Genomic DNA, 56396 nt, shown 5'->3' with positions numbered 1-56396 from the left:
AGATCATAGGTCCGGCTGGCCTCCGCCACCGTGGTTTTGCCCTGAATGATCTCGATCACCAGGGCGGTCTTTCGCTTGGCTGTCCAGCGTTTGACAGTCTCGTCCATACTCTTACTCATGGCTACTTTCTTCCTTTATAGCATGAGCAGGAAATCAGTGGGTCATTACATCTCCTCGATTGAGATGATGACAGGAATGTCCTCAAGGGACAGCAAGCACCTTGGGAAAATTCGTCTGCTGCAATTCGCACTTGCTATTATTCTAGCCATTGCAACGAATGCCACCCTTTCCGTAGCGGCGCCTTTTGTTGCACTTGGCGCGATGGCGTGTGCGAACTATGCAAAGAAGTGCTTTGAAGATATACAAAACCGAAAGTTCATTGGCCTCGCCCAATTTCTATCGGCCATCCCGCTGGTATTTTACATTGCCTACTACTTCGCAATGTCGCAAAGTTACTACTCAGGCGTCACACTAACTGATGCAATTTGGCCGATCATAATCTATGCTATAATGTGGGGATGCGGCTTGGCACTACCCCCTCGTAGACATGGGATCATGGTGACACCTGTCAGCAATTCAGGCGCTGTAATTTATTTTGATAACGAAGTCCGCTGCCAAGAAGCCTTTAACGAAGTTTTTGATGTGTTTTCAGGCTCCGACGACGGAAAGCTACTTATCAACAGCGTGACAAACATCTCGTATGACTATTCCCGTGGGAAATCAGTTACTAATATCCAGAACAATTTCACTATTACGAACAACAACAGCACCGATCCCGAACTGGTCAATGCGATCAACCAAACTTTGGCGACCTATCTGGCAGACGCTGCACGTCAGGCGCGCACTTCCAATCCCGAAGTCGAAAAACTGTTGGCCGAAGTACGAGATGAACTGCAGTCGAAAGTCGAGAATCCGAAGTCGACCGGTCTCGCAACCAAGTTGAAGAACCTGGTTGGACATATGAACCTTCTCGGTGACGGCTATGAAGGGCTCAAAAAGCTCGCCAAGCTGATCGAAGAGACTGGCGAAATGGTAACCAACTATACTGGTGCGAATGCATCCGACATCATTGAACAGCTCGTGAAGCTGGCGGCTTAACTAAACTTCAGCGGGCGGCCAATCAGGCCGCCCTTCAACACTAGGAAACATCGGTTATTTTTGCCGCGCTTGCATGATGGTCATGGCGCCGAACGTGATGGCGATCACAGCCAGAAAACCATGGCTGGTCATGATTGTACCGTACCCCATCCCGCCGTAAACCACCGGCTGCGACAGCAGATCCCCGAACGAGGCGCCAAGCGGCCGCGTCAGGATATAGATCAGCCAGAAGGAAAGGATGCCATCAAGGCCAAGGGCGAACTGCTCGGCCACAAGATCGCCAACCGCAGTGCCCAAAGCAAAGGTCAGCAGGGTGGCCAGCCAGTAAAAGGCCTCTCGCAGGGCGGTGTCCACGTCATGGATCGATAGAGTCCCCTCGATCCGGCACCAGACCGCGAAGGTTGCGGCCAGAAGGGCGCTGAAGGTAACCGTACAGGTCACTAGGCTGACCCCGAGGTTGTCCACAAGGTAATCGGTCAGCAGTGTACCGACCACCGAAATCAGCGCCACGTTCAGCCAGTACACCCACGGCACATAGCGGCGATGAGATAATTGCAGCGCCAACGTGCCAATCAGGATCACCGTCATCATCAGCGAGGCCGCAGACAAGCCAAGCCCGAGGTTGACGTTCAGATAATCGGCTGCGGTTTCGCCCATGGTTACGGCCATCAGCTTGATCAACCAGAAGGCCGCTGTGACCTCGGGCAGCTTGTTCAGCGGGTTGGTCTGACGACCGAAGTTCATGTCAATCCGTGCATCAATCGTGTTCATTTGGTCACCTGTGCAGATCCGGGGGTCAGAAGGGCCAGCGCCTGAGCCGAGAAATCGTCAGCGCGGCGGTCGTCATCGGCATTGCAACGCTCGGTGGACTTGGCTTGCAGATCAGCGATCTTTTGCTGCGCATTGGCAGGCGCGCGGTTGGCCGCAAGGCCGTCGCGCAGATCGCTTAGCATCAACTCGCAGGGCAGCGGGTGCCCGGCCGCATCCGTAATCGCTATGCCATTCAAGGTCTGGACAACGGCGCTGGCCGTGATGTCAGCCGTAGGGTTACTGAGGGTAGCTGCCAGCGCACTCAGTGCTGCCTCGACCTTCGCTGGATCAGGGGTATGGGCGCGCAAAGCGGAAAAGGCCGCATCAGCACTGGCATCCACCATGCCCCATGCCGCCGGAGCCTTTGCCTGTAGCGCGGCCGCAGCAGTGTCCCAACTGGTTTCCAGATCAGTGATCCGCTTTTCTGCCGCAACAAGATCGCCCGTTCGGGCGATCGTCTGGGTATCGGTGACAATGGCTTCGAACGCCGAGACATCCCCCAAGCTGGGGGACAGGGCGCTTGCCTGCTGATCGGTGGCCTGCGTGCCGATAATATAATGTTCGACGCCGGAAAAGACGGCCACCGGCACGGCAACAAGCGCGGCGGCGAGAAGAATTTGTTTCACGAGGAATGCCTCATTGGAGGTTGCGATAGTCCGCTTTTGATCCCCTCTCCGCACCGCTATCTTATGAAAAGGTTGTGAAAGCGTAATGTGACCTCGATCCGCATTACGGATATTCAATCTATGGGTCAGGCAACGCCACACACCGAGGCCCACCTGTTCACCACAAGGTCACGGCACTCTGTCGGGCCCCAAACAGGAGAAGACCTAATGAAACGCATCACCTCCGCCGCGCTGATCCCGCTGGTTCTGGCCGCAAGCATCAGCAGCACTGCGATGGCCGGCACCGAAAAAGCCGGAATGTCCGACGCACAGGAAGCCACGCGTGCACTGTCCAGCGGTATGACTTTGACCGAGGCCGTCAATCTCGCCCAAACCACAAGTGGCGGCACGGCCCTTGCGGCTGAATGGGACGCCGAGGATCAGGCAAGCGGCGGCTATATGGTCGAAATCGCGGATGCGTCGAACGCTATGCAGATGTGGTTTGTGAATCCCGCTGATGGCTCGGCCCAACAGGTGATCAAGGCGCGGGACAGGCATGATAAGGATGGCCACGATGGGGACCGGCATGACGAAGACTGACACCAAACCTTTGATCGGTTAGACCGCTTTCGGGCGGCAGGTCTGCCCTGCCGCCCTGACTTCGTGGAGAGAACATGCATATCCTTGTGATCGAAGACGATCCCACCACCGGCGACTACATCGCATCCGGTCTTCAATCCGAAGGCCATGTGGTCGACCTGATCAGCAATGGCCGCGATGGCCTGATACAAGCGATGAGCGGCACCTATGATGTCATGGTGCTGGACCGGATGGTGCCCGATGTGGATGGCATGTCGATCTTGCGGACCCTGCGTGCTTCGAAAAATCCGGTGCCGGTGCTGCTCTTGACCGCCCTTGGCGGGGTCGAGGACCGGATCGACGGCCTGAATGCGGGCGCGGATGACTACCTGACCAAGCCCTTTGCCTTCGGCGAGCTGTCCGCGCGTCTGACCGCCCTGTCACGTAGGCCGCCACCCGCGGATGAACCCACAGTGCTGCGCGTCAAGGATCTGGAAATGAACCTGCTGACCCGCAGGGTGACCAGGGCAGGCCAGTTGATTGACTTGCAACCCCGCGAATTTGCTCTGCTGGAACACCTCTTGCGGCGCAAGGGGCGGGTGCAGACCCGCACCATGCTGCTGGAAGGGGTCTGGGACATCCATTTCGACCCGCAGACCAATGTGGTCGAATCCCATATGAGCCGCCTGCGCACCAAGGTGGACAAGCCCTTTGACGTCACCCTGATCGAGACCGTCCGCGGATCAGGCTACCGGATCGTCGAATGAAACGCCTGCGTTCGACCCCGCTGCGACTGTCGGTAATCCTGATCGCCGTCTTTACCCTGTTCATGACAGCGGGTCTGGGGATCGCTTATGTGGTCATGCGCGATGCTCTGGGGGCCGATGTCGCGCTGCGGGCCGAACAGGTGATGCAGGATTTGCGGGCCATTCCTGAACCTGCAGAGCGTCTGGAACGCGCAACCGAGATCGTCGTCGCCTCGGAACTGCGCAGCCTATTGCTGCGACTGGAGCTGAACGGAGAGACCGTTGCCAGTGTCCGCCCCTTGCCCGAAGGCCTGATCGACGCCGAAGACACAGGTCTGCCTGAACCGCTGGCCGACAGCTATCTGGTACGCCATACCGATCTTGCGCCGGGGCAGTTGATGGTCGCGGTGGGGCGGGACAGCATCGCGGAACTGAACGAAACTTTCGTGGCCATTCTGGGCTTTGCCTTGCTGCCTGCGTTGCTTCTGACCTCGGCCATCGGGATCGTCGTCGTGCGGCGGACCAGCACGCGGGTCGAGGCGATCCGGCGTACCTTGCACGCGCTGGCAGGCGGGGAACTTGAGGCCCGCGTTGGTGCGCCCCATCCTGACACCGACCTTGGCGACATCTCCCGCGACCTTGACCGCATGGCCGAGGCCCAAGAGGCGGCCACAGGCGCATTGCGGCAGATCGGGGCCGATATTGCCCATGATCTGAAAACCCCCATCCAGCGCGTTGCCGTCCGGTTGGAGCGACTGGGAGAGACAGAACTGACCGACGATGCGCGCGGCCTTCTGGACCAGACCCGAGACGAGACTTCGCAGATCATCGCCACCTTTGAGTCCCTGCTTCAGATCGCCCAGTTAGAGGGCGGCCAAGGCCGCGACGGCTTCTCGGCCATTGATCTGGCCGCCTTGGTGCGGGACATGGCCGAGATTTATGAGGCCGCCGCAGAGGATGCAGGCGTCCGGCTGACCTGCACGATCATTGAACCGCTGCCCGTGATCGGGGATCGTCACCTGCTATCGCGCCTGATCGCCAACCTTGTGGAAAATGCCCTGCGCCACGCGCCCGGAACCGATATCCATCTGTCGCTGGCTGCGCGGACCCTCTCGGTGCGCGATGGCGGCGCGGGCATCCCGCCCGAACAGCGCGCGAAGGTGCTGCGACGCCTTGTCCGGCTAGAGGCCAGCCGCTCAACCCTCGGCTCGGGCCTGGGGCTGGCATTGGCCAAGGCCGTCGCGGATGTGCATGGGGCAAAACTGGACTTGGATGATGCAGCGCCGGGTCTTGTGGTGACGGTGGTGTTTCCCGCCTAACAGGCAATCTGCGCGCGTGCCCTGCCCCGCAAATCAGACCGGTGCATCCCGCTTAACACCACTCAGCGCCATGCGTTCCGGCAAAAGCAAAGCGGCCCGACGGGATGATCCGTCGGGCCTTTGCTTCTGGGAAAAGTGCAAATTGAACTGCGTTCAGTCGGCAACCTCTGCACCGCCCGGATCTTTTTCCACCGTGGCGCTGACCGGTGCCATACCTGCCACTTGCAACTCAGCCGTCACATGTTTTCCCGCAACCGACGTCAAATAGATCGAGTTCGGGTTGGCCCGCAAATGCCCCGCCTTCGTGCCGTCATCCACGTGAATCCGCGCCTCTGCACCGGCGGGGATCGAGACGGCAGGATGGACCACATAAGCCTCGGTCGCGCCGCTATCGGCATCGGTAAAGGTGTAGAACAGCGTGAAGCCGGTCAGTTCTGTGCTGCCGTCGTTGATCACCTGAACCTCAAGATGGTCAGGGGCGTCTTTATGTGCGACCGGATCAACGTTGTTTTCCACCAGCAACTCACCAATCCGGAAAGTGGCTACCGCGCCACCGGCCACAATCGGGCTGGCAGCCAGAACAGGATCATTGTCGGCAAGATCATCCATCCCGTCGCCATCCGTGTCGGCGTTCATCGGGTCGGTGTGCAGCAACGGCTCGGCAAGGTCGGGAATGCCGTCGTTATCCGTATCCGCATTCGCGGCCAGCGCCGGTGTCAGTGCGCCAATCAGCAACAGCGCCGCAAGTGAGGGGGTGAACGTCTTCATGGTTAGGTCTCCTTGGTCAGACGGTCGGGATTGATCGGGCGCAGCAGGACAACGCCGCCAATGCCCAGAGTGAAGAAAAGAAGAAACAACAGGTCGCCACGCTTTTCGGTCAGGATCGGCCCCAGCGGCTTGCCCGTGTAGCTGTCCTTGATGCCAAGCACCGCAAAGGTCAGACGCTCGTAGTGCTTGGTGACCGAGGCCTGCTCGATCCCACCGCGAATGGTCTCATAGAGGGCGAAACCGGCTTTGATGCGGTCCTGTTCGGCTTTGGGCACAGACAGTTGCGCATAGATGCCCCCCGCAACCTGATTGTCCGGATCCATCGTGTCGCCGATCTGGGGCGCAACCAGCACCACCATAAGCCACAGGGCAAAGGCCGTAATCAGACCCGCCGCCGGAGACCGCGCCCAAAGCGACAGCCCGAAACCCATCGCATAGATGCCGGCAAGATAAAGAACGCCTGCCCCCCACGCGATGACCAGACGCAGGGCATCGCCAGCGGACAACGCAACGCCGGACACCCAAGGCAACAGCATTCCCGTCACTGTGAAAACCACGGCCAGCAATACGGCGGCAAGGCCAGCGCCGCCTGCCAGTTTCGCGGCCAGATACTGCCAATGGTGCAGCGGACGGGTCAGGATTAGCGCCAGAGCCTGACTGCCCCGTTCCGCGGCCGCCGCCCGATAGCCTGCCACCAGCGCAATCACGGCGCCCATGATCTCGATCTGCTCGACCGTGCCGCGCAAGAGCTTGAGCGGATACAGTTCTGGCGCAGCGATAACAGACACATCCTTACCCAGCTTGAGAAGCAATGCCTTGGCTTGGGCATAGGTCGCCGCGTCCCCATTCAAAGCGATAGCCCCTGTCACGAACGAGACCAGCGCCGCCAGCGTTAGCGCCGCGATGGCCACCAGGACGAACCCGTCCCGCAGGGCCTCACGCGCGTCACGCAGACCAATGGTGGCCATTCGCGCCATAGGAGAAAGGGTGTCAGGCATCGCGGCCTCCGTTGAGATCAAGTGTCTTGTTTGCGTGAAAGGCAAAAGCCGCGCTGCCCACAAAGGCCAGCCACAGCCCCAGCAGCGGCAAGGGCGCGCGGGGGGCCAGACCCTCGGGCAGATAGCCCATCGTGCGGGCGTCAAGCCAACCGAAGGCCTCTGAGAGCGAGACAGGACCAAGCAGCCTCGAAGACCAGTGGAAAAACGGCGTATCGGGCACAAGAGCCAGCGCTGAAACCGGATTGATCGCCGCCGTCGGGTTCACGTTGCCGGTCAGAGCCGGCAGCACAAAGGTAATTGCCAGCCAAACCACGGTAGCGGCCAGCAGCCCCGCCGCAGTGCCCTGCAACCGCGCTGCAAACCCCAGCGCCAGCAGACCAAAGGCGCTCATATAGGTCCAGCCAAGCAACAGCGCCCACGCCAACGCACCCCAGTCCGCCGCCCGCATCTGCAAGGGCAGGCTAAGCAGTGCCAGTATCGCCACGGCTCCTGCCACGGTTGTCAGGAATGACGTCGCGATCAGCAGCGCCAACATGCGTGCCACCGCAACACGTCCGCGCGGGACAGGACGCGAACCGATCAGTGGCAGTACCCCTGCGCGGCGCTCGGTCTCGACCAGCTCTTGCCCGATCACAATCGCGGTAAAAGCCCCAAGAAACGAGATATAGACCGGCAGGTTCCGCAAGCTGGCAAGAGGCGGTGTCTGATGCATGGGGTTCGGCGGGACCACAGCGCCCTGCGCCGTCAGCCAGTCCACCGCTTGTCCATAGATCGCATTCACCGCGTTGGTCGCGGACCATCCCAGAAAGGCCGAGACGGCCACCAGCGCGGCAAAGATCGCCACAAGCAGTAGCACGCCGCGATCCCGCACAATCCCCGACAACGCCTGCCGGACGATCAGCATTACGGTCATACGGCATCCTCCTGCCGGACCACGCTGACATACAGTTCTTCAAGACGGCGCTCATCGTAGCCCGCGATGGCGGAAACCTTGTCATGGAACACCAGCCGTCCGTGGGCCAACACCCCGATCGAGGAGCAACTGCTGGCAACCTCCGACAGCAGGTGGGTGTTCATGAAAATTGTCATGCCCTCTGCCCGCAACTGATCGATCATCTGTCGCAAGTGCCGGACACCCACAGGATCAAGCCCAGAGGTCGGCTCGTCCAGAAACAGAACTTGCGGGTCATGCAAGATCGCCTGCGCAAGACCTACCCGCTGGCGCATGCCTTTGGAAAAGCTGCCGACCCGGCGGTTCGACAAATCTGCGATACCCAGACGCTCAAGCACCTCATCCACGCGGCGACGGGCATCCTGAACCCCTGAAAGGCGCGCAAAGAAGGTCAGGTTCTCGCGGGTGGAAAAGCGATCATAAAGCCGAACATTTTCAGGTAGATACCCGATATTAGCCCGCACCTGCATCGCTTGGGTGGTGATATCGTAGCCCGCCACCCGCGCCGCGCCATGGGTCGGCGCCAACAAGGTGGTCAAGAGCCGGATCGTGGTGGTCTTGCCCGCGCCGTTGTGGCCAAGAAACCCGAAGACCTCGGCTTTTGGCACATCTAGGGTCAAAGGGTGCAAAGCTACATGGCGCCCATAGCGCAGGCTCAGACCGCGCAGGGCAATAGCGGGGATGTCATGCGATGCATCGATCATCGGGGGCTCCTGTCATTCAACTTGCGTTTTCATGACAGAGGCGTTTGCGCGATTACCTTATCCGAACATTACGGTTCGGTAATCTGCGCTTTTCTTACGAGACCGCCGCGCCGCCATGCAAAAGCCCGGAGGAATGTCCTCCGGGCCTTTGCTTCACTGATCCAATGCGAACGCCCGACGATCAATGTCAGGCCGGTGAGTGTCCGTGGTCCTCATAGACCGCTTCGGGATCGACCCGCCGCGCGCCCTGTGCCCGCAGGTCAGACGCGCGCCGTTCCGCCTCGGCCAACAGATGGGGGCCAGCCAGACTCATGGCGACCGCGATCATCAGCCCCAGAACCAGCGCGCCGCCAATCGCCATCAGACTAAAGCCGAAACCCGTGACCAGAACGATTGCGACCAGAACATCTGCCGTCCAGACTTTTACCTTTTTCATCACAGAAACTCCTTCTCTGTCTGTGTCTGGACTAAAGTTGGGGTCGCCACCCTTCGCGTGCATGACGCAAACATTAGGGATCGGTAATGTCTGGCCAAGGCAAAAGCATTGTAAATTCCCGAAGTTCATATCATCTGCCACATAGCCGCGCGTTGCATCAGGGACGCCGCCACAGGTGAACTAGAATGACTGAACTATCCCCCGCCGCAGCCAGCGTATGGCAACGCCTGAAACCGATCGTGCCCTGGCTGGTTACCGCCGCCCTTTTCGCGGGCGGCGCTTTGGCGCTGCATCACCTGTTGGCGGATGTAGATCTGAAGCAAGTGATGTCGAGGGCGCGCTCCACCCCTTGGCCGATCCTGCTGCTTGCGGTGGTAACGACCTTCTGCAGCTATGCTGCCCTGATCGGCTATGACCGTTCCGCGCTGCATTATATTGGAAAAGACCTGCCCACGCCGGTCGTCGCTTTGGGCAGCTTTCTGGGCTATGCGGTGGGCAACACGATCGGCGCGGGGCCGATTACGGGGGGCGCGGTACGGTACCGCATCTATTCGGGGCTTGGACTTTCGGCCCTTGATATCGCAGCGGTTGCGACCTTCGCGTCTGTCTCATTCGGGGTCGGCGCAACGATCATCGGCTTTGGCGCCTTGGCAGTGCATCCCCATGCACTGGCCCACATTCTGCCCTTTGAGCCCGACGTGATCCGTATGGGCTCGGTGGCCATCGTGCTGCTTTGTCTGGGCCTTCTGTTCGTGATGGCGTTTCGCGGGTCCGAGATCAGCCTGCGCGGCCTCACCCTGCGCACCCCGTCGCCGCAGGCAATGGCCGCACAATTTCTGGTGACCGCCGTAGACCTGATGTTCGCGGCCTCGACCCTTTATCTGCTGCTGCCTCCGTCTGATCTTGGCTTCACCACATTCCTTGCCGTCTATGCCGCAGCAATCATGGCCAGCGTCATCAGCCACGTTCCCGGCGGTGTGGGTGTTCTTGAAACGGTGATCATCGCCGCCCTTCCTCCGTCGGTGCCGGTGGTGGATGCCGCGGCGGGCCTGCTGCTGTACCGACTGTGCTACTACCTTCTGCCCTTCTGTGTGGCGCTTTTGCTGATCGCTGTGACCGAGGCGCGCTTGGCCTCTGGCCGTGTTGCCGGACCGGTGATGCAGCGCCTTGCCCCGCTGACCCGCTCGATCAGCGCGCTGGTACCGGTGGCGATGGCCACAATGATGCTGACCTCTGGCGCCTTCCTGATGGTGTCGTCTCTTGTACCGCCAACCTCAGAGTTGACCGAGAACCTAGAACTCCTGACCCCCTTGGCCGTGCTTGAAGGGGGGGCGTTGATGACCAGTATTCTTGGCGCGACGATGCTGGTCATCTCGAACGGTTTGCTGCGGCGGATGGCGGGCGCTTGGTGGCTTGCGATGATCGCTCTTGCGGCCGGTGTTGCAGCCAGCCTTGCCAACGGTCTGGACGTGGAACGGGCGGTCACTCTGACAATCGCGGCGCTGATCCTGTGGCCCACACGGCGCGAGTTTTTTCGCACCACGCGTCTGACCCGCGACACCTTCAGCATGCGTTGGTCATTGCTGATCCTTGGCCTGATGGTCGCGATGGTACTGATGCTGTTCTTCGCTCAAAAGGCCACCCCCTACGCTCATGAGTTGTGGTGGCAGTTCGCCATCGACCAAAGCGCACCGCGGGCGTTGCGGGCAGCCTTGGTGGGGGTGATGGTTCTGGGCCTGTCACTACTGATCTTTGGCTTGCGCCCCGGCAGCATGTCCAACACGCTGCCAACCCCCGAAGAGATTGAGCAGGTGCGCCCCATCGTTATGGGCCAACCAGATCCTGCGATGAACATCGCCCTGACCGGCGACAAATGCCTGATGCTCTCTGACAGTGCTCGCAGCGCCCTGATGTACCGCATCCAAGGCCGCAACTGGATTGCCCTGCACGAGCCCTTCGGCGATTCCGAAGAATTCCGCCAGCTGGCTTGGACCTTCCATGATGCGGCCTACGCGGCCAACGGCCATCCGGTATTCTACTCGGTCGGGACAGCGCTGATCCCGCTGTGGCTGGAGATGGGCCTTGCCCTGATCAAAATGGGCGAAGAGGCTGTTGTGCCCCTGAACGGCTTTTCGTTGGACGGGCCATCGCGCAAGCGCCTGCGCGGATCGCACAATCGCGCCCTGCGCGACGGTATGAGCTTTGAGGTGATGCATCCCCCCTTTGCAGACGGGTTCATGGATCAACTCAAAGATATCTCTGACGCATGGCTAACGACCAAAACCGGCGGCGAGAAGGGCTTTTCGGTGGGTGCTTTCGATCCTGACGTGCTGTCCCGTGCGCCCATCGCCGTAGTGCGTCATTCGGGACGGATCGTGGCCTTTGCCAACCTGTGGGTGACAGACCTGCGGCAGACCGCATCCATTGATCTAATGCGGCACTCGGATGACGCCCCCTCGGGGATGATGGAGTTCCTGTTCACCGAATTGCTGCTGTATTTCGCCGCCGAAGGCTTTGCCGAATTCTCGCTTGGAAACGCGCCCCTATCCGGTCTTGAGGCCCGCAGAGGCGCCACTCTGTCCACCCGCCTTGGCGCGTTGGTCTACCGCCATGGTCGCCAGTTCTACAATTTCGAGGGGCTGCGTGCCTTCAAGGGCAAATTCTATCCCGAGTGGCGGCCGATCTACGTCGCGGTTCCGCCAAGGGGCAATATTCTGGTCGTCGCATCGGATGTGGTCAGCCTGATCAACAACAGCGACCCCCGAAAACGGAATATGCAAACCGCCTAACCCTTTTCGATGACCTCAAGACCACGGATGGCAAACCTGCGGGCAAGGTACGTAGGGTTTGACCCAGCGGCACCTGCGGCAGTGCCTTGGCGGACGCGGTCAGCGATACCGACCCAGATCACTGAAAAGCGAAACAGGGCGAAGGCCTTGTGAAACGCCGTCAGTGGCGCCATCTGCGGGCTTTTGTCCATGTATCGCGCCACGAATGCAGCCTCATCCGGTAGGCCCGTTGCGTCCAGATCAAGGCCAAGAATGCCGCCGTATTCCTCTGGGGCAGTGTGCCACGCCATGCAGCAATAGCCCAGATCGGCAAGCGGATGACCAAGGGTGGATAGCTCCCAGTCAAGGATCGCCACGACCCGAGGCTCGTTCGGGTGAAAAATCACGTTGCCCATGCGGAAATCGCCATGGGCGACGCTGACGCGCCCATCATCTGCAGGCTGGTGCTGTGTCAGCCATTCGGACAACTGGTCAATTTCCGGAATCGGCTCGGACGCGCTGGCCTGCCATTGCCGCGACCAACGGGCGATCTGACGTTCAAAATAGTTGCCCGGACGGCCATAGTCCCCCAAGCCCACTGCCTCAGGATCAACGGCGTGCATCGCCGCCATCGCATCCGCAAGCCCCAGCCAGAGCGCGCTGCGTTCCGCAGGATCTGCTGCCGCCAAGGCCCCATCGGGAAAGACCCGCCCGTCCACCCGCTGCATCAGGTAAAACGGTGTTCCCAGCAGGTCGGGGTCCTCATGGAACAGGACGGGACGCGGGACCGGTACGCCCGCCGGATGCAAAGCCGCCAACACCCGATATTCACGGTCCACCGCATGGGCGCCGCGCAGGATCGGGCCGTTAGGCTGCTTACGCAGGACCAAGCGGTGATCCCCGTAGGTCACGAAATAGGTCGGGTTCGATTGGCCGCCTGCAATGCGCTGCACATCCAGCGCCGCCGCGCCGAAATGGCCCTTCAGGAACTCCTCAAGACGGCTTGGGTCAAAGTCGATGTCGCTCATGCGCCTGCGTCCCATTTCCAGAAATCGCGGCCCTCTTTTTCCACGTTCCGGTGCAGCACCATCTTGTGGACCTCATCGGCGCCATCCACCAAGCGGGCCTGACGGGCGTAGCGGTAAATCCATTCCAGCGGCGTGTCCTTGGAATAGCCCCGCGCCCCGTTAATCTGGATTGCCGTATCGGCAGCCTTGTGCAGCAGGTTCGCCACATGCACCTTGGCCATCGAGACCTCTTTGCGGGCAAAGCCGCCTCGGTCCAATTCCCACGCGGCTTTCATCACCAGCAAGCGACCGATTTCAATCTGCATCGCCAGATCGCCAATCATCATCTGGACGCTTTCCCGCTGGCTAAGACGTTCGCCAAAGGCAAAGCGGTTCTGGGCGTATTCACTGGCAATCTCGACGCAGCGCTTGGACAGGCCAAGCCAGCGCATACAGTGGGTCAGGCGCGCCGGTCCAAGGCGGATCTGGGTCAGCTTCAGCCCATCACCTTCGTTCATCAGAAGGTTCTCGGCGGGGATCACCATATCCTCATAGACCACCTCGCAGTGGCCGCCATGCTCTTCGGGGCCCATGATGGGGATGCGGCGTTCGATCCGGAAACCAGGGGTATCCTTGCGATGCAGAAAGGCCGACAAGCCCTTGCGCGGATCGTCCGAGGTGCGGGCGATCAGGATGAAATGATCGCTGTCCTCAGCGCCAGTGATGAACCATTTGCGGCCCCGCACCACATAGCTGTCACCCTGTTTCTTGGCCGTCGTCAGCATCATTCCCGCAGGGTCCGAACCAGACCCCGGTGCGGGTTCCGTCATCACAAACGCCGAGCGCACATGGCCGCGCACAATGGGTTGCAGCCATTCGGCTTTTTGCTTGTCGGTCCCGACCTTTTCCAGCACCTGCATGTTGCCGTCATCAGGTGCGGCCGAATTGAACACCACCGGCCCGAAGATCGAGCGGTTCATCTCTTCATAGCAGACCGCCATGCCGACCTTACCAAGCCCCTGCCCGCCCGTTTCTTTTTGCAGCTGAAGGCACCACAGACCTTCGGCCTTGGCACGGGCGCGCATCTGGTTCAGCACGTCCACCTTGATGTTTTCGTGGGCGTCATAGTTCGCCCGATCCGCCTCTAGGGGCAGCAACTCACGCGCGACAAACTGCGCGATACGCTGGCGATAGTCCTCGATCTCGGGGGTAATGGTAAAATCCATGAAAGGTCTCCTAGAGCGAGGACACAAGGTGACCGCCATCAACGACGATCTCGGTTCCGGTCATGTAGGCGCTGGCGTCCGAGGCCAGCAGCAACAGCGGCCCATCAAGGTCAGACATGCGGCCAAGACGGCGCTGTGGGACGCGTTTGATCAACGCCTGCCCTGCGCCCGAGGCAAAGAAATCGCGGTTCAGATCGGTCTCGATATAACCGGGGCACAGGGCATTCACGCGGATGCCATAGCGCGCCCATTCCAGACCAAGGCTTTTCGTCATCTGCACCACACCCGCCTTTGCCGCCGCATAGGCTGAAAGGTTGCCGGCCACCCGAAGCCCAAGGATCGAGGCGATGTTGATGATGCTGCCGCCCTTGCCTGCCGCGACCAAGCCCTGCCCTGCTGCCTGCGCGACCCGAAAAACGCCGGTCAGGTCCGTATCCAGCACACGGCGCCAATCATCCATCGCGGTTTTCAGCGCGGGACCGTCATAGGTCACACCTGCGTTGTTCACTACAATGTCGTAACTTGCTTGGGAAAAGACCTGCGCGACGCTGTCGTCATCGGTCACGTCCAGTGACACCGCCTTTGCCGCGCCACCCGCCGCCGTGATTTGCGCAACTGCGGCCTCAAGCTTGTCCCTGCGCCGCGCCGCCAAAGTCACAGCGCATCCAGCCTCTGCCAACACCTGAGCGAATTGCAGACCCAATCCGCCAGAGGCACCGGTCACAATCGCCGTCTTTCCCCTTAAATCCTCAAACATTACGCGCAATTCCCCTCCCCGAAACCGCCCCCATACCCTTGGCGCAAAGCAAGAAATGCCCCTGCGCCGTCAGGCTCTCCCTGCGGTCTCAGGTCAGTTAAGCGTGAATTCGGGGATGTGCCAACAGGCCAGCCGGACGCCACATGTCCGTGCATGAAGTGACGTTACGTCTAGCGGCACGTCGGGCATCTGCGGCCTCCAGCGCCACATCACCAAATAAAAAGCCGCCCGCTTTGCAGCAGGCGGCCAATCGGGGCGCTTGGGTCGCCCCCTTGCAATCACCAGCAGGTATATCCGCCGTCAGCCAGAACGATCGCGCCTGTCATCAGGCTGGCCCCCTGTCCTGCCAGAAACAGCACGACCGAGGCCACTTCTTCCGGCTTGCCCATCCGCGCCATCGGTGTGCCGCCGATCCAGTGGCGATACATCTCTTCGTTCTCATAGACATAGGTGTTCATGTCGGTCTCGATGTAGGTCGGGGCCACCGCATTCACCCGCACGCCCCGTTCGCCCCATTCCGCCGCGAGAGAGCGTGTCAGGTGGTGTACAGCGGCCTTTGAGGCATTGTAGTTGACCTGTTCCTGCGGGCGGTTGACGATATCGGCGGACATGGACCCGATGTTCACGATCGAGCCCTTGCCCCGCGCCAGCATCCGCTTTCCGAACGCGCGGCAGCACCAGAATGTGCCGTTAAGATTGACGTCCAGCACCTTGTTCCAGACCTCATCGGTCATATCCTCGGCGGGGTGGTTAGAGATGGCGATACCGGCGTTATTCACCAGCACATCCAGCGCGCCGACGGTTTCGGCCAGCGCGTCCACCGCAGCCCTGTCGGTGACGTCCAGTGCGGCAGCCTCAGCGGAATAGCCCTTGTCGCGCAGGGCCTGCGCGGTGGGTTCCGCAGCAGTGCCAAGATCGGTCAGGATCACATGGGCGCCCGCCTCGGCCAGTGCCTCGGCGATGGCGGCGCCAATGCCCCGCGCCGCGCCGGTCACAAGGGCGCGCTGGCCCGTCAGTTTGAACTTGTCCAGATACATGTGGTCTCTCAGCGTTTGAGGGCGGAGGTGCCGTATTGCAGCAACATCGCGCCGATGATGATGGCCCCCATAAACACCTGCTGGTGATAGCCGGGCACGTTGGCAAGGTTCATGAGATTGGCGATGACCCCAAGAATGACCACGCCAATAAAGGTGTTGATCGCGCCGCCGCGTCCCCCCAGCAGGCTTGCGCCGCCAATGACCACCGCCGCGATGGCATCAAGCTCTGCCCCGACCGAGATCGTGGCCGAGCCGATCCCTGTCCGCGACGTTGACACAACACCTGCCAGCGCCGCAAGCGCGCCGGAAATCACATAGACCGAGATCTGGTAACGAGAGATCGAGATCCCCGACAGGCGCACCGCCTCGGCGTTCGAACCCACGGCTTTGACCATCCGCCCGAAGCGGGTGAATTTCAGGACTAGCCCCGCCGCCACAAAGACCGCGATCATCAGGATCACCGGATAGGGTACCATTCCCAAGCGGCCAACGCCGAATTCGGTGATCATCTCGCCCGCCGCACCCATACGGATCGGCTGGCCGTTCGACGCGATCAGCGCAAGGCCCCGCGCAATGGTCATGACCGCAAGGGTGGTCACAAAAGGCGGCAGTTTCAGAAAGGCGATCAGCCCGCCCGACAGCAACCCGCAGCCCGCGCCCACCGCGATGGCCGCGCCAAGTGCGATGCCGGTGCCATAGTCCTGAACCCAGACCGCAGCGATCACCGATCCCAGCGCCGCGACCGAGCCGACCGACAGGTCAATGCCACGGGTCAGGATGACAAACAGCATCCCGACCGACATCAGGCCAATGCCCGCAGACTGGCGCAAGACGTTGAAAACATTGCGGGTGGACAGGAACACGTCCGACATGGCGGTCGCAAGGATCAAAAGCGCCAGCAGAATGATCGCCGGTCCCAGCGTATGAACAAGGCCGGGCAGTCGCTTGACGAAATCACCCTGACGGGGGCGGTCGGTATTGGTTGTGAGGGTTGTCATGCTTTCTCCTCAGGCAGCGTTTTCGACGCCGGGCATGGCGAGTTTCAAGAGGTTTTCCTCGGTATAGGATGGCGGCAGGATCTGGCCGGACAGCGCCCCTTCGCGCATCACCAGCACGCGGTCGCACAGGCCGAACAGTTCATGATGTTCGGACGAGACCACAAGCACCGCCCCACCCCGCGCCGCGAACTGTTTGATCAGGGCGTAAATCTCGGATTTCGCGCCAACATCAACGCCGCGCGTGGGCTCATCAAAGATCATCAGGTTGACCTCGGCGTGGAACCATTTGGCCAGCACCACCTTTTGCTGATTACCCCCAGAAAGAGAGGATACGGGTGCCTCAACGCTGTCGGCCTTCAAGCGCAGGGCGCGGGCGTGATCCTCGGCAACCTGCCGTTCGCTACGCCCCTTCAGCACGCCGAGACGAGTCAAAGGCGTCAGCCGCGCCATCGTGGTGTTGATGCGGATCGCGGTGTCCAGAATAACGCCGTGTTCCTTGCGGCTTTCCGGTGCCAGTCCGATCCCTGCCTGAACTGCATCTTTAGGGGACCGCAGGCGTATCGCCTTGCCGTTCATCGTGACGACACCGCTGTCCGCACGATCCGCGCCGAAAATCAGACGACATAGCTCGGTGCGGCCTGCGCCAACCAATCCACCCAGACCGACAATCTCACCTGCACGGACCGAGAGGGACACATCGCGCACGGCGGTGCCGCGGGTCAGGTTCTGAACCTTCAAAACCTCAGCCCCCGGACTGCGCGGCACGTCTTCACCGAAGAGATCCGACAGCGCCCGCCCCACCATCAACGAAATCATGCGGTCAATCGTCAGCCCCTGCCGGTCAAGTGTGGCAACCGAAGCCCCATCCTTCAGCACTGTGACCCGATCCGAAATCTGCATGATCTCGTCCAGCCGGTGCGAGATATAAATGACCGCAACGCCCTTGGCGCGCAGGTCATCAATGATCGCCAGCAGGCGCTGTGCGTCCTGTACGGGCAGCACAGCGGTCGGCTCATCGAACACCATCACACGGGCGTTCTTGGACAGGGCCTTTGCAATCTCGACCACCTGCTGATGGGCCACAGACAGCGAGCCCGCCAGCGCATCGGGGGAAATATCAAAGCCCAGACTGTCCAGCAGCGCACGGGCGCGGCGACGTAGATCAGGCCAGCGGATCACGCCGGGCAACTGGCCCATGAAAATATTCTCGGCCACGGTCAGATCACCCGCCAGTGCCATTTCCTGATGGATCACCACAATGCCACGGTCGATCGCCTCTTGCGGGCTGGCAAAGCGGATTTCACTGCCATCAATGGCAACCGTTCCGTGGGTGGGCACATGTTCGCCCCCTAGCACGCGCATCAACGTGGATTTGCCCGCGCCATTTTCGCCGACCAGCGCATGGACCTCTCCGGCCCGCAGATCGAAATCGACGCCTTGCAGCGCCTTAACCCCACCGAAATACTTGTGGATACCGGTTAACCGAACCAGATCGCCCATCGCGTCCTCCTGTCTGGTCAAAGGGATGCGCCCGAACCCCGCAAGGTCCGGGCGCCAGAGAGGAGGCGATCAGAAGACCGCTTCGGGATTGTAGTACTGGTCAACGTTCTGTTGCGTGATCACAGCAGGTTCGGTGTAGGTGATTTTGGGAATGTCGGTCATGGTGCCGTCAATGACGCCCTTGGCGATATCCACAGCGGTCGCCGCAACCTGCGCCGGATTGTTCAGGCCAGTTGCACCGTATTCGCCGGTCTTGATCAGCTCGAGCGCCTCTTTCTGGCCATCGGCAGCCGCCACCAGCAGCACCTTGTCCTCCAGACCCTGCGCCCGCAGAGCGTTGCGCGCGCCCAGCAGCATCGAGTCATTCTCGCCCAGAACCACATTCACGTCGGGATGGGCAGTCAGGATGTCCTCCATCGCGGTCAGGCCACCTTCGTTGCCCCAGCCGCCCCAGCCTTGGCCGACGATCTCATAAGACGCCTTGCCGCCGTTCTTCAGCTGGCCTTCGATCAGGCCAGCCAGCACGCCCAGACGGCGCTCTTGACCAACTTCGTTGCCTTGATCACCGGACAGCAGCGCAATTTTCAGATCCTGACCGTCGGTCTCATCCGCCAGCCACTGACCCACCAGCATGCCGTTGCGGGTGTTCGAGGACTGCACCAGCGTCACAATGTTTGCCGACGCATCAATGCTGCTGTCGATCGCGATCACCGGCACGCCAGCATCTGCGGCAGCATTCACGGCGCGGACCAGACCCTGACTGTCGCGCACGTTGATGATCAGCGCGTCAACGCCCTGCGCCACCAGATCCTCGACGTCGGCCACCTGTTTGTTCAGGTCATTACCCGCATCAGCAGAGATCGGGGTGCAGCCGATTTCCTCGGCCCGTTTACGGGCTGCCACGTCCTGCGCAGCAAAGTAGGGCGCGTCCAGCGTCTTCATCGAGATACCGATGGTGCAGCCTTCGGCGCTGGCAGCGGTTGCGCACAGGGTCGCGATCACCGCCGCAGCGGTGGTTTTCAAATGGTTCATGATATCCTCCCGGTTTTTACTCCGAGGCGAGTCTTTGCTGCCTCGTATTTTGTAGTTTTAATACGTAACTTTCAGGCCGGTCAACTGGGTTCGATAGGTTTTTCTACAAAATATGTGGTGAACTTCCGGCATTCACTGCCAAAAATCCCAAACACCTGAATATCTGGGTAATTTTACTACAAAACTGTCAGGAGGCGCCGCGCAGTTTCGCCAGACCTTCCTTCATCCGTGCCACGCGATCGTGGTGCGCTGTCCCACGCCGCAAGCTGACCGCGGTCGAAAGAATGTCGATCACCACAAGATGCGACAGACGCGAAACCGTCGGCGTGTAAAGGTCGGTGTTCTCTAGCGTCTCGACCAGCAGGACCAGATCGCAATGGGCCGCCAGCGGGCTGCCTGCGTGGCCTGTGATCCCGATGGTGGCTGCCCCACGGGCCCGTGCCACCTCTGCCGCCTGCACAACCTCGCGGGTTTGACCGGTGTTCGAGATTGCAACTGCCACATCGCCCTCTCCCAGCATATCGGCGGTCATATACATCTGGTGGCTATCTACAGGCGCGCCGCAGGGCACGCCGAACAGGGGGAATTTTTGCTGCGCATCCCGCGCCACGATACCCGAAGCACCAAAACCGAAAAATTCAATCCGCCGTGCGCCCGCCAGCACATCCACAGCAACGCCGATCTGCGCTGTATCCAGCTTGGATTGCGCCCAATTCAGGTTCGAGAGGTTAAAGTCGAAGACCTTATTCACAATCGCGCCCAGATCATCCTCGGCAGTGATCGCAGTGTGCGAGGTGGTACGGGCAAAGGCCAGACTACGCGCCAGCCTGACCCGCAGATCGCGAAACCCTTCGCAACCGATGGCGGCGCAAAAGCGGATGACTGTCGGTTCGCTAACCTCGGCGGCTTTGGAAAGGGTGGCCAGCGTCATGCCAACCACCTCTTCAGGGCGATCAAGGATCACCTCTGCCACGCGCCGGTCAGACTTTCGCAGGTCATCGCGCAAGCGGACGATATCTTCTAGAAGGTTGTCATCCGGCGTGCGTGCGCTGTCCATGGATCGGCCTTTCAGGTCTTGATGGACAGGCATTCTCCGGCGGTGGGTCGGATGATCAGCGGGAACTCTGACCCAAGTGCCGCCGCGTCGATGACGTCCGGGTCTACGGTATTGAAGGCGAACATACCGAAATGATGCGGGATCAGAAAGGGGCAGTCCTGCGCCAGTTCAATCGCCTCAGGCAGATGGAAATTCCCCGGAATTCCAGAGGCCGCACGCTGCGCATCGCGCCCGTTGACCGGTAACAAGCAGATATCGGGCGCAAAGCCCCTAACGCGCTGCGCCAACCCATCGAAAGGAATACTGTCGCCTGAATGGTAAATCCGCAGAGTAGGCGCGGCGATCCCGTAGCCCAGAAACCGGTGATGGCCCGCATCGTCACGCTCCAGCGCCTCGTGAGCGGCAGGAAACACTGTCAGCATCAAATCAGGCAATGGCGTCAGGTCTTGGTCAGCATCCACAAGGATCAGCCGCGCCTCAGCACCAATCCGCGCCCGCGCCAGTTCGGCGCAGGCGGCTGGCACAACGAAAGGCACATCGGGAAAGCGCCGGTGCAGCGGCCCCAGCGTATCCGGATCAAGGTGATCTGTATGACCGTGCGTGACCAGCACAAGATCGGGGCGCGGCAAGTCTGCAACCGTCAGAGGCGGCGGCATCATGCGGCGATGATCATTCAGCTTGCCCCGATATTTCACGGCAAGACTGTCAGACAGATAAGGGTCGATCAACAGCCGATGGCGGCCGGTCTCGATCCAGAAACCGGCCTGCCCCAGCCAGAAGAGGCCGGGCTGACCGGCCTTTGGCAGACCTATCGTGCGCTCAATCCGCATGAGCCAGCAGGACCTCGAGCAGGTTTGCGACAGCGCGGCGCGTTGAACGCTCGACGGAGGCACCGGTAAATCCGCCGATGTGGGTCGTTGTCACCACGCGCCCGTGGCGCAACAACGCCGACGGCTCGGGCGGTTCGGCATGGAAAACGTCGGTGGCATAGGTGCCCACTTGCCCCGCATCCAGCGCGGCCAGCATGGCTGCTTCATCAACCAGACCCGCCCGCGCGGTGTTCACCACCACGCAACCCGTAGCCAATAGTGACAGTGCCCTAGCCTCCAGCAAAGGGCTGCCGTCCGCAGGCAGCGGCGCGTGCAGGCTAAGGACCTGAGCGCCGCGAAGGGCGTCGTCAAACCCCACCCGCTCAAAGCCTTGATGAACGATGCGATCTTCTGGCGCGAAGGGATCATTGCCCTGCACCCGCGCACCAAGCGACAAGCACATCTCGGCAAAGCTGGCACCGATCGCGCCCAGACCGATGACCCCGATGCGCGCACCGCGAATTTCCGCCCCCACACGGCGCGGCCATGCCCCGCCTTGCAAGCCTGCATGGGTCGGGACGATATCCCGCAAACCGGCAAGCGCCAGCGTCAAAGCCAGTTCGGCCACACCGCGGGCATTGGTGCCCTCGGCCCGTTTGACCGCAATTCCACGCTGCGCAAGGTAGGCCATCGGCAGGTTATCCACCCCCGTCCCGTTGCGCGAAATCACCCGCAGGTCCGTGGCCGCAGCGATCACTGCCTCAGACACAGGCTCGACCCCCGCCAGCCATCCGGAGCAGCCCGGCAGGGCCGCGATCAGGTCAGCCTCGGACGGGGTTGCGCCCGGTGTGGGCATCACCAGATCAAAGCCCGCAGCCCGCAAGGGCTGCAATGCCGGATGACTGCCGGAGGATAGCGAGCGGGGCGTGATCAAAATCCGCATCATGCCACCTCAGTCACACGTCCGGTCGCCTCTGCGGCGATGCGGCTGATGGCATCGAATTCAGGGCCAGAGGTCGGGATCACAATGTCAAAGACCTCGGCGATGACCTGCGTCCAACCGTGAATGAAGTAAGTCCAGCCGTCTTCGATCTGCAGATCGCGGGCCTGCTGCTGCGCCCGCGCCTGATCCAGAAAGACCAGATCGCCGCGGTAGTTCAGCTCCCACACGATGCCGCTCTGGGGGAAACGGCCGTCAAAGCTGAGGGGCGATCCCGGCGCATCCTTGCCCAACCCCGTCGCATTGATCACGACCGAGCCCGCCTTCAGCCCTTGCATTACCGCGTTATTGTCGGCTGCGTTTTCTGTCACCACGTAGTCGCAGGGAATGTCACAGCCCATTTGCTGGTGAATCTCGCGGATGTGGTCAAGGCGCGGCTGCGAGCGGTTGGTGATCACCATTCGCGCAGGCCGGTTTGCCCCCCGCGACGCCTGCGCCAGATGCCATGTCAGCGCGATGGTCGAGCCGCCCGCCCCCATAGACAACAACTCTGCCCCCGTGTCGGCAAAGTGGTTGGCGGGCAGAAACCCATCCAATGCCAGACCGGACGAGATCGGGTCCTTGGCATGACAGATCAGCCGCCCATCCCGCTTTGACAGGCATGAGGTCTCGGCCATCAGGGCTGCATGGGGGTCAATTTCATCGAACATGTCACGGCAGGCAGCATAAAGGTCCAGCTTGTGCGTTGTCACCAGAGCCCCGTAGCTAAGCGGATCATCCTTCAGAAAGCGCACCACGGCGCGGTAGTTTTCCACCGTGTCATGGGGTTTCAGGTCAATCCCCTTAATCTGCACATCGCCAAGACCAAGATGCGCGGCCCATTTGGGAAACACCCGCATGATGGACGAGGCCCCCGTGGTCACGCCGATAAAATAAAAGGTCGGGCGGGTTGCGGGCTGAAGGGTCATGCCTTGCTCCTGATGTCTTTGATGCGGGCGACGGCCTCGGCGGCATTGCGGGTGATTTGGTCCCAGTTGCCGGCAGCAATATCGGCGCGGGTGGCAATCCAGGTGCCCCCGACAGCGCGGACCTGCGGCAAGGCAAGCCAGTCCGGCAGATTGTCCAGCGTGACGCCGCCAGTGGGATTAAAGCCGATGCCGGTGTGGGCGTAGGGGGCTGCGATATTCTTCAGCATATTCGGGCCACCGGCAGGCATCGCCGGAAAGAACTTTACCATGGGGCAGTCGTGACGCAGGGCCAATTGCAACTCTGAGGGGGTCATGATGCCGGGCGCAAACGGCAGACCAATGCGCTGCGCATGGGCCAGCACGGCCCCGTCAATGCCCGGCGAGAGGGCGAATTTCGCCCCCGCCGCTTGCGCCGCGTCCGCCTGCGCTTCGGTCAAGACAGTGCCTGCCCCGACGATCATCTGGGGCCGGCTTGCGGCGATCTGCGCGATGACATCGCGGGCAGCATCGGTGCGGAAAGTAATTTCCGCGACAGGCAAGCCCCCTTCGATCAGGGCATCCGCCAGCGGCAGGGCCTGATCCGCATCGTCGATGGCAATGACAGGAACAACGCCATATTCGGAAAGAGTGTCAAAGACGGTCATAGCATTCCCCTCAAGCTGCAGTCGCAAGTACGGCGTCGATTTCAGCAAGCGAACGGGGGCGATAGGCGGCATTCTCGACCGCTTTCCAGCCCGATCCGTCCGCGACGATGCGCGTCGCCATACCGCCGGACCGCTCAATAATGCCGTAGTCCTGACCGCTGTCGCAGGGGTAGCAAAAGCTCATGACCAAGGGCGTGCCCCCCGTGTTAACCGAGCGGTGAATCCACATGGGCGGCACATAGACCAGAACACGGGGACGGACTTCCAGAATTTGCGTCTCGCCTTCGGGACTTTCCATGAGCATCAGCCCTTCGCCGCTTTCGCCATAGTAGGTCTCGGGCCTGTTGGCAGTGGCGTGGATGTGACCACGGGTCATGAAAAACTCGCGCCCGATGCGCCCCGGCTGCATCCACGTTGTTCCGAAGATCAGATCGCCCGAGGACTGAAGCGGCCGCGCCTCATGCACGGCGTAGACGATGCGGGCCGGATCTTCGGCGGCAAAAGCCTCAAAGGCGGCGGCATCCTCATAAAGACCCGCAAGATCGGAGATGCGCTTTTCATACCGGCCTGTGGCCGCGCTCATGTGACCGCTGCCAGGGTCGATAACATGGGCTGTCGGGGTTTGATGCATCTGTGACCTCATGATGGAAATGTAGTTTAACTACTTTTTTACTACGGCATCACGATTTGACTGGCAAGCGGCATCTGAGGCGGAATTTCCAGAAAATGCCACCTCAGATGCCGAATTGATCACCAAAACAAGTATTTGAAGTAAGCGCAGCAAGCGCCGCATCCGTAATAGCACCCCAATACCAATAAGTAGTTTTTCTACTTTTACCCTTGCCCAGACCCGCTACCAGAGGCACTCTGCCAAAGGAACGAGAATCACCGGCGGTGACGAAGGAGACATCATGCGCGACCTGTATCTGGCGATCGACGTGGGCACCGGCGGGCTGCGCTCGGCCCTTGTTGACCGGCAGGGCCACATCCTTGCCTTTGCGCATCGTGAACATGAACAGATCGTGCCCCGTTTCGGCTGGTCCGAGCAGCGCCCCGCTGACTGGTGGACAGGCACGCAAGAGACCATCCGCGCCGTGCTGGCCAAGGTCGACAACGCGGCAAACCGCATTGCAGCCATTTGCACCTGCGGGCAGATGCATGGCACGGTTCTGATTGATGACGACGGCCGCCTGACACGGGATGCCGCTCCCCTGTGGAACGACAAGCGCACCGCACCGCAGGTCTCCGCGTTTTCTGATCGCATCCACCAAGACGCCTATCTGGACATTTCCGCCAATATGCCCGCCACCGCGTGGCCCGCTTTCAAACTGCGCTGGATCGCCGAAAATGACCCCGAGGCAATGGCCCGCACAACGACTGTGCTGATGCCGAAGGACTGGATCAATTTTTGCCTGACCGGCCAACGGGCGCAGGACGTGACCGAGGCCTCGCTGTCCTTTCTGATGGACTGGCGCAGCCGCGACTGGTCGCAGGCCCTGTGCGATTTGGCGGACGTTGATCGCGCCCTGCTGCCGCCCCTACGGAACCCTTCAGATGTACTGGGGACGCTCACCCCCCAAGCGGCTCAGACACTGGGGCTGGACCCTGCGACGCCGGTGCTGGTCGGGGCAGGCGATTATCCAATGGCCCTGATCGGATCTGGAGTGATCGGCTCGGGGATGGGGTCGGACGTGACGGGGACCTCAACGATCATCACCTTAATGCACGACGCGCCGGTGATCGATCCTGCGATCTCCAACGTTTTGTCGGCGGGCGGTGATTGGGGCGCAATGACCCTCTTGGACGCTGGGGGCGATGCGGTACGGTGGGCACGCCGAGCGTTCCATGAGAACGCCCGCAGCTACGCCGAAGTCACCGCCGACGCGGAACGCGCGGCAACGGGCAGCAAGGCGCTGTTCTTCCTGCCCTACCTTTCGGGCGAACGCTTGGCCCCCTCAAGCCGCGCCCAGTTCTTCGGCCTGACCGCTGCCCACGGGCTGCCAGAACTGCATCGCGCCGTTTTGGAAGGCGTGGCCTTTTCCGTGCGACAGCGCCTTGACGCGCTACAAGGCGGGCACGGACGACCTGACCGGATCGTAGCCGCCAGCGGTGGTGCAAAGAACACGCTTTGGCTGCGGATCAAGGCCAGCATGTACGGCGTCCCCTACCTTGTTCCATCAGAACTGGAGTGCGGCGTGGTTGGCGCAGCGATGCTGATGTCTGTGGCCAACGGCGATAACGCAGACCTGCCCGCCGCCGCGGGGCGCATGGTGCATTTTGCCCAAGAGATCGCGCCTGACCCCGAATGGTCCGAGGTCTATGACCGCATGATGCCAATCTACAGCCGCCTCTATGACAGCGCCCAAGGGTTCTACAAAGACATTGAGGCTCTGGGATGAGGGCGATCCTGTGGGACATGGACGGAACCGTACTGGACAGTGAACCCGCCCACGACGCCGCCTTTCATGGGGCGATTAACGCTTTGGGCCTACAGTTGCCCGCGGGATTCCACGATCTGTTGCTGGGTGCCAGCGGTGACCAAGTCCACGCTGCGCTGGTTAAGGTCGGGCTAACGCTGTCATTGCCACAATGGACCACGCTGAAAGCTCAACATTACGCCACACAAGGCGCGCGGATCACGCGCCGCACGCCCACAGCAGAAATTGCGTTGGCTTTGGCGGCGAGGGGCCATCCTATGGCGCTGGTGTCCAATTCGACCGCGCAAGAGGTGGCGATGAACCTTGCCGTCACTGGCATGTCCTATGCCTTTGCCCACACGATCAGCAGGGACGACGTGGCAAAAGGCAAACCTGCCCCTGAAGGCTATCTACTGGCGGCGCAAAAGCTGGGTGTCGCCCCTCAGAACTGCCTTGTGGTCGAGGACAGCCCGACCGGCGCGCGCGCCGGACTGGCGGCGGGCATGACCGTGCTGCTACATCCCCAGACATTGATCGATCCGGTCGCAGGGGCCATGTACCTGCACCCCGACGCCTCGCCCGAGGATATCCTTATGGCCTTCCTTGCGGGCCGCCAAGACGTCCTAGTGCCTTCCGCGCGCGCATAAAGCAGCGGTGGTGTTCCGCCACGATTGACAACGTAAGACACTTCTCCTTCGGGACAGGGTCCGCTATCACGGGGCAAACCCGAAACCACTTGCGCACCCAAGGCTCCGATGACCACCCAACGCGATATTGCCCGCCTCGCCAAGACCTCTCTCAAGACCGTCTCGCGGGTGATCAACCGCGATCCGTTGGTCAATGAGGCTACGCGCAAGCGCATTCAGGATATCATCGACCAGACCGGCTATGTCCCCAATGAGGCCGCCCGCATGATGCGCTCGCAAAGCAGCGATATCGTGGGGTTTCTGTCAGAGGATGTGGCGACGACCTCATCGTCCATCGACCTTGTACGTGGGGCGCAGGACGTAGCCCACGCCATGGGCAAGCAGATGATGCTGTTCAACATCCGTCGCGGCGAGGCGTCCGAGACCGAGGCGCTGGCGCAATTGGCCCGCTTTCGCGCAAGCGCGTGCATTCTGGCGACCAGCTTTCACCGAGAGGTTCCCCTGCCCCGCACGGACATGAAGACGGTGCTACTGAACTGCTACGATGCTGCGGGCGATACCGCCACCGTCCTGCCCGACGATCGCCAACTGGGCTATGATCTGACGACTGAGCTTCTGCGACGGGGCTATCGCCGCCCTCTGTTCCTGAACCTTGCACCGAAACTGGCAGGCGCCCGCCTTCGTGCAGAGGGCTTCATTGCAGCCGGACAGGCGGCAGGGCTGAACCTTGCGGACCGCATCCGCACTGCCTCGGCGGGACCGGACCGCGATCACACATATTTCGTCGATGACATCCTGCCCGCCGAGATGACTGGGTCAGAGCCGCCAGACGTGTTGATCTGCGGTCAGGACTTAATGGCGCTGCCAGTCTATTTCGCGCTGGTCCGACTGGGGTTGGCCGTGGGCCGCGATGTGGCCGTTACCAGTTTTGACAACCTGCAACCGCTGGCCAAGCTGATGCAGCCGGGCCTGACCACAATGGATCTGCCCTATTACGACATGGGCCGCATCGCCATGCAGCAGGCCCTGTCTGAACATGATTCTCCGATCCGGCAATTGGTGCAGGGTCAGTTGGTCGAGCGCGCTTCGCTGCCCCTCCGACAGTCCGCCTGATTTTCCTTTATCTTTCAAGGCAATACCAGCCTTAGGGACGTTCCTGACGCACGATTGACAACGTGAGACATTTGCCGCTATCAATTGTCTCACGTTGTCATAACCATTTTCTTCGGATTTGGATCAAAACACGCGCAGCACGGGAGAGTTGCGCGACAGGGAGGATTTGCCATGAACTACCAACGCCTTATTGGCTCCAGCGCGCTGGCGCTTTGCATTGCGACACAGGCTTATGCCGGAGAGATCACCGCATGGGTAATCGATGCAGCAGCCGAAAAGCCCTATTTCGACCAGCTTGGCGCGGCCTTCAGCGCCGCCCATCCCGATGTTACCCTGAACGTTGTGCCGGTTCCGGGTTATGTGGACGCCATTCAGGCCGCATCTGTCTCGGGCAATCTGCCGGACATTATCCTGCTGGACGGCCCGAACATGGCCGCCAGCGCGTGGGCAGGCACAATCCAGCCCATTGGCAATCTGCTTGATCCTACCCTGCTTGCCGACACCATGCCCGGCGTCATCGCACAAGGCACCTACGGGCCGGACGGCAAGCTGTACCACATCAGCGCCTATGACTCGACCGTCATCCTTTGGGGCAACAAATCCTATCTTGAGGCCGCAGGCGTGCGCATCCCCACAAGCGTTGATAACGCTTGGACCCGCGATGAGTTCGCCGCCGCGGTCGAGGCCCTGTCAAAGGTCGACGGCGTGCGCTGGCCCTTGGACATGAAGCTGAACTATGGCGGCGAATGGATGACCTACGGCTTTGCGCCCTTCATCCAGTCCGCAGGGGCCGATCTGATCGACCGCGACACATGGAAAGCAGACGGCACCGTCAACGCACCCGAAGCTGTGGCCGCGATCACCGAATTGCAAGACTGGTACAAGAACGGCTGGATCGTGCCTGCCTCGGCAGGTGACAACCAGTTCTACGGCGAAAAGACCGCAGCACTTTCTTGGGTTGGCAACTGGATGTGGCCTCCGCACGCAGCGGGCCTTGGCGAGGACATGGTGATGATCCCCGCCCCCGCCTTTGGTCCCGAAGGGGTAACGGCCCCGAACGGCGGTTGGGGTTGGTCGGTTCCGGCCAGCACGACGAACCTTGAGGATGTCTCGACCTTCCTGAACTTTGTCATGTCCGATGCCGAGGTGGCCAAATACGCCGACATCACCGGCTTTGCTCCATCACGCGCTGCGGCTGTTCCCCTGAGCGAAAAGTTCTCGACCCCCGGTGTGCAGGACCTGTTCACCGCGCAAGGCAACTGCTGCGCCGTGGTGCGTCCCGTGCATCCGGCCTATCCGGCGATTACCCTTAGCTGGTCGCGTGCCATGCTGAACATCTTCTCGGACGGCGCGGCTGACGTGCAGACCGAACTGGATGGCGTGGCCCAGTACATCGACATGGATATCGAGGACAACGCAGGCTACCCGCCGTTCTCGGCCAACTAACGGTTCCTCCCCGAGGCGTGTGGCCAGCGCAAGCCAGCGCAGACCGCACGCCCCACTTTTCCCCGCACCGGAGGCCCAAATGCCGACTATATTCAAAGGCCGCTCGCAAGAGCTGGCGATGCTTTTCCCCGCGATGGCATGTCTTGTGCTGATCATCGTGGTGCCCTTTTGCCTCTCGATCGGGTTCAGTTTCACCGACCAGCGCCTGATGCCGCGCCCGATCCCGACGCGCTTTGTCGGGCTGACCAATTATGAACGGATGTTTGCCGACCGGCTGTTCTGGCAAGCGATTGGCAATACGGTACTTTTCACCGTTCTGGTGGTACCCTTCCAGCTGATGATCTCGCTCTGCGTTGCGATGGCGTTGAATGCCGCGATCCCTTTCCGAGGGCTGTTTCGCACCGTCTCGATCCTGCCGCTGTTGCTGCCAATCACCGTGGTCGTGGCGATCTGGGCCGTGCTGTACCGCATCCCTACGGGCCCCCTTAACACGATCTACCAGCTGTTCGCAGGCCCCGAGGCCTACATCGACTTTGTGGGCGGGTCCGATACCGCGATGGTCGCCATCGTTGTGCTGTCGGCTTGGGCGACCTTTCCCTACCAGATGCTGATCTATCTAGCGGGTCTACAGGACGTGCCGGGCGATCTGTATGAAGCCGCCGAACTGGACGGCGCCACCGCATGGCAGCGCTTTCGATTTGTGACGTGGCCCTGTCTGCGCAACGTCAACATCTTCCTGCTGATCATCACCACCATTCAGGCGCTGAAACTGTTCACGCAGGTCTCTGTGATGACCAAGGGCGGGCCGAACGGGTCGACCACGACCATCATCTACTACCTGTTCCAGCAGGGCTTCACCTCGCAGAAGATCGGCTACGCCTCGGCCATCTCGGTCTTCTTCTTCATCGCGGTCACCACCATCGCCGTACTGCAACGGGTCTTTCTGAAAAACGAGGGCGAGCAATGATCCGGATCTTTCCCCGTGGCACCCTGATGCCATTTCTTTTCGCCTGCACAGTAGCCCTAGGGGTGCTGTTGCCGCTGATGATGATGGTGACGATCAGCCTGAATCCTGATGAGCAGGATATCCTTGTCTCGATGGGGTCGCTGAAGTCCTTCATCCCCGAGACCGTCAGTTTCCAGAACTATATCGACGTCTGGACCGATCCGGCGCGTCCGTTCTTCCGCTACATGATGAACACCGCGATTGTGACCGTGGCGACCTTGTTGATCTCGATCACCATCAACTCGATGGCGGCCTTCGTCGTTGCCCAAGGTAGCCTGCCCGGCAACAAGATGGTGCTGCTGTTTGTGGTCGCGACCATTGCGGTACCAGCAGAAAGCCTTGTGCTGCCGCAGTTGATCCTTGCGGGCAAGCTGGGACTTGTGGACACCTATGTGGTCCAGATCCTTCCGGGTATCGCCAACGCCCTGTCGATCTTCCTGTTCTTCCAGTTCTTTTCCCGCATCCCCAAAGACCTGTTCGAGGCGGCAGAGCTGGACGGCTTTTCATTCTTTCAAAAGTACCGCCATATCGCCCTGCCCCTGTCGAAGCCTGTGATCTCGGCTGTCGCGATCCTGCAATTCCTTGAGATGTGGAACGCCTACCTCTGGCCGGTCATGGTCACACGCGGCCCCGAGGTGCGCCCACTGACCGTCGCCATGGGTGCGTTCTTTGGCACCAACCAGCGTATCCCATGGGGCGATGTGATGGCCTTTGCGGTGTCGATGGCCGTGCCGGTGATCCTGTTCTTCCTGCTGATGCAGCGCCAGTTCATCGCGTCCGTTATGAGTTCGGGGGTCAAAGGATGACCGAGACCTACCGCCCGAAACTGCACTTTACCCCTGCGAAAGGCTGGATGAACGATCCCAACGGCATGATCCGTCATGGCGGCCTGTGGCATCTGTTCTTTCAGCATGACCCCAACAGCATCCACCACGGCCCGATGCACTGGGGACATGCGGTCAGCCGTGATCTTGTGCACTGGCAGGAACGTCCTGTCGCGCTTTATCCCGACGCGCTCGGCACCTGCTTTTCCGGCAGCGCTATCGCCGCGCCTCAGGGGGTCAAGCTGTTCTATACCGCCCACAGCCTGACGCCCGAAGGGCGCGACTTTCAGGTCCAGTGCGTCGCCCACGCGAATGACACCCTGACGCAGTTCCAGACCGACACCAGAAATCCGGTGCTGGAGAACCCCGGTCGCGAGGTCTTTCGCGATCCCAAGGTGATCTGGCACCAAGACACCGCCCGTTGGATCATGCTGGTGACCGAAGGCCAGTCGATCGCCTTTTACGCATCCGAAGACCTGCGCAGGTGGGAATACCTTAGCAGCTTTGGGGCCTGCCACGGGCAGCACGGCAAAGGCGTTTGGGAATGCCCCGACCTGCTGGAAATGCGCTATCAGGGGAAAGCATTTTGGGTGCTGATCGTCTCGATCTCAGAGGATGCGCCCGGTGGCGGCTCTGGCACCCAGTATTTCATCGGCGCCTTTGATGGCACCCGCTTTACCAACGTCAATCCGGCGGAAGCGGTGCTTTGGCTGGACATGGGGCGCGATTTCTACGCGCCGCAGAGCTTTTTCGATCCCGGTGGCCCGCCCACCGTCATGGCTTGGGCCAGCAACTGGAGCTATGCCCGTCAGACCCCGACCAAGGCCTTTCGCGGGGCCGCAAGCCTTCCGCGAGAGCTGTCCCTGACGCGCTCACCGGACGGGCTGCGCATTGCCCAAAGGGTGCCCGAAGCGGTGCGAAATGCCTTTGCCAACCAGCGCGACCGCGCCACATTCCATCACGGCTTCCACCTAGAGGCAGAGGGCGCGCGGGATGTGACAGTTTCGCTATTTGGGGAAACCGTGCCGCATCTGCGTCTGACCCGCGGGACCGACGACGTGGTCACGCTAACCTCTCGGCGGCCCGACCACGACGGCCTGACCGGCTTTGGCCATGAGGTCATCACCCGCTTCACTTGGCCCCTGTCCCGACCGCTGGATATCGAACTGTTCGTCGATCGCGGCCTTGTCGAGATGTTCTGCGCCGGTGGCACCGTGTCCCTGACCAACCTGCATTTTCCGGCGGTGCCCGAAGGCCCCGTCACCTTGACCCATCACGCCAGCGGCACACGCCGCGCCGTTCCCCGTCACCTGTCCGAAGGAGGCCACAATGGCTGACGTCCTGATCCAGTCCGTAACAAAGCGCTACGGCACTGTCGAAGTTGTCCCCTCGTTGAACCTAGAGATCCCCGAAGGCTCTTTCACCGTACTTGTCGGCCCGTCCGGCTGCGGCAAGTCCACACTATTGCGGATGATCGCAGGGCTTGAGACGGTCTCGGACGGCAAAATCTTTATCGGCGGCACCGACATTACCCACACCGCCCCGTCCCAGCGCGGCGTTGCGATGGTGTTTCAAAGCTATGCCCTTTACCCGCACATGAGCGTGGCCGAAAACATCGGTTTCGGCCTGCGGTTGGCGGGGATGGGCAAATCCGAGATGGAAGGTCGCGTGCGCGAGGCCGCCGATATCCTGCAACTTGGCCCGCTGCTGGATCGCAAACCAAAGCAGCTTTCGGGCGGTCAGCGCCAGCGCGTCGCCATTGGCCGCGCCATCGTGCGCAAACCCAAGGTCTTTCTGTTCGACGAGCCGCTCTCGAACCTTGATGCCGCGCTACGGGCGCAGATGCGAGTCGAGCTTTCGGAACTGCATGAACGCCTTGGCTCGACTATGGTTTATGTCACCCATGATCAGGTTGAGGCCATGACCATGGCGGACCAGATCGTCGTTCTGAATAAGGGCCATATCGAGCAAGTCGGCGCGCCCATGCATCTATACAACGCACCCGCCACGCCCTTTGTGGCGGGGTTTATCGGATCGCCCAAGATGAACTTTTTGCAAGGCCCCAAGCCTTGGGCCAGTGCGCCACAGGGCGCGTTGATTGGCATCCGCCCCGAACATATCACCCTGTCCCAGACTGGGGGGCAATGGCCTGCCACAGTCCGGCACGTCGAACACCTTGGCGGCGAAACGCTAGTCCATCTGGACAGCGAATGCGTCGGCAGTCTGACCGTGAAGGTGACGGGCGATCTATCCGCACAGGCGGGCACCACACTTCATGCCTCGCCGCGGCCGGAGATGCTGCATGTCTTCACAGACGGTCAGCGGGTCAGCGCCTGACCCGCATCGCACAGCTGTTATTGGTGGCGGGGCCGCTCTTAGCCCGCCATCGCGCCGACTTCATCCTGTACCTTCTGAAAGAAGGCTCGCGCCATACCAGCAAACGGCTGCTCGTCAGTGCACATGGCGTGCAACTCTTCGATAATCCAATGCGCCTCGGCTTCATGGATCGCGGCAATAGTGGGATTATCCGCCACAAGCCAATCGTTCAACTTTTCGATCAACCGGTCCCGCAGCCGGCGCATCTCAAGTAGCCGTATCCGCCGTTCCTCTTCCAGCCATCGCCGGTTCAGACCAAGGATGGTGCGCGTCGCCTCGCCCACCGGACTGCCATCCTTGGCCCGAACGGTAGATGCCCCCTGAAACAGCACCCAGTCCAGATGGTCACCCGGCTCCATTTCCACTGGGTTCAGGATCAGCGGCCTTTCCGTCGTCAGATCGCCGCCTTCTTGCGTGACCCAAGCATTCCCTTCCACCGGAAAGGCGTTCAGCTTTCCTGCGGTCGTCTTTGGCTGGCGCTCAAGAAAGGCGCGCAGATCCGCTTCGGCTTCCACATCGTCGGGGATGATAACGTGATAACTGCGCGACTGATTGCAATGCTGACAGGACAAAACAAGATTCTCCCACCGCATGGCAAGCCACCAGTAACCGGGGTGCACCACCCCCGCGTCATCGGCCTCAGACACGCCTTTCTTGGGCCGATAATGTTCCACATCGGTGTCCTGCGTTCCGGCGATCTTGCTTTCACAATAGGCGCATTTGCCGTGAAACATCTCTCGCAGAGCATCGCGCACCGCGCGGCTGCCATAGGCGCTGAAATCGCCGCTTTTCAGGGTTTCTCCCGCTGCCATCTTGGCCTTGACCCGAGCCAGTTCCCGCGATCCCGCCGAGTCCGGATCATTCGGGTCCAACGCAGCCGGACAAGGGGTGCGCGCAACCTTGATCATTTGCGCTTCTCGAAGAGTGCAGAAAACGTCTGCCGCAGCTCTGCTCGGCGCGGCGAAGGCGCCTTCGTCGGGCTCACCTCTTGTTTGGCCTTCTGCTTCAACGCCTCGGCATAGGCTTGCTGAGCCAAGGTCGAGCCAAGCACCATTCCGTCATCCAACTTGCCCCGCAGTACCTCCATTTCTTCATGCTCTTCTTGTGTCAGGTCTTCGATCCGCACAGCCAGCCGGTTGTAACGCTCCAGCCGCGCATCCGTTTCCGGATCGGTTGAACCCAGCCCGAAAAACTCGGACGTCAGGATTTGTTCAGACCGCATCCCGCGGATCGACGGCAGGTCCATGACACGCTCGACCTGATCCGTGGCCGAGCGCTGCAAGACGAAGACCTCGCCGTCATACATCCCGCGCAGACACAGCGGATCATGGGTGGTAGCGATGAACTGTGTCTTGGGAAAAGCCCTGCGCAACAGGGTCATGATCTGCATCTTCCAGCGCGGATGCAGGTGGGTCTCGATCTCGTCGATGAAGACCACCGCACTGGCAAACTCCATATTGTCATAGTGGTAGAGCATCTCGCGGATGATATCGCAGACCATTGCGATGACGGATTTGTAGCCGACCGAGAGGTCCTTCATGGCCATCCGCTGCCCATCCCGCCGCACATAGATTTGCCCCGGTGTTTCTGGGTCATCATCCCGCTCAAAGTCATCGGCATCCGACAGCATCAACACCTCGCGCAAAGCGCGGGCGGCGGCCTCCCACTCTTTACCTTCCAGCGTGGTCAGCCAAAGGATCGGGTTCGCGATCATATCCATCGGATCGAACAGAGACCGGACACGATGCGCCGGTGCCCGCAGGCGGCGCGTCTTGCGTTTGGTAAAGAACCGGCGGGGTCCGTAGCCAAGCACGATCTTGGCGCATTGAGCATCGCCCGAGAACCGTGCGTCCCCTGCAATTGCGGTGATGCTTGCCGGTGCGCTGCTGTCCAGAAATTCCAGCCGCACCGCCATATCCGGCGCGGTTTCCTGCCAGCGGTAGGGGTCGGGGCGATGGATCAGATCACCGGGCGACAGCGGCTCGTCATCAATTGCCTTGTCCAGTTCCGCCGCCTCATGGGTGCCGATCACCGCCAGCGCCATCGCCTCAAGCACCGAGGATTTCCCCGTCGCATTTTCCCCCAGAAGCAACATGCAAGGGGACTGGTCTTTGTCCTCGACCGTGTCGGGCAGATCAAAGGAAATATCTTTCAAAGCCTTGAAATTGCTGATCTCTACATGGGTGATCGGTTTCAAGGCATTTGGCAGACGGCGAATATTGGGGATGCGACTTGTGGTGGGTTTAGGCTGGATCGGGTCGGTGGCCGTCATTTCGAATTTGGCATCAAATGAGCCAGTCAAGAACTCCGCCGCTAGAACCCCACGTCGCCCTTCAGGCAGTTCGTTGAAGGCGTCGGCAACGTCCTGGGCAGTGTTCGCAGGGAAACTCTTTGATCGGGCAAAAGCCATCAGTACCGCAGTTGCTGCGCCGGTATGGGGTGCAGGACCGGACAAACCCTGAACGCCCAAGGTCTGGCCAGTAGCTTTCAACTGCCCCGATTGTAGCGCTTCTCCCCAAGTCTTGATGATAGAACGCCGTCCCTCCACCAATTCAGACCGATTGAGTTCAAGGAGTTCGGACGTCGCTTGCCCCTGCGAAGTGATCCAATCCACCCAACCGTTCGGTTGGAAAATTAGATGTTCGCGCGGCTCGTGAAAGCATGGATCAAGCATCAATTCTTGTTCGCGCTGCCGTAGCTCCGCGACGGACATTGAAGGGCGGCCACGCGCGGCCTGAACAAAGAAACTGTTGCCCTTCAAACGCGCACAGCTTGAGCAAAGCCAAAGCATGTTTTCCCAGTCGAACATCAGCCAGCTATAGGCCAGCAGATCAGTGCTTCCGTCTTTGTTCTGTGCCAACATTGGTGGCCTGTGACGGCTGGCAACACCTCTTAATCGACTGCCATCGAACGACGCGCGGCTTTCGCAATAGGCACAGCATTCGCCAAAGAGATCAGCCATCTGGCGGCGCATCCCCTCGTCCTCATCCAGCCAGTCCGACCGTGGCGCACGCCGCGTACCGCCTTTGGTTTGTGTTTCTTCGATAAAGGCCCGCACCTCTTCCCGCGCCTCATTGGCACGTTCGCTGAACAGGATTGCAGGGGGCGTGAGTTTTGTTCGATCAATAAACCGCATGGCCTACTCCGCTATTCCCAAGGCATTTCGAAGCTCTTCAATGTGGTGCGGTGGAGGCCCTTTCTTTGGCTTGGGGGCTTTCTCGGTTCCCTTGTCCATCGCCCAGTAATTATTGTGCGAAATGAAAGACCTACGGTGATCTTTGTCGACATTTCCCGCCGCATCCAGTTTGGGCAGCACGGCGATGTCACGGATGCCTTTCAGCACGCCCTTTTCGTCAGTTTCGCTGTCTTGGAACTCCAGACCAAAGACCTCTGCCACCGGCCCCGAGACTAGATCACCGGTCAGAATGTACTTTTCTTCCGAGTACAAATTCGTCCAGCGGGTATAGGCGAACAGAGCCGCGTGATGGGGGGTGCGGCGGTCAATTGGCTGTCGCTGCTCTTCGTTCGAAAAACTGAAGTGGTGCGTCTTTGTCGTGCCATCATACTCAAGCGTCGGCGGGCAGGTCGGCAATAGTCGATCCCGCTGTCGGGCACGCAGGTCCTCATGGCTTTCGGCCCTAAGAAACTCGGCATGGGTCAGAGGCGCACCCAAAGTCACGAAATCCGAGACGATCCAAGGCGCGCATTGTTCTCTGGCCTCGGTAAAGGTCCGCGCTTGCTGGTCCTGAAACGCATCAAGGTCCAGCCCGCCGCTTTTGATCGCTTCGCGGATCATCTGTTCCAGCGCGTCACGCTCTGGCTGCGGACCTGTGCCCCCGATCTTGTTATAACGCGCATAGGTTTGCGCAAGAATATCATAGGCGACAATCGCGCCCAGAGAGTGGGCAACGACGACCAGCCGTTCATAATCGCCGCTATCGATCAGCCGTGACAGAAGGTCAACGCCGCCCTGCCGGATCTGATGCCGCTTGGCCACATTCGGCGGCAGAGCCTTCACATAACGCGCCACATCGCCGAACCGTTTGATCAGCACGGTCGAGACGAAGGCCGACACCGCCATACCGCCCAAGGCAGACAACCACGCAACCCAAGGCGCCGGAGCCTCGGCTTTGGGCCAGAGGCCCCAAAGGGTCAGCCCGCCAATGATCAACGTGACAGCCCATAGCAGTACCCACGCATGGGCCACCCGCTTGGGCGGGATACGAAATAGCAAATCCCTGAGCCAGGTCTGCACATGCTCCCATGTGGTGCCCTGCATCATATGCGCCCAGTAGTATTCGTAGAAATCCGTATAGTTTCCGTTTTTGTCTTGTTCCGTCGTGATGCGGCGCAACTCGGACGAACTGTTGCGCGGATCGGGCTTGGCCCAAGACACATTGCCAGCCCGCGTACCCCCTGTATTGGGATCGGGCTTGGACACGCTAACCAGCTTGGGGTCTAGCGTCCAAACAGAGTTCACGAATGAATTCAGCGTGGCCATGGGGATTTGCTCGCCCATGCCATGCAAGATGACAATTGCTTGCTTCATCGGAATCAACCAATGCTAAAATAAAAATCAGAGTAAGACTTTTCTCTAATTTTTCACAGAAGCTAGGGCCGCGAAATTCGCTTAATCCGAATAAGTGCGCATAAAAGCTTCGATAAAATCAGAAAATACCAGAGATTTAATATTCTCATCAGCGCAATATGCAGCGGTTGAGTATGCTTGCCCCGTTGATATCTGCAATAGAGGCAAGCAAGGGGCTTTGCTTGCCTCCAATGTCAGCGCGGAAACGCGGTTAGGCCCAGAATGTCTCGTGGACTAGGGCTTGGCGCGGGCCATCGATGGTTTCGACCGTCAGCTCGGTGCCCGCGTCCCAATGGGTCATGCGCACCATGCCGATGGCAACGTTGGTCTGGAAATCCGGGGACCATGCGGCAGACGAGACACGACCAACCGTCTTTTCCCCGTGCTTGAGGGGCCACCAGCGGTCACAACCGGGCACCGCGGGACCGTCGATCTGAATAGCGCGGATTTGTTTGACAGGGCCCTCTTTCGCCACACGCAACAACGCATCGCGCCCGATACAGCCAATTGCAGTCTGGGTGTTGCAGAACTTGCCAAGGCCGCACTCATGGGGCGTGTTGTCGTCAGTCATATCGTTGCCATAGGACAGCAGCCCGCCCTCAATCCGCTCGATCAGGTTGGGACAGCCTGCGCGAACGTCCATGGACTGGCCCGCCTCCATCAGAGCGTTCCACAGGGGCATACCGATCTGTTCGCCCTCGACATAGATTTCAAAGCCGCCCTGCTTGGAATATCCCGAGCGAGCGACGACCAGATCGTGACCTTGAAAATCAAGATGGGCAAAGCGGAAGAACCGGATGTCTCGCACCTGATCACCGAACACCGCCGCCATCAGATCATCGGAACGGGGGCCTTGTACGGCCAAGGGCGACACGTCGGGCTCATCCACCAGCACATCAAGGCGATAGCCATAAGCCAGCCCCTTGACCCAATACAGCAGATCGCTGTCGGCGATCGAAATCCACCAGCGGTCCTCGGCCAGTTTGACGGCAACGGGATCGTTCAACATGCCGCCCGTTTCATCGACAATCGGCAGATAGAAACACTGGCCCGGCAGCATCGAACGCAAATCGCGCGGGGTCATCAACTGCACCAGACGACCCGCATCGGGGCCGCGCAGTTCAATCTGACGCTCACAGGCCACGTCCCAGACCTGCACCGCCTGTTTCAGGTGGTGGTAGTCTTCCTGAACCGAGCGGAACACCGTCGGCAGAAGCATGTGGTTGTAGACAGTGTAAGCTTTGACGCCAGCGGCCTCGACACCGTCCGAGAAGGGGGTGCGGCGCAGCCTGCGCGAAGGGGAAAGCAGTGCCATACCGGTTTACTCCAGTTCTTTGGCGCGATCGCGAAGCTGGAACTTCTGGATCTTGCCGGTGGATGTTTTAGGAAGGGTTTCAAAGATAACCGCCTTGGGGGCTTTGAAGCCCGCCAGACGGGTGCGGCAAAAGGCGATCAGGTCTTCGGCGGTGACCTCTGCCCCGTCACGCAGTTCCACGAAAGCGCAAGGAACCTCGCCCCACTTTTCGTGGGGCTTTGCGACAACGGCGGCGGCCTGCACCGCGGGATGGCGATACAAAACCGCCTCAACCTCGACCGAAGAGATATTCTCACCGCCCGAGATGATCACATCCTTCAGACGGTCACGTATCTGCATGTAGGCGTTTTCATGGACGACAGCGCCATCACCGGACCAGAACCAGCCATCCTCAAAGGCCTTCGCGGTGGCCTCGGGGTCTTTGTAGTAGCCCGACATGACCGTGTTGCCCCGAATGGCAATCTCACCCTGAGTGGTGCCGTCGCGAGGCACGGGCTGGCCAGAGGCGCGGTCAATGACCGTGACCTCTTCGACCATCGGAAAAGCAATGCCCTGTTGCGCTTGCAGTTCGGCCTGTTCGGCGGGGCTTAGATCATCCCAAGCCTCTTGCCACAGACACTGCGAGATATGGCCAAAGGTTTCGGTCAGCCCATAGACCTGCATCACGTCAAAGCCCATCGCCCGTGTCTTTTCCAGCACCGAAGGCGGCGGCGGTGCGCCTGCTGTCATCACGCGGATCGAGGGTTCAAAGGGGGCCGCGTTACCTTCGGCCTCGGCCAGCATCTGCAACACGATTGGCGCGGCGCCAAAGTGGGTCACGCCGTGGGTGCGGATCGCCTCAAGAATACGGTTCGCAGCCGGAATGCGGGTAAAGACAAACGTGCCCCCCAGCATCGCCACCAACCAAGGATGCCCCCAGCCATTGCAGTGGAACATCGGCACCACGGACAGGTAGACCGGATAGGGCGGCACCTGCCACGCGGTCCCTGCGCCAAGCGCCATCAGGTACGCGCCGCGGTGGTGATAGACCACACCCTTGGGCCGCCCCGACGTGCCGGACGTGTAGTTCAGCGCAATCGCATCCCACTCATCCTCTGGCAGCAGGATCGGCATCGGCGCGGTGTCGGCCAGCGCCTCATAGGTGGGGCCACCAAGGCTTTCGCCCGGTGCGGCGGGGTCGGCGATCTCGACCACGGGCAATGTACGCCCCAAAAGGTCAAACGCCTTGGACAACAAAGGCACCAGTTCCCGATCCACGATCACCAGTTTGCTGTCCGCATGGTCCAGAATATAGGCGATGGTTTCCGGCTCAAGCCGCGTGTTCAGCGTGTTCATCACCGCGCCGGTCAAGGGCAGCGCAAAGTGCAGTTCAAACAGCTCGGGCACATTCGGGCTAAGGACAGAGACCGTATCACCCTTTGCAACACCAAGCCCCATAAGACCCGCCGCCACAGAACGGATACGCGCGGCAGTTTCGGCCCAACTGCGCCGGATATCCCCATAGATCACCGCCGTGCGCGTACCATGCAGGCTTTCAGCGCGGCGCAGGAAGGACAGGGGCGACAGCGGCACATGGTTCGCCCGTGTCTTTTGAAGAGCCTCGAAATGGTGACGCATGTCGTTGTCCGCTCTGATTTAAGTGTTGGGCCGCACGCGGGCTGCGGTCTTGTTGGCGAAGGCTTCCAGACGCTCGCGCGCGGCGGGCTGGGTGTTGACGATCCCGCCCACAAAGGCCTCGGCGTAGGCGGCATCCATGCCCGACATGTTGTTCATGTGGCTGACCGCAGAGCAGATCGCAAAGTTTGTCAGCGGCAGGTTCTGGGCCACCTTCTCGGCCAGCTCCATCGCCTTGGCGTAGCTGCCACCCTCTTCAGTGATGTACTGCGCCAGCCCCAGATCCACGGCCTCTTGACCCTGATAGACGCGGCCGGTCAGGATCATGTCAATCATGCGGTACTTGCCGATCATATCCGAGACACGGATCGTTGCGCCCCCACCGGTGAAAATCCCGCGCTGACCTTCGGGCAGAGCGAAATAGGTGCCCGGATCGATCACCCTCACGTGGGCGGCGCTGGCCAGTTCCAGACCACCGCCAACAACCGCGCCCTTCAGCGCGGCGATGATCGGCACCCCGCCATATTCCATTTTGTTGAACGCTTCATGCCAGCGCAGACAGACGTGCATAAAGTCATCGGGGCTGCGATCCGCCTTCCAATGCTCGACCAGATCAAGCCCTGCGCAAAAATGGTCCCCTGCCCCTTCCAGAAGCACAGCTTTGACGCCCGCCATCCGCGCACCGCTGAAAAAGCGGATCAGTTCCTCGATCGTGACCACATCCAGCGCATTGCGCTTTTCAGGACGGTTCAGGGTTAGAACATAGAGGCCATTGTCACGCGCCGAAATCGCAAGGCGTTCATAGGTGGCGGGATTTACAACGTCATTCATATGTCTGGTCCTTTTCGAGAGAATTCATTCAGGGAAAGTCGCGTCCAAGAGGCTGCGAGAGCCGTGCAGGATGCGGGCTTGTTCGGTGGCGCACTCGGGCAGAATGTTCTGGGCATAGAACAGGGCGGTTTCGATTTTGCGGACCATGAAGGGCGCATCTTGACCCGCGTCCAGCGCGGCTTGCGCCGCCAAAGCCCCTTTGCCAAGCATCCAGCCCGCCGCCAGCGTTCCGGTCAGCATCAGGAACGGGACAGAGCCCGCAAAGGCCGCGTCGATATCCTTGGGCTTGTTATCCAACATCCATTCCAACGAGGTCTCAAACGCCGCCCGCGCCTGCGCAAGGCCCGCGCCAATCGCTTGGGCAGAGGCATCGCCCTTGGCCAGTTCTGCCTCGGTCGTGGCTATTCCAGCGGCGAACAAGCGGGCAGCCGCCCCGCCATCGCGCATCACTTTGCGTCCCAAAAGGTCATTGGCCTGAATGGCCGTGGTGCCTTCATAGATCGGCAGGATGCGGGCATCGCGGTAGTGCTGCGCGGCGCCGGTTTCCTCGATAAAGCCCATGCCGCCATGAATTTGCACGCCCAATGAGGCAACCTCGACAGCGCGTTCGGTGCAAAAGCCCTTGACCAGCGGGACCATGAATTCGGCCAGCGCATTGGTTACACGGTCTGTCCGGTAATGAGCGATATCCAGCAGTCCCGCGGTTGCGGCCGCCATCGCCCGCCCGCCTTCGGTCAGGCTGCGCATCCGCATCAGCATACGGCGCACGTCGGGATGTTCGATGATCGGCACGGCGTCTTTGGTTTGACCGTTCACCGGACGGCTTTGCACGCGGCCCTGCGCATAAGCCAGCGCCCGTTGATAGGCCCGTTCAGAGGTCGCAACGCCTTGCACGCCCACAGTAAACCGCGCGGCGTTCATCATGATGAACATGTATTCCAGCCCGCAATTCTCATTGCCGATCAGGAACCCCGTCGCATCCTCATATTCCAACACAGCCGTAGGACTGGCCCGCACGCCCAGTTTGTGTTCGATGCTGACACACTTCACTGCATTCGCAGCCCCAAGCGTTCCGTCCGACTTCACCAGCGTCTGCGGCACGATAAAAAGGCTCAGCCCCTTGGGTCCGGCGGGCGCACCATGGGTCCGCGCCAGCACTAGGTGGATGATGTTCTCGGTCAGATCATGGGCGCCGTAGGTGATAAAGATCTTTGTGCCCCTGACGGCATAGCTGCCATCCGTACGCCGGATCGCCTTTGTCGCAACAAGGCCTAGATCGCTGCCCGCTTGGGGCTCGGTCAGGTTCATCGTGCCGGACCAGCGCCCCGAAATCAGCGGCTCAAGATACAGCGATTTCTGCGCGTCCGAACCCGTCAGCAGCAGCGCCTCGATCGCGCCATCGGTCAGCAGCGGGCACAGGCCAAAGCTCATATCGGCGCTGTTCAGCATCTCTGTCGCCGCCGCACCCGCAACGCGTGGGAGGCCTACCCCGCCATAGGCCACCGGATGGGTCAGCGCCTGCCAGCCCATTTCAACAAACTGCGCGTAGGCCTGCGCATGGCCTTCGGGCATTGTCACGCGGCCCTTGTCAAAACTGGTCCCCGCCCGATCCCCGTCCTGAGACAAGGGCGCAATCTGTTCGGCACAGAACTGGGCATAGCCCGTCAGAGCCGCGCCAATATCCGATAGATCGCATTCGGAATAAGCGTCCAAAGAGGACACCTTTCCCCAATGTGACAGGTGTTCGATACAGAACATCAAATCCTTGACGGGCGGCTGGTAGGTCATGCCTGTCTCCCCAAAGGCACTATGGTTTTCTGACATCTAACCGCTGCACAGCTTGCCCATAAGCTCATTTTTTGCCAAACTATTATCCGATCACGACACATTAGGTCCGCCATGAGCAGTCATGACCCTATCTCTCTAACGACCGTATCGGCGGGGTTCATTCAGGACTGGCTGGACGCGCTGGCATCGCGCTGCACGCCAGAGACGATGGCATCCCTGCTGGAACGTTCAGGCCTGCAATCCGGTCCGATGTCCCCCACCCAGCGCATCACACTAGAGGAAATCGCCAGACTGTATCAGTTGGCCGCGCCAGAGACCGGCGACGAGATGATGGGCCTCTGGAGCCGCCCGATCCGCCCCCGCGCCCTGCAACACCTTGTCACCGTACAACGAGAGGCCAGCAGCCTGACCTCGGCGCTGTATCGGTTCTCGACCTATTGGAACCTGCTTCTGGATGATTTCCGTCTGGATCTGCGCCACCAAGATGATGAGGTAGAACTGGCGCTTGTGCCCTATGCCGCCGAAACCCGCCCGCAGCGGTTTGGCCACATGCTTATCCTGAAACTGGCCCACGGCCTTTTGTCATGGCTGGCAGGGGCGGAAACAAATGTGAAGGCCGTGCGCTTTGCCTTTGCGCGTCCGGATTTCGCCGCCGATTACGCGGTGGTCTTTCCCTGCCCGGTCGAATTTGACGCCGCCGAGACCGCCATCCTCTTTGATCCGCGGCAGTTTGACCGCCCGATCACCCGCACCCCTGCGGAGGCCTCGGTATTCCTTGAGCGCGCACCGCTGGACTGGATCTTTACCGGCTCACGCGCCCATACAAACAGCCTGCGCGTCCGCGCCTTCCTATACGGTGCCACTTGGCAGACCTGCCAATTGCTAGATGCGGCCGACGCCCTGAAAATGACCCCGCGCACACTGAACCGCCGCCTGAAACAGGAAGGCACTTCGTTTCAGGACATCAAAGACGCCCTGCGCCGCGACATTGCCATCCGCGCCCTGCAACAAGGCACTGACAGCATCGAGCAGATCGCCTTCGACACCGGCTTTTCCGCCCCTGCAAACTTTCACCGCGCCTTTCGAAAATGGACCAATCGCACGCCGGGATCATACCGCGGCTGAGACCCGCGCCCCTCCGTCCGACAACCCATGACGAAACTGTTTATCACGGATCAAAAGCGCTGTAGCGTGATGCGCAAATGGCCAAGTTCGCAAGCATTGATCAGTACATCGAAACGCTTCCGCCAGAGGTGCGGAAACAGGCGCAGGCGCTGCGATGCGCCATTTCGTCGGCGGCAGAGGGACTGGTAGAAACCATCTGCTACGACATGCCCGCGTTTCAATATAACGGGGTGACCGTTATCTATTTCGCGTTCTGGAAGAAACACATCGGCCTCTACCCGATCTATCGGGGCACCGAGGCGTTCGAAGCGCTCGTCGCACCCTTCCGTGCGAAAACAGACACGTTGCAACTACCGCTACACCAGCCGGTTCCTGATGATTTAGTGGATGCGATCGTGAAATCCCAAATGGCAAAACTGCAATCGACGCGAACCTGACAGACCTCAGAGGGGCTGCGACCCAAGCACGGCCGCGCCAAGCCGATAAGCTTGACTTGGCAAGGGGAAAGGCATTCTTAGCAATCATGACCGACCTTTCGACCCTGCCTCTCGACGCGCTCTCGCTGAATGAGGCCGCCCGCCCCTCAGCGCCCAAAGTGCCCGCCGCCACAGACACGCACCGCCGCCAAGGCGGGCAGTTGGCGGCCATTCACCGTCACTATTTGATGGAAATGGCCCAGATCGGTGCCGTTCTAGCGCGGATCGAGGCAGGCGACACGCCGCCCGAAAACCTGAAACGGATCGTTCTGTCCCTCAACATGGCAGAGAATTTCAGAGCCTTCGGGAACCTTTGCGGCCGCGAATGTCAGGTGCTGAAGTTCCACCACGATATTGAGGGCGACGACATGTTCCCCCGCATCAGCGCCGCCGGTGGTGGCATGTTCCGCGAGGTAGTGGCCAAACTTCTGTCCGAACACGAAGTGGTTCATGAACTGATCATCCGCCTAAGCGACGCTGCTGACACACTGATTGAAGACCCCAGTGAAGCGCATTTCACGCAGGCCGCCGCCACTTATCGAAAACTGGAAGAAATTGTACGCTCGCACTTTCGCTATGAAGAGACCGAGCTGGCAGAGGCCATCGGATACTATCTCGGCAGTATTTGACCGCCAATATTCCAAAATATCGGCCTGCAGCTCTGGGGCAGTTTAAAGGCCTTGCGCACACTTTTGGGTTTGATTGCGCAGTCACCTCTGAATGCCAAAGACCGGCAAACGGCCCCACAGGCTAAAGCGGGGCCGTAGCTTGCGACTTGATCAGCCGTGCGCAGCAAAGCCGGCGTTCAGGGCAGTCAGGATAGTGGTCACGTCATTTTCGGTCAGGATCAGCGGCGGCGACATGATGATGTTATTGCCAGACACCCGCACCATCGCACCGTTTTCATAGGTGGTGCGATGGATCGCGCCGATGGTCTTTTTGTCGATGGGCGCTTTGGTTCCCCGATCCGAGACCAATTCCAACGCGCACATCAGACCGTGGCCGCCACGCACGTCGCCGATCACCGGATAGGCTTCCTGCAGTTTCAGCAGCCCTTCATATAGCTGGGTGCCACGTGCGGCAGCGTTGTCTTTCACCTGCAAACGCTGGGTCTCACGAAGGCAAGCGATCGCCGCAGCAGCCCCCACCGGATGCCCCGAGTAGGTATAGCCTGATCCGATGGCCCCTTTGCCGGAGGTGTCGCCTTCGAACACTTCAGCCACCTGATCCGAGATCATCACCGCACCAAACGGGAAGTAGCCGTTGGTGATCGCTTTGGCGGTGCACATCATGTCTGGCTTAACGCCCCAGTGGCGCGATCCTGACCAGCTGCCGGTGCGGCCAAAAGCAGTGATCACCTCATCAGCGATCAGCAGAATGCCATATTTGTCACAAAGTGCCCGCACGCCCGGCATAAAGCTGTGGTGTGGCGGAATGACGCCGCCAGCACCCAGAATTGGCTCCATAATAAAGGCGGCGATCGTCTCAGGGGCCTGAAACTTGATCTCGTCTTCCAACGCGGCAAGGCACAATTGGGCCAGACGCTCGGGGTCGGTCTCATTGAAAGGGTTACGATAGGGGTAAGGCGCAGGCACGTGGAAACAGCCGGGCATCAGCGGCTCGTACTGGGTGCGAAAGTTGGCGTTTCCGTTGACCGAAGCCCCAAGGGTGTGGGTGCCGTGATAACCCTTTTTCAAGGACAGATATTTGACCCGTCCGCCATCACCGCGCACCTTGTGATACTGACGCGCCAGTCGCAGCGCTATTTCCACGGAATCCGATCCGCCCGAGGTAAAAAACGCACGGCTCAACCCGTCGGGCGCGAAAAAATCGCGCAGCATTACGCTCAGCTCAATCACCGCGTCATTGGTGGTGCCACGAAAGATCGAATAATAGGGAAGCCGGTCCAACTGGGCGCGGATCGCCTCTTTGACCGGCGCACAGGAATAGCCAAGGTTCACGTTCCAAAGGCCGCCCACCGCATCTACGGTGCGGTGTCCGTCCAGATCCATGATCTGCACCCCTTCGCCTTCGACAATGATGTCGGGCAGATTGGCCAGACTATCGGCGGGATGGGCCATCGGATGCCACAGGTGACGGGCGTTATGTTCGGTCAGGAAATTGGAATCTTTCATCTCAATCAGGATCTTTCATCTAAAGCGGCGCCTAGGCGATCAGCCTTTGGGCGCATCGGGGAAGTCGCGGGGCAGAACGCCGCCAGCCGAAATTGAGGCTTGCCGGATCGTCGCCAGCAGCGCCTGTTGAACGTCATTCATCTTGTCTTCGGTGACCCGAACGGTAGGCACAGCCACGGCGATGGCCCCGATCGGGATGCCCTCGGGGCCAAAGATCGGCCCGCCAACGGAAGAGACTTCGCTGTCATAGGTCTGGTCCACGCGGCACACGCCAGTGCGACGGGTGTCCTCCAGTACCGCACGCAGATAAGCGCGGTCGGTGTGGGTCTTGTCAGTAAATGCGGGCAGCGGCGCGCCGAAAGCGTCATCCACAAAACGGGAGAGCGAAAAGGCCAGAACCGCCAGTCCCGAAGAGGTCGCGTGCAGGGGAAGGATTTCGCCTTCGTCGAAATGCACCTGCGTGCCGTGAACCTGCGGGTCGGTGTGGAACACCGGCGACAGGACTTTGCCCTGCAACAGTGAGGCATGGCAAAGCTCGCCCGTTTGGCGGGCCAGTTCCTCGACCACAGGGCGGAAGACAGCGCGAATCGGATGGGTGGCTTCGCGCACTGCCGTCAGACGCAAAATGGCGGGCCCAAGGCGGTATGTACGGGCCACAGGATGCTGTTCCAGAAAGCCATTTTCCTCAAGCTCTACCAGATGACGATGCACAGTTGCCTTGTCACGTCCGGCAAGGCGCACAAATTCGGTCAACCCGATTTCTGGCCTGCGTCGCGAGAAATATCCCAGTAATTCAAGGGCTTTTGTGATCGTTCCCATTGTCGTCCTCTGTCTTTTCCATCGCCGTTTTCGGGCTTGGCAAAGAAAAGTTGACACAAGATCGTTGCGATGGCAACAATTAATGCACCAACGGTTCAAATAATGAACCATCCAACGGGAGAGCTTGTATGAACACGTTTTTAAAGACCTCGGTGGCGATTGCCCTGACGGCGCTGCCGCTGGCGGCGCAGGCCGAATATCCTGAAAAGCCGGTGAACTTTGTGGTGCCCTTCCCGCCCGGTGATCTGGAAGATGTACTGACCCGCATGATCGCCGAGGATTTCCAAACCAAGTACGGGGTGGCCGCCGCAGTTATCAACCGCCCGTCGGATGGCGGTCCGTTCCCCGGCGCGGCGCAGGTCGCAGGTGCGCCAGCGGATGGTTATACCGTCGGCTCTTTCGTGGTGGATATTCCTGTAGTCGGCCCGCAAGTGGGTATTCCGGCGCTGGCCGACAACCCGTTCGAGCCGTTGGGCATTTTCCTGACCTACCCCTTTGTCATTGCCACCTCGTCCAGCGCCCCGTTCCAGTCGCTGGACGAACTGGCAGCATACGCCAAAGACAATTCAGTCGTGCTGGGGCATTTTGGATCGTTTCTGCTGCCGACGCAGGCCACTTTTGCCGCCGCCAAAGAGCTTGGGTTCGAATGGGGGGCCGAGGCCTCGTCCGACGCGCTGGACTGCAATTCGCTAGCCTCTGGCGATTTCGATGTGGTGAACACCACAATCCAGTTGATCCAGCCTTGCCTTGACCAAATCACTATTCTGGCCAGCATCACCGAAAGCCCGATCTCGTTGGCACCCGATGCGCCGACGCTGGCGGCTGTGACCCCTGATTTGGGGATCTCGTTGTGGAACGGGCTGTTCGTACACAAAGACACCCCCGACGATGTACGTGAAAAGATCATCGAGGTCGCCCGTGAAACCGTCACGTCAGAGCGGGCGCAAAAGCTGTCCGCAGAGACCGGCGCGCTGGTCTACTGGATGGATGCCGAAGCCGCCGCGGCCCGCATCGCCAGTGACATCGAGATCACCGGCCACATCAACCAGTTGATCGCCGAGTAATCACGTCGGGGCCGTGCGCGGCCCCGACCAGCCGTTCAATCGCGGGCGGCTGTCAGGGAGATTTACAATGCAAGAAGATCCAGACGCGCCCCACGTCTTTCCGATCGGGCGCAAACCCGGCGAGCTACTGTTTGCGGCGCTGATCCTGTTGTTCTCGGGCCTGCTGTTGGCGCAGATCGGGTGGCAGACGACTTGGCTCCCGAAAAAGGCACTGGCCGCGCAGCCACGCCTGTGGCCAGCGATCTCGCTTGGGGGGATGGCATTGTTCGGGCTGTTGTTGTGGCTGAAGACCCGCAACATCACCCGCACCCCCGGCCGCTGGCGCGAGGCCCTGTGCTGGGTCAAATCCCTAGAGTTTGTCGGTTGGTACGTCCTGTACGTCGCCGCCATTCCGGTGATCGGCTATCTACTGGCAACGATAGCCTTCTGCCTCTTTATGGCGGTGCGGCTGGGATACCGGTCGCGGCAGGCGATCCTATCGGCCATCGGCTTTGCCCTGTTTGTGGTGCTGACCTTCAAGACCGGTTTCAACGTCAAGATTCCTGGCGGCGCCCTCTATGAACTGGCCCCCGAAGACCTGCGCTACATCCTCATCCGTTATTTCTGAGCGAGTTTCATGGACCTACTGCTTTCAAGCATCGACATTATCGCGCGCTGGGACGTTATCGCGGCGCTGTTTATCGGCTCGATCGGAGGTGTTCTGGTGGGGGCGCTGCCCGGTGTGGGTGCGGCGGTGGCGATTGCCATCATGCTGCCCGCAACCTTTATGCTAGAACCCATCGTCGGCCTGACCGCCTTGCTGGGGGTCTATGGATCATCCATGTTCGGCGGCGCCATTCCGGCCATTCTGGTCAACACCCCCGGCACGCCGGTGAACGCCCTTACCACGTATGACGGCTTTCCGATGACCCAACGCGGCGAAGCGCGGCGGGCCTTGGGGTTGGCCTACTCGGCCTCGTTCTTTGGGGGCATTTTCGCCATATTGTGCCTAATGATCTTTGCCCCCGTTCTGGCCAAGGTCGCCCCCATGTTCGGCGCGCGCGAGATTTTTCTGGCAGCCTTGCTGGGGATTGTGCTGGTGGTGGTGACCCATCGCGGGCAGGTGCTGGCGGCGGGGATGCTGGCCTGCTTTGGCATCTTTCTACAGACTATCGGGATCGAGGGCAGCGCCTACACCCAACGATTCACCTTCGGGCAGAGCTGGCTGCAAAACGGCATCGATCTGATTGTTGTCGTGCTTGGCCTTTTCGCGATCTCGCAGGCGTTGGTGCTGTTTCTGGACGAAGACAAGAACTTTCCAATGCCTCATGTGGGCAAGAAGGGCTTCTTTCACACACTTCTGGAATTGCGCCACTTCAAACGCGTGGCGACAGTGGGATCAGGCTTTGGCGTGATCTGTGGCATGATCCCCGGTGTGGGCGAATTTATGTCCCAGTTCATGTCCTATTCCTACGCGCAGCGCACCTCAAAGACGCCCGAGACATTCGGCAAGGGCAATCCCGAAGGGCTGATTGCCTCTGAGGCGGCCAATAACTCGGTCCCGCCAGCAGCAATGGTGCCTCTGCTGGCGCTGGGAATTCCGGGCGAGGAACTGACCGCCATGATGCTGTCGGTGTTCTACGTCCATAACGTGATCCCCGGTCCCGCATTATTTGCCAACCAGATGGATTTCATTCTGGCGCTCTATATCTGCCTGATCCTCTTGAACGTGATCGTCGTCGCGTTCCTGTTTCTGGCAACAGATACGCTGATGAAGGTGATGCTGATCCCCAACCGTTTTCTGGGGATGATGATCATGACCTTCAGCCTGATCGGGGTTTATTCCCTGCGCAATTCGCTGACCGATATCTTCGTCGCTGCAGGGTTCGGCGTGTTCGGGATGATCCTCAAGCGGCTGGACTGGCCAACCTCTCCGGTGATCCTTGGCATCGTGCTCGGCGGTCTAATGGAGGACAAGCTGCGCACCGCGATGGCCCGCGTCCGGTCCCCGCTGGAATTTATCGAACGTCCCATCGCCATGGTGCTTTTCGCGATGATCGTCGCGGCAGTTGGCATTCATTTCTACACACTCTGGCGCGACACCCGCACCAGCAAAGAAGAGGGCAAGTGACATGGATCTGTCCCTGATCAATTCCTTGCGGGCCAGCCCCGTCACTCCCGGTGCGCATATCATTGACGGCGGGCGGCGGGCGGCCTCGGATGCAGAGGTGATGCAGGTGCTTTCGCCGCTGGATGGCCAACCACTGACCACCATGCCGCGCGGCACCCGCGAAGATGCCGATGCCGCCGCTCTTAGTGCGCGCACTGCCTTTGACGATGGCCGCTGGCGCGATATGCCCCCTGCGGGTCGCAAGAAAGTGCTTTTGCGGTGGGCCGATCTGATTGAGGCTAACGCCGCCGAGCTAGCCGTTCTTGGAGTTCGCAACAACGGCACCGAAATCGCGATGGCGCTGAAGGCCGAGCCGATGTCTGCCGCAGGCACCATCCGCTATTACGCCGAAGCGATCGACAAGCTGACTGGCGAGATCACCGCCACTGGCCCCGCCAATCTGGGACTGGTCCACCGCGAGCCTGTGGGCGTTGTGGGCGCAATTGTGCCTTGGAACTTCCCGCTGATGATCGGCGCGTGGAAACTGGGACCGGCGCTGGCGGCGGGATGCTCGGTGGTGCTTAAACCGGCTGAAACTGCCTCACTGACCCTGATCCGTCTGGCAGAATTAGCGCTAGAAGCGGGCTTGCCTGCTGGGGTCTTGAACGTTGTCACCGGCGAAGGCGCTGTGGTGGGCGATGCAATTGCCCACTCGATGTTGGTCGATGTGCTGGTCTTCACCGGATCAGGCGCAACGGGGCGCAGGCTGATGCAAGCTGCTGCCGCATCAAACCTCAAGCGCGTTTATCTGGAACTTGGGGGAAAATCCCCCAACATCGTCTTTGCCGATGCCCCAGATCTGGACGAGGCAGCCAAAACATCCGTCAACGGCATCTTCCGCAACGCGGGCCAAGTCTGCATCGCCGGATCGCGTCTTCTGGTGCAGCGCGAGATTCACGATGACTTCGTCGCACGACTAGCGGATCATCTCGCGTCGCTGAAAACTGGCGACCCTCTGGACCCCAGCACAGGTGCGGGGGCGGTGAATTCCTTGCGTCAGCTAGAACAGAACCTATCCTTCGTGGATGAAGCCCGCGCTGCAGGACGCACGATCGTCACGGGCGGCACGCGTATCCTTGAAGAGACCGGCGGCTATTACATGGCGCCGACCATTGTGACCGGCGTGCAGCCCCAAGACCGTCTGGCGCAGGCCGAGGTTTTTGGCCCTGTGCTGGCAGTGCTGCCCTTTGACACCGAAGAGGACGCAGTGCGCATCGCCAATGGTACCGACTACGGGCTGGCAGCGGCGGTCTGGACCACGGACCTGTCGCGGGCGCACCGGATGGTGCGGCGTCTTCAGGCGGGGATCGTACATGTGAACACCTATGGCGGCTCTGACATGACCGTCCCGCTGGGAGGGGTCAAACAGTCGGGCAACGGACATGACAAGTCCTTGCACGCCTTTGATAAATATCTCGACCTTAAAACCGCATGGTTCAAACTGTGATGACGGGACGCAAGCCGAGGGGGACACCATGAGCGATAAAACGATCCTGATCGTTGGCACCTATGACACCAAACAGGACGAGCTGTCCTACATCGCAGAGGTGATCCACGCCCAAGGCGGCAAGGTGATGACGATGGATGTCAGCGTGCTGGGGCAAGCAGCAACGCCTACGGATGTCTCAAAGCATGATGTCGCCCAAGAAGGGGGCCATTCGATCCAAGAGGCCATCGACAGAGGCGATGAAAACATCGCCATGCAGATCATGGCCAAGGGCGCAGCCCTGACCACCGCCCGTCTTTACCGCGAAGGCAGGATAGATGGCGTCCTGGTTCTGGGCGGCACCATGGGCACCGATCTGGCTTTGGATGTCTGCAGCGCCCTGCCCATCGGAGTGCCGAAGTATATCGTCTCGACGGTGTCATTCTCGCCCCTCATCCCGCCGGAGCGTCTGCCCGCCGATGTGCAGATGATCCTTTGGGCGGGCGGGCTCTACGGGTTGAACTCGGTCTGTAAAGCCTCGCTCAGCCAGGCAGCGGGAGCTGTGCTGGGGGCCGCCCGCGCAGCGCAACGGCCAACGGGAGACAAGCCACTGATCGGGATGATGTCCTTTGGCAAAACAGTGTTGCGCTACATGGTGGGCCTCAAGCCCGAACTGGAAAAGCGCGGCTATGAAGTTGCCGTTTTCCACGCCACAGGCATGGGCGGGCGGGCTTTTGAAAGCCTCGCAGCCGAGGGAGCTTTTGCCGCTGTTCTAGATTTTGCACCGCAAGAGGTGGGCAACCATCTGATGGGTTCATCCATCACAGCAGGGGCGGACCGGATGACCAATGCCGGCAAGCGCGGCACGCCGCAAATCGTCTCGATAGGGTGTTACGATCTGGTGGATTTTGTGGGTTGGCAGCCGGTACCGCCGTTGGTCGCGGGACAAGAGCAGCATGCCCATAACCGGCTATTATCCTCGGTTATGATGACCACCGACCAGCGCCGCCAGATGGCGCGTACCATGTGCGAACGGCTGGCCACAGCAGAAGGGTCGACGACTCTGCTGTTGCCGCTGCACGGTGGCAACGAATGGGACCGACCAGGTGGCCCGCTGTCGGACCCCGACGGTCTAGCCGCCTTTATCGAAGAGTTGCGCCAGAACTGTCCCGAAAACGTCAGGCTACAAGAGCTGGAATGTCATATCAACGATGACGCCTTCTGCACTGCCGCCTTGAAGGTCTTTGACGATCTGGCGAAGGCCGGGCTGCTTTCCAAGGAGCCGATTTCATGACGATGCCCTGTCAGGCGCTTGTGCTGGATTTCGGCGGCGTGATCAGCCGCACCCTTTTTGAAACCCATGATCTGACCGAGGCCGCCCTTGGCCTTGCCGCTGGTACCCTAACATGGCGCGGTCCATTTGAGCCGGAGGGCGATCCGGTCTGGCGCGCAATGCAGGCAGGCGGAATCTCCGAGCGGGATTACTGGACCCATCGCATGCACGAGACAGCCGCACTGGTGGGCGAGGATTGGACTGATTTTCCACAATTCGTCGGGCGCGTGCGCGGTGCCGATCCCGCCGCTGTCATCCGCCCCGAGGCATTGGCTGCGATCCAAACAGCCAATGCAGCAGGGCGCAAACTAGCGATCCTGTCCAATGAGCTGGACCTTTTTTACGGCGCGGACTTCCGGACGAAGCTGCCGTTTTTGGCCGATTTCGATGTGATCGTCGATGCAACATACACAGGCATTCTGAAGCCTGATCCCCGCGCCTATCAGGCGATCACCTGCGCGTTGAACCTGCCGCCTGAGGCCTGCGTCTTTGTTGATGATCAGCGCAAGAACATCGACGGGGCGCGATATGCAGGAATGCAGACGGTGCATTTCGATGTGACCGATCCAGCGCAAAGCTATGATGAAGCGCTGGCGGCCTTGGGCATCAGTGCAAGCGTAACTGCTGTTTGAGAGACAGCTGGCATAACTTTGCCTTTGGCACCTGTCGCCGATGGCCGTTGCAAGGGTCCATATGGCCCAGAGCAAGGCCTCAATATCTTCCACAGGTATGGTTGAGTGGACGTCCTGCGTCCGCGCTTCATTGATCCCGAGAAAACTACACCCATTCTTGATCTCTGAAGGTGGACAACAAATTCAAACAAAAATGGGCTTGTTGCACATATCGGTGAGAGGGATTCACCTCGGGAATGCTGATGGTTAGCAACTGTATTCATCAGGGATGGCGGGGCTCCCATTTCCGCCGTTTTTTGCAAAGAGCATTGGCGATGATGACGAGCTTGCGCGCGACGGCCGTGACGATGACCTTGTGCGGCTTGCCGGCTTTGCGGAGTCGATCGGCGAAAGCTTTGAGCGTCGGGTTGTGATGTGAGGCAACCAGTGCCGCCTGGAACAGAACGTGCCGCAGAGCACGCCTGCCACCGGCGATGGCGCGCTTGCCACGCAGCGTTCCGCTGTCCTGCGCCACAGGCGCCAGACCGGTCAGCGCTGCAGCTTGTTCGCCGGTGATCGCGCCGAGTTCGGGAAGTTCGGCGATCAGCGTCGAACCGGCGACCGGCCCGATTCCGGGAACGGAACGAAGGATCTGCGCGGTGTCCGCAAGATGCCTGTCGCGACCGAGAAGCTCTGAAATTCGGCTTTCCAGCTCGGCGATCACGACATCCAACCGCTCTTTCAGCTCCACATCGATATCCTCGAACAGCTCCGCAGTTCCCGATTTCCGATGCGCCCGTATCTGCGCCAGAAGCCGCTTTCGCATCTCAACCACCTGTGCCCGCCTGGTGGTTAAGGCCCTGAGAAGACGTAGATGTTCCGCGGGAAGTGTTCGTCCCGCCTCGGGCCTGAAGACTAGGAAACGCGCTATAAGTTCGGCATCGATCCTGTCGGTCTTGGCGCGGGTTCCCAGGCTGCGCGCGAAGGCCTTGACTTGGGCTGGCGGCACTTGGCGGGTTTCGACGCCTGCATCCTCCAGATGGAACCAGAGCCGCCATTCCTGCCCGCCCGTCGCTTCGAAACAAACGACGGCTCTCTGGTCGTGAGCGAGATCGGACACCGCGACATGGCCATCATCGGAATTGGGGATGCGATGTCGCTGGCCGTCCGGAAGGCAGTGAATATCGAGCCAGTCTCGGCTCACATCTATCCCGATGATCCGACCGTGTGTTACCTTCTCCATGCTCTCCTCCTTCTGATACGCGGTCCCACGAGGGCCGCTGGCAACTGTTCGAGACAATGAAAGAGAGGCGGTGCCGACAGGCTAAGAAGCGTGGTCATGCCACAAGGGTCAGACGTCGAGCACCACCCCGTCGCGGGTCCTGGCCGGGACACGTGACGGGACCACGCTACCAGATCCGGGATACAGAAGGGTCAGGGTGGACTTGTCGCGTTTAAGTTCCGATCCTGCTGCTCATTTATGCGGCCTTTCTTTCGAACGCCAAGGGGCTTTTATAGCCGAGTGCTGAGTGTTT

The 56396-nt window shown here is 60.4% G+C and carries 52 protein-coding genes; 22 read left to right on the top strand and 30 right to left on the bottom strand.

What is annotated here, in order from left to right; translation table 11 throughout:
- Window positions 1-156: 156 nt before the first annotated feature.
- Window positions 157-1098, top strand: coding sequence for a hypothetical protein (locus CLV74_RS22620; protein WP_146134986.1), 942 nt, complete (start codon window positions 157-159; stop codon window positions 1096-1098).
- Window positions 1099-1152: 54 nt separating this feature from the next.
- On the opposite strand, the gene CLV74_RS19460 is transcribed toward CLV74_RS22620, so the two are convergent.
- Together CLV74_RS19460 and CLV74_RS19455 are read right to left on the bottom strand one after the other, a co-directional pair.
- A complete protein-coding gene (locus tag CLV74_RS19460; RefSeq protein WP_245888618.1) occupies window positions 1153-1869 on the bottom strand; it encodes a COG4705 family protein in 717 nt (238 codons plus the stop codon).
- On the bottom strand, window positions 1866-2534 hold the full coding sequence (locus CLV74_RS19455) for a hypothetical protein (protein WP_106268155.1): 669 nt from the start codon (window positions 2532-2534) through the stop codon (window positions 1866-1868). The genes CLV74_RS19460 and CLV74_RS19455 overlap by 4 nt, the downstream gene beginning before the upstream one ends.
- Before the next feature lie 207 nt (window positions 2535-2741).
- On the opposite strand from CLV74_RS19455, the gene CLV74_RS19450 reads away from it, so the two are divergent.
- The 3 genes from CLV74_RS19450 (at window position 2742) to CLV74_RS19440 (ending at window position 5157) form a co-directional block, all read left to right on the top strand.
- Window positions 2742-3113, top strand: a complete 372-nt coding sequence (locus tag CLV74_RS19450) for a hypothetical protein (protein WP_106268153.1) — start codon at window positions 2742-2744, stop codon at window positions 3111-3113.
- Between the two features lie 74 nt (window positions 3114-3187).
- The gene (locus CLV74_RS19445) at window positions 3188-3859 is read left to right on the top strand and encodes a response regulator (RefSeq protein ID WP_106268151.1); all 672 of its coding nucleotides are present in this window, start codon (window positions 3188-3190) and stop codon (window positions 3857-3859) included.
- On the top strand, window positions 3856-5157 hold the full coding sequence (locus tag CLV74_RS19440; RefSeq protein ID WP_106268149.1) for a HAMP domain-containing sensor histidine kinase: 1302 nt from the start codon (window positions 3856-3858) through the stop codon (window positions 5155-5157). Before CLV74_RS19445 ends, CLV74_RS19440 begins: the two co-directional genes overlap by 4 nt.
- A gap of 153 nt (window positions 5158-5310) precedes the next feature.
- Here the strand turns inward: CLV74_RS19440 and CLV74_RS19435 are convergent, their stop codons facing one another.
- The 5 genes from CLV74_RS19435 to CLV74_RS19415 form a co-directional block, all read right to left on the bottom strand.
- Window positions 5311-5925, bottom strand: a complete 615-nt coding sequence (locus CLV74_RS19435) for a hypothetical protein (protein WP_106268147.1) — start codon at window positions 5923-5925, stop codon at window positions 5311-5313.
- 2 nt (window positions 5926-5927) lie between these two features.
- The gene (locus tag CLV74_RS19430) at window positions 5928-6923 is read right to left on the bottom strand and encodes an ABC transporter permease (protein ID WP_106268145.1); all 996 of its coding nucleotides are present in this window, start codon (window positions 6921-6923) and stop codon (window positions 5928-5930) included.
- On the bottom strand, window positions 6916-7836 hold the full coding sequence (locus CLV74_RS19425) for an ABC transporter permease (RefSeq protein ID WP_106268143.1): 921 nt from the start codon (window positions 7834-7836) through the stop codon (window positions 6916-6918). The genes CLV74_RS19430 and CLV74_RS19425 overlap by 8 nt, the downstream gene beginning before the upstream one ends.
- Complete coding sequence (locus tag CLV74_RS19420) at window positions 7833-8579, bottom strand: ABC transporter ATP-binding protein (RefSeq protein ID WP_106268141.1); 747 nt, start codon at window positions 8577-8579, stop codon at window positions 7833-7835. Before CLV74_RS19420 ends, CLV74_RS19425 begins: the two co-directional genes overlap by 4 nt.
- 187 nt (window positions 8580-8766) lie before the next feature.
- Window positions 8767-9015: a hypothetical protein gene (locus CLV74_RS19415; protein ID WP_106268139.1), complete on the bottom strand. Its 249-nt coding sequence runs from the start codon at window positions 9013-9015 to the stop codon at window positions 8767-8769.
- A gap of 185 nt (window positions 9016-9200) precedes the next feature.
- Between CLV74_RS19415 and mprF the strand changes: the two genes are divergently transcribed.
- A complete protein-coding gene (gene mprF / locus CLV74_RS19410; protein WP_106268137.1) occupies window positions 9201-11804 on the top strand; it encodes a bifunctional lysylphosphatidylglycerol flippase/synthetase MprF in 2604 nt (867 codons plus the stop codon).
- On the opposite strand, the gene CLV74_RS19405 is transcribed toward mprF, so the two are convergent.
- The 13 genes from CLV74_RS19405 to CLV74_RS19345 all read right to left on the bottom strand — a co-directional run bounded on the left by CLV74_RS19405 (window position 11801) and on the right by CLV74_RS19345 (window position 24389).
- A complete protein-coding gene (locus CLV74_RS19405) occupies window positions 11801-12811 on the bottom strand; it encodes a phosphotransferase family protein (RefSeq protein ID WP_106268135.1) in 1011 nt (336 codons plus the stop codon). The genes mprF and CLV74_RS19405 overlap by 4 nt on opposite strands.
- Complete coding sequence (locus CLV74_RS19400; RefSeq protein WP_106268133.1) at window positions 12808-14016, bottom strand: acyl-CoA dehydrogenase family protein; 1209 nt, start codon at window positions 14014-14016, stop codon at window positions 12808-12810. Before CLV74_RS19400 ends, CLV74_RS19405 begins: the two co-directional genes overlap by 4 nt.
- A 10-nt stretch (window positions 14017-14026) precedes the next feature.
- Complete coding sequence (locus CLV74_RS19395) at window positions 14027-14773, bottom strand: SDR family NAD(P)-dependent oxidoreductase (RefSeq protein ID WP_106268131.1); 747 nt, start codon at window positions 14771-14773, stop codon at window positions 14027-14029.
- A 278-nt stretch (window positions 14774-15051) separates the two neighbouring features.
- On the bottom strand, window positions 15052-15810 hold the full coding sequence (locus tag CLV74_RS19390) for an SDR family NAD(P)-dependent oxidoreductase (protein WP_106268129.1): 759 nt from the start codon (window positions 15808-15810) through the stop codon (window positions 15052-15054).
- Window positions 15811-15818: 8 nt separating this feature from the next.
- Window positions 15819-16808, bottom strand: a complete 990-nt coding sequence (locus CLV74_RS19385) for an ABC transporter permease (RefSeq protein ID WP_106268127.1) — start codon at window positions 16806-16808, stop codon at window positions 15819-15821.
- Between the two features lie 9 nt (window positions 16809-16817).
- Complete coding sequence (locus CLV74_RS19380) at window positions 16818-18308, bottom strand: sugar ABC transporter ATP-binding protein (protein WP_106268125.1); 1491 nt, start codon at window positions 18306-18308, stop codon at window positions 16818-16820.
- A 69-nt stretch (window positions 18309-18377) separates the two neighbouring features.
- Window positions 18378-19340: a substrate-binding domain-containing protein gene (locus CLV74_RS19375; protein WP_106268123.1), complete on the bottom strand. Its 963-nt coding sequence runs from the start codon at window positions 19338-19340 to the stop codon at window positions 18378-18380.
- 187 nt (window positions 19341-19527) lie between these two features.
- On the bottom strand, window positions 19528-20397 hold the full coding sequence (locus CLV74_RS19370; protein ID WP_106268120.1) for an SIS domain-containing protein: 870 nt from the start codon (window positions 20395-20397) through the stop codon (window positions 19528-19530).
- Between the two features lie 11 nt (window positions 20398-20408).
- Window positions 20409-21227: an MBL fold metallo-hydrolase gene (locus CLV74_RS19365; protein WP_106268118.1), complete on the bottom strand. Its 819-nt coding sequence runs from the start codon at window positions 21225-21227 to the stop codon at window positions 20409-20411.
- Window positions 21217-22152: an NAD(P)-dependent oxidoreductase gene (locus tag CLV74_RS19360; RefSeq protein ID WP_106268116.1), complete on the bottom strand. Its 936-nt coding sequence runs from the start codon at window positions 22150-22152 to the stop codon at window positions 21217-21219. The genes CLV74_RS19365 and CLV74_RS19360 overlap by 11 nt, the downstream gene beginning before the upstream one ends.
- Complete coding sequence (locus CLV74_RS19355) at window positions 22149-23114, bottom strand: shikimate dehydrogenase family protein (protein WP_106268113.1); 966 nt, start codon at window positions 23112-23114, stop codon at window positions 22149-22151. The genes CLV74_RS19360 and CLV74_RS19355 overlap by 4 nt, the downstream gene beginning before the upstream one ends.
- A complete protein-coding gene (gene eda / locus CLV74_RS19350; RefSeq protein WP_106268110.1) occupies window positions 23111-23758 on the bottom strand; it encodes a bifunctional 4-hydroxy-2-oxoglutarate aldolase/2-dehydro-3-deoxy-phosphogluconate aldolase in 648 nt (215 codons plus the stop codon). The genes CLV74_RS19355 and eda overlap by 4 nt, the downstream gene beginning before the upstream one ends.
- A 10-nt stretch (window positions 23759-23768) precedes the next feature.
- Complete coding sequence (locus tag CLV74_RS19345; RefSeq protein ID WP_106268108.1) at window positions 23769-24389, bottom strand: glucose-6-phosphate isomerase family protein; 621 nt, start codon at window positions 24387-24389, stop codon at window positions 23769-23771.
- 280 nt (window positions 24390-24669) lie between these two features.
- Here CLV74_RS19345 and CLV74_RS19340 point away from each other — a divergent pair, with 280 nt between their 5' ends.
- The 8 genes from CLV74_RS19340 to CLV74_RS19305 all read left to right on the top strand — a co-directional run bounded on the left by CLV74_RS19340 (window position 24670) and on the right by CLV74_RS19305 (window position 33548).
- Window positions 24670-26157, top strand: coding sequence for a xylulokinase (locus CLV74_RS19340; protein WP_106268106.1), 1488 nt, complete (start codon window positions 24670-24672; stop codon window positions 26155-26157).
- Window positions 26154-26822, top strand: a complete 669-nt coding sequence (locus CLV74_RS19335) for an HAD family hydrolase (protein ID WP_106268104.1) — start codon at window positions 26154-26156, stop codon at window positions 26820-26822. The genes CLV74_RS19340 and CLV74_RS19335 overlap by 4 nt, the downstream gene beginning before the upstream one ends.
- A gap of 108 nt (window positions 26823-26930) precedes the next feature.
- On the top strand, window positions 26931-27935 hold the full coding sequence (locus CLV74_RS19330; RefSeq protein WP_106268102.1) for a LacI family DNA-binding transcriptional regulator: 1005 nt from the start codon (window positions 26931-26933) through the stop codon (window positions 27933-27935).
- A 171-nt stretch (window positions 27936-28106) separates the two neighbouring features.
- Entirely contained in the window at window positions 28107-29381 is a 1275-nt protein-coding gene (locus tag CLV74_RS19325; RefSeq protein ID WP_106268100.1) for an ABC transporter substrate-binding protein, read from the top strand.
- Window positions 29382-29460: 79 nt separating this feature from the next.
- Window positions 29461-30348, top strand: coding sequence for a carbohydrate ABC transporter permease (locus CLV74_RS19320; protein WP_106268098.1), 888 nt, complete (start codon window positions 29461-29463; stop codon window positions 30346-30348).
- Window positions 30345-31193, top strand: a complete 849-nt coding sequence (locus tag CLV74_RS19315) for a carbohydrate ABC transporter permease (protein ID WP_106268096.1) — start codon at window positions 30345-30347, stop codon at window positions 31191-31193. Before CLV74_RS19320 ends, CLV74_RS19315 begins: the two co-directional genes overlap by 4 nt.
- The gene (locus CLV74_RS19310; protein ID WP_170108113.1) at window positions 31190-32548 is read left to right on the top strand and encodes a glycoside hydrolase family 32 protein; all 1359 of its coding nucleotides are present in this window, start codon (window positions 31190-31192) and stop codon (window positions 32546-32548) included. Before CLV74_RS19315 ends, CLV74_RS19310 begins: the two co-directional genes overlap by 4 nt.
- Window positions 32541-33548: an ABC transporter ATP-binding protein gene (locus CLV74_RS19305; protein WP_106268092.1), complete on the top strand. Its 1008-nt coding sequence runs from the start codon at window positions 32541-32543 to the stop codon at window positions 33546-33548. Before CLV74_RS19310 ends, CLV74_RS19305 begins: the two co-directional genes overlap by 8 nt.
- 38 nt (window positions 33549-33586) lie before the next feature.
- Here CLV74_RS19305 and CLV74_RS19300 read toward each other — a convergent pair whose 3' ends face one another.
- The 7 genes from CLV74_RS19300 to CLV74_RS19270 all read right to left on the bottom strand — a co-directional run bounded on the left by CLV74_RS19300 (window position 33587) and on the right by CLV74_RS19270 (window position 43723).
- Entirely contained in the window at window positions 33587-34495 is a 909-nt protein-coding gene (locus CLV74_RS19300; protein ID WP_106268090.1) for an HNH endonuclease, read from the bottom strand.
- Entirely contained in the window at window positions 34492-36723 is a 2232-nt protein-coding gene (locus tag CLV74_RS19295; protein ID WP_106268088.1) for an AAA family ATPase, read from the bottom strand. Before CLV74_RS19295 ends, CLV74_RS19300 begins: the two co-directional genes overlap by 4 nt.
- 3 nt (window positions 36724-36726) lie before the next feature.
- Window positions 36727-38136, bottom strand: a complete 1410-nt coding sequence (locus tag CLV74_RS19290) for a hypothetical protein (protein ID WP_146134985.1) — start codon at window positions 38134-38136, stop codon at window positions 36727-36729.
- Between the two features lie 250 nt (window positions 38137-38386).
- Complete coding sequence (locus CLV74_RS19285) at window positions 38387-39490, bottom strand: dimethylsulfoniopropionate demethylase (protein WP_106268084.1); 1104 nt, start codon at window positions 39488-39490, stop codon at window positions 38387-38389.
- Between the two features lie 6 nt (window positions 39491-39496).
- The gene (locus CLV74_RS19280; RefSeq protein WP_106268081.1) at window positions 39497-41107 is read right to left on the bottom strand and encodes an AMP-binding protein; all 1611 of its coding nucleotides are present in this window, start codon (window positions 41105-41107) and stop codon (window positions 39497-39499) included.
- Window positions 41108-41125: 18 nt separating this feature from the next.
- Window positions 41126-41935 (bottom strand): methylthioacryloyl-CoA hydratase, encoded by an 810-nt coding sequence (gene dmdD, locus CLV74_RS19275; RefSeq protein ID WP_106268079.1) that lies wholly within the window; start codon window positions 41933-41935, stop codon window positions 41126-41128.
- A gap of 24 nt (window positions 41936-41959) precedes the next feature.
- Window positions 41960-43723 carry an acyl-CoA dehydrogenase family protein gene (locus CLV74_RS19270; protein ID WP_106268077.1) on the bottom strand — a complete coding sequence of 588 codons (1764 nt, stop codon included), beginning with the start codon at window positions 43721-43723 and terminating at the stop codon, window positions 41960-41962.
- A 111-nt stretch (window positions 43724-43834) separates the two neighbouring features.
- Between CLV74_RS19270 and CLV74_RS19265 the strand changes: the two genes are divergently transcribed.
- The 3 genes from CLV74_RS19265 (at window position 43835) to CLV74_RS19255 (ending at window position 45953) form a co-directional block, all read left to right on the top strand.
- Window positions 43835-44848 carry an AraC family transcriptional regulator gene (locus tag CLV74_RS19265; RefSeq protein WP_106268075.1) on the top strand — a complete coding sequence of 338 codons (1014 nt, stop codon included), beginning with the start codon at window positions 43835-43837 and terminating at the stop codon, window positions 44846-44848.
- Window positions 44849-44925: 77 nt separating this feature from the next.
- Window positions 44926-45285, top strand: a complete 360-nt coding sequence (locus tag CLV74_RS19260; protein WP_106268073.1) for an iron chaperone — start codon at window positions 44926-44928, stop codon at window positions 45283-45285.
- A gap of 86 nt (window positions 45286-45371) precedes the next feature.
- Window positions 45372-45953, top strand: a complete 582-nt coding sequence (locus CLV74_RS19255; RefSeq protein ID WP_106268071.1) for a hemerythrin domain-containing protein — start codon at window positions 45372-45374, stop codon at window positions 45951-45953.
- A 150-nt stretch (window positions 45954-46103) separates the two neighbouring features.
- Here the strand turns inward: CLV74_RS19255 and CLV74_RS19250 are convergent, their stop codons facing one another.
- The gene (locus tag CLV74_RS19250) at window positions 46104-47459 is read right to left on the bottom strand and encodes an aminotransferase class III-fold pyridoxal phosphate-dependent enzyme (protein WP_106268069.1); all 1356 of its coding nucleotides are present in this window, start codon (window positions 47457-47459) and stop codon (window positions 46104-46106) included.
- 39 nt (window positions 47460-47498) lie between these two features.
- Window positions 47499-48278 carry an IclR family transcriptional regulator gene (locus CLV74_RS19245; RefSeq protein ID WP_106268067.1) on the bottom strand — a complete coding sequence of 260 codons (780 nt, stop codon included), beginning with the start codon at window positions 48276-48278 and terminating at the stop codon, window positions 47499-47501.
- Between the two features lie 128 nt (window positions 48279-48406).
- On the opposite strand from CLV74_RS19245, the gene CLV74_RS19240 reads away from it, so the two are divergent.
- The 6 genes from CLV74_RS19240 (at window position 48407) to CLV74_RS19215 (ending at window position 54882) form a co-directional block, all read left to right on the top strand.
- On the top strand, window positions 48407-49342 hold the full coding sequence (locus CLV74_RS19240; protein ID WP_106268065.1) for a tripartite tricarboxylate transporter substrate-binding protein: 936 nt from the start codon (window positions 48407-48409) through the stop codon (window positions 49340-49342).
- Between the two features lie 67 nt (window positions 49343-49409).
- Entirely contained in the window at window positions 49410-49949 is a 540-nt protein-coding gene (locus CLV74_RS19235; protein WP_106268063.1) for a tripartite tricarboxylate transporter TctB family protein, read from the top strand.
- 9 nt (window positions 49950-49958) lie between these two features.
- Window positions 49959-51452 (top strand): tripartite tricarboxylate transporter permease, encoded by a 1494-nt coding sequence (locus CLV74_RS19230; protein WP_106268061.1) that lies wholly within the window; start codon window positions 49959-49961, stop codon window positions 51450-51452.
- A gap of 1 nt (window position 51453) precedes the next feature.
- On the top strand, window positions 51454-52938 hold the full coding sequence (locus CLV74_RS19225) for an aldehyde dehydrogenase (protein ID WP_106268058.1): 1485 nt from the start codon (window positions 51454-51456) through the stop codon (window positions 52936-52938).
- 28 nt (window positions 52939-52966) lie between these two features.
- Entirely contained in the window at window positions 52967-54211 is a 1245-nt protein-coding gene (locus tag CLV74_RS19220) for a Tm-1-like ATP-binding domain-containing protein (RefSeq protein ID WP_106268056.1), read from the top strand.
- Window positions 54208-54882, top strand: a complete 675-nt coding sequence (locus CLV74_RS19215; RefSeq protein WP_211299088.1) for an HAD-IA family hydrolase — start codon at window positions 54208-54210, stop codon at window positions 54880-54882. The genes CLV74_RS19220 and CLV74_RS19215 overlap by 4 nt, the downstream gene beginning before the upstream one ends.
- Before the next feature lie 262 nt (window positions 54883-55144).
- Here the strand turns inward: CLV74_RS19215 and CLV74_RS19210 are convergent, their stop codons facing one another.
- Window positions 55145-56104 (bottom strand): IS110 family RNA-guided transposase, encoded by a 960-nt coding sequence (locus CLV74_RS19210; protein WP_106268054.1) that lies wholly within the window; start codon window positions 56102-56104, stop codon window positions 55145-55147.
- Between the last annotated feature and the right edge of the window lie 292 nt (window positions 56105-56396).

It is taken from the genome of Donghicola tyrosinivorans (assembly GCF_003003355.1).
GTDB classification, from domain to species: Bacteria; Pseudomonadota; Alphaproteobacteria; order Rhodobacterales; family Rhodobacteraceae; genus Donghicola; species Donghicola tyrosinivorans.
This window is presented reverse-complemented; position numbering and strand designations above follow the sequence as displayed.

What these genes read in the sequence shown, in the direction of transcription:
- CLV74_RS19460 (WP_245888618.1), bottom strand. Translation starts at nt 1,869, where the DNA reads ATGAACACGATTGATGCACGGATTGACATGAACTTCGGTCGTCAGACC.
- CLV74_RS19450 (WP_106268153.1), top strand. Translation starts at nt 2,742, where the DNA reads ATGAAACGCATCACCTCCGCCGCGCTGATCCCGCTGGTTCTGGCCGCA.
- CLV74_RS19445 (WP_106268151.1), top strand. Translation starts at nt 3,188, where the DNA reads ATGCATATCCTTGTGATCGAAGACGATCCCACCACCGGCGACTACATC.
- CLV74_RS19440 (WP_106268149.1), top strand. Translation starts at nt 3,856, where the DNA reads ATGAAACGCCTGCGTTCGACCCCGCTGCGACTGTCGGTAATCCTGATC.
- CLV74_RS19435 (WP_106268147.1), bottom strand. Translation starts at nt 5,925, where the DNA reads ATGAAGACGTTCACCCCCTCACTTGCGGCGCTGTTGCTGATTGGCGCA.
- CLV74_RS19430 (WP_106268145.1), bottom strand. Translation starts at nt 6,923, where the DNA reads ATGCCTGACACCCTTTCTCCTATGGCGCGAATGGCCACCATTGGTCTG.
- CLV74_RS19425 (WP_106268143.1), bottom strand. Translation starts at nt 7,836, where the DNA reads ATGACCGTAATGCTGATCGTCCGGCAGGCGTTGTCGGGGATTGTGCGG.
- CLV74_RS19420 (WP_106268141.1), bottom strand. Translation starts at nt 8,579, where the DNA reads ATGATCGATGCATCGCATGACATCCCCGCTATTGCCCTGCGCGGTCTG.
- CLV74_RS19415 (WP_106268139.1), bottom strand. Translation starts at nt 9,015, where the DNA reads ATGAAAAAGGTAAAAGTCTGGACGGCAGATGTTCTGGTCGCAATCGTT.
- mprF (WP_106268137.1), top strand. Translation starts at nt 9,201, where the DNA reads ATGACTGAACTATCCCCCGCCGCAGCCAGCGTATGGCAACGCCTGAAA.
- CLV74_RS19405 (WP_106268135.1), bottom strand. Translation starts at nt 12,811, where the DNA reads ATGAGCGACATCGACTTTGACCCAAGCCGTCTTGAGGAGTTCCTGAAG.
- CLV74_RS19400 (WP_106268133.1), bottom strand. Translation starts at nt 14,016, where the DNA reads ATGGATTTTACCATTACCCCCGAGATCGAGGACTATCGCCAGCGTATC.
- CLV74_RS19395 (WP_106268131.1), bottom strand. Translation starts at nt 14,773, where the DNA reads ATGTTTGAGGATTTAAGGGGAAAGACGGCGATTGTGACCGGTGCCTCT.
- CLV74_RS19390 (WP_106268129.1), bottom strand. Translation starts at nt 15,810, where the DNA reads ATGTATCTGGACAAGTTCAAACTGACGGGCCAGCGCGCCCTTGTGACC.
- CLV74_RS19385 (WP_106268127.1), bottom strand. Translation starts at nt 16,808, where the DNA reads ATGACAACCCTCACAACCAATACCGACCGCCCCCGTCAGGGTGATTTC.
- CLV74_RS19380 (WP_106268125.1), bottom strand. Translation starts at nt 18,308, where the DNA reads ATGGGCGATCTGGTTCGGTTAACCGGTATCCACAAGTATTTCGGTGGG.
- CLV74_RS19375 (WP_106268123.1), bottom strand. Translation starts at nt 19,340, where the DNA reads ATGAACCATTTGAAAACCACCGCTGCGGCGGTGATCGCGACCCTGTGC.
- CLV74_RS19370 (WP_106268120.1), bottom strand. Translation starts at nt 20,397, where the DNA reads ATGGACAGCGCACGCACGCCGGATGACAACCTTCTAGAAGATATCGTC.
- CLV74_RS19365 (WP_106268118.1), bottom strand. Translation starts at nt 21,227, where the DNA reads ATGCGGATTGAGCGCACGATAGGTCTGCCAAAGGCCGGTCAGCCCGGC.
- CLV74_RS19360 (WP_106268116.1), bottom strand. Translation starts at nt 22,152, where the DNA reads ATGATGCGGATTTTGATCACGCCCCGCTCGCTATCCTCCGGCAGTCAT.
- CLV74_RS19355 (WP_106268113.1), bottom strand. Translation starts at nt 23,114, where the DNA reads ATGACCCTTCAGCCCGCAACCCGCCCGACCTTTTATTTTATCGGCGTG.
- eda (WP_106268110.1), bottom strand. Translation starts at nt 23,758, where the DNA reads ATGACCGTCTTTGACACTCTTTCCGAATATGGCGTTGTTCCTGTCATT.
- CLV74_RS19345 (WP_106268108.1), bottom strand. Translation starts at nt 24,389, where the DNA reads ATGCATCAAACCCCGACAGCCCATGTTATCGACCCTGGCAGCGGTCAC.
- CLV74_RS19340 (WP_106268106.1), top strand. Translation starts at nt 24,670, where the DNA reads ATGCGCGACCTGTATCTGGCGATCGACGTGGGCACCGGCGGGCTGCGC.
- CLV74_RS19335 (WP_106268104.1), top strand. Translation starts at nt 26,154, where the DNA reads ATGAGGGCGATCCTGTGGGACATGGACGGAACCGTACTGGACAGTGAA.
- CLV74_RS19330 (WP_106268102.1), top strand. Translation starts at nt 26,931, where the DNA reads ATGACCACCCAACGCGATATTGCCCGCCTCGCCAAGACCTCTCTCAAG.
- CLV74_RS19325 (WP_106268100.1), top strand. Translation starts at nt 28,107, where the DNA reads ATGAACTACCAACGCCTTATTGGCTCCAGCGCGCTGGCGCTTTGCATT.
- CLV74_RS19320 (WP_106268098.1), top strand. Translation starts at nt 29,461, where the DNA reads ATGCCGACTATATTCAAAGGCCGCTCGCAAGAGCTGGCGATGCTTTTC.
- CLV74_RS19315 (WP_106268096.1), top strand. Translation starts at nt 30,345, where the DNA reads ATGATCCGGATCTTTCCCCGTGGCACCCTGATGCCATTTCTTTTCGCC.
- CLV74_RS19310 (WP_170108113.1), top strand. Translation starts at nt 31,190, where the DNA reads ATGACCGAGACCTACCGCCCGAAACTGCACTTTACCCCTGCGAAAGGC.
- CLV74_RS19305 (WP_106268092.1), top strand. Translation starts at nt 32,541, where the DNA reads ATGGCTGACGTCCTGATCCAGTCCGTAACAAAGCGCTACGGCACTGTC.
- CLV74_RS19300 (WP_106268090.1), bottom strand. Translation starts at nt 34,495, where the DNA reads ATGATCAAGGTTGCGCGCACCCCTTGTCCGGCTGCGTTGGACCCGAAT.
- CLV74_RS19295 (WP_106268088.1), bottom strand. Translation starts at nt 36,723, where the DNA reads ATGCGGTTTATTGATCGAACAAAACTCACGCCCCCTGCAATCCTGTTC.
- CLV74_RS19290 (WP_146134985.1), bottom strand. Translation starts at nt 38,136, where the DNA reads ATGAAGCAAGCAATTGTCATCTTGCATGGCATGGGCGAGCAAATCCCC.
- CLV74_RS19285 (WP_106268084.1), bottom strand. Translation starts at nt 39,490, where the DNA reads ATGGCACTGCTTTCCCCTTCGCGCAGGCTGCGCCGCACCCCCTTCTCG.
- CLV74_RS19280 (WP_106268081.1), bottom strand. Translation starts at nt 41,107, where the DNA reads ATGCGTCACCATTTCGAGGCTCTTCAAAAGACACGGGCGAACCATGTG.
- dmdD (WP_106268079.1), bottom strand. Translation starts at nt 41,935, where the DNA reads ATGAATGACGTTGTAAATCCCGCCACCTATGAACGCCTTGCGATTTCG.
- CLV74_RS19270 (WP_106268077.1), bottom strand. Translation starts at nt 43,723, where the DNA reads ATGACCTACCAGCCGCCCGTCAAGGATTTGATGTTCTGTATCGAACAC.
- CLV74_RS19265 (WP_106268075.1), top strand. Translation starts at nt 43,835, where the DNA reads ATGAGCAGTCATGACCCTATCTCTCTAACGACCGTATCGGCGGGGTTC.
- CLV74_RS19260 (WP_106268073.1), top strand. Translation starts at nt 44,926, where the DNA reads ATGGCCAAGTTCGCAAGCATTGATCAGTACATCGAAACGCTTCCGCCA.
- CLV74_RS19255 (WP_106268071.1), top strand. Translation starts at nt 45,372, where the DNA reads ATGACCGACCTTTCGACCCTGCCTCTCGACGCGCTCTCGCTGAATGAG.
- CLV74_RS19250 (WP_106268069.1), bottom strand. Translation starts at nt 47,459, where the DNA reads ATGAAAGATTCCAATTTCCTGACCGAACATAACGCCCGTCACCTGTGG.
- CLV74_RS19245 (WP_106268067.1), bottom strand. Translation starts at nt 48,278, where the DNA reads ATGGGAACGATCACAAAAGCCCTTGAATTACTGGGATATTTCTCGCGA.
- CLV74_RS19240 (WP_106268065.1), top strand. Translation starts at nt 48,407, where the DNA reads ATGAACACGTTTTTAAAGACCTCGGTGGCGATTGCCCTGACGGCGCTG.
- CLV74_RS19235 (WP_106268063.1), top strand. Translation starts at nt 49,410, where the DNA reads ATGCAAGAAGATCCAGACGCGCCCCACGTCTTTCCGATCGGGCGCAAA.
- CLV74_RS19230 (WP_106268061.1), top strand. Translation starts at nt 49,959, where the DNA reads ATGGACCTACTGCTTTCAAGCATCGACATTATCGCGCGCTGGGACGTT.
- CLV74_RS19225 (WP_106268058.1), top strand. Translation starts at nt 51,454, where the DNA reads ATGGATCTGTCCCTGATCAATTCCTTGCGGGCCAGCCCCGTCACTCCC.
- CLV74_RS19220 (WP_106268056.1), top strand. Translation starts at nt 52,967, where the DNA reads ATGAGCGATAAAACGATCCTGATCGTTGGCACCTATGACACCAAACAG.
- CLV74_RS19215 (WP_211299088.1), top strand. Translation starts at nt 54,208, where the DNA reads ATGACGATGCCCTGTCAGGCGCTTGTGCTGGATTTCGGCGGCGTGATC.
- CLV74_RS19210 (WP_106268054.1), bottom strand. Translation starts at nt 56,104, where the DNA reads ATGGAGAAGGTAACACACGGTCGGATCATCGGGATAGATGTGAGCCGA.